The organism is Wenzhouxiangella sediminis (genome assembly GCF_003410055.1).
GTDB classification, from domain to species: domain Bacteria; phylum Pseudomonadota; class Gammaproteobacteria; order Xanthomonadales; family Wenzhouxiangellaceae; genus Wenzhouxiangella; species Wenzhouxiangella sediminis.
This window is the reverse complement of sequence record NZ_QUZK01000048.1, coordinates 1-54654: the sequence shown is the minus strand read 5'-3', so window position 1 is coordinate 54654 and position 54654 is coordinate 1. Positions and strand designations below refer to the sequence as shown.

At 65.2% G+C, this 54654-nt stretch carries 57 protein-coding genes and 2 tRNA genes (1 of these 59 only partly in view); 27 read left to right on the top strand and 32 right to left on the bottom strand.

Translation table 11 applies throughout. The annotated features are described in order from the left end of the window. From DZC52_RS13640 to DZC52_RS13630, 3 genes are all read left to right on the top strand, one after another. Positions 1-579, top strand: partial view of an efflux RND transporter permease subunit gene (locus tag DZC52_RS13640; protein ID WP_116651705.1) — the 3' end only. 2502 nt of this gene lie to the left of the window's left edge; only the last 579 of its 3081 coding nucleotides appear in the window; its start codon lies beyond the left edge, outside the window; it ends in the stop codon at positions 577-579. A gap of 1 nt (position 580) precedes the next feature. Next, positions 581-1120 (top strand): NADPH-dependent FMN reductase, encoded by a 540-nt coding sequence (locus DZC52_RS13635; RefSeq protein WP_116651704.1) that lies wholly within the window; start codon positions 581-583, stop codon positions 1118-1120. A 78-nt stretch (positions 1121-1198) separates the two neighbouring features. Next, positions 1199-3148: an acyltransferase family protein gene (locus DZC52_RS13630; RefSeq protein WP_116651703.1), complete on the top strand. Its 1950-nt coding sequence runs from the start codon at positions 1199-1201 to the stop codon at positions 3146-3148. 54 nt (positions 3149-3202) lie between these two features. Here DZC52_RS13630 and DZC52_RS13625 read toward each other — a convergent pair. Continuing rightward, positions 3203-3279 (bottom strand) — tRNA-Arg (locus tag DZC52_RS13625). Positions 3280-3301: 22 nt separating this feature from the next. Further along, complete coding sequence (locus DZC52_RS13620) at positions 3302-4462, bottom strand: ribonuclease D (protein ID WP_116651702.1); 1161 nt, start codon at positions 4460-4462, stop codon at positions 3302-3304. A 158-nt stretch (positions 4463-4620) separates the two neighbouring features. Here DZC52_RS13620 and DZC52_RS13615 point away from each other — a divergent pair, with 158 nt between their 5' ends. Together DZC52_RS13615 and DZC52_RS13610 are read left to right on the top strand one after the other, a co-directional pair. Beyond that, entirely contained in the window at positions 4621-6453 is a 1833-nt protein-coding gene (locus tag DZC52_RS13615) for a formylglycine-generating enzyme family protein (protein ID WP_116651701.1), read from the top strand. Between the two features lie 188 nt (positions 6454-6641). Further along, positions 6642-7919: an NAD(P)/FAD-dependent oxidoreductase gene (locus tag DZC52_RS13610; protein WP_116651700.1), complete on the top strand. Its 1278-nt coding sequence runs from the start codon at positions 6642-6644 to the stop codon at positions 7917-7919. Positions 7920-7932: 13 nt separating this feature from the next. Here the strand turns inward: DZC52_RS13610 and DZC52_RS13605 are convergent. From DZC52_RS13605 to metX, 3 genes are all read right to left on the bottom strand, one after another. Further along, positions 7933-8019 (bottom strand) — tRNA-Leu (locus DZC52_RS13605). 38 nt (positions 8020-8057) lie between these two features. Beyond that, positions 8058-8630: a cysteine dioxygenase family protein gene (locus DZC52_RS13600; RefSeq protein ID WP_116651699.1), complete on the bottom strand. Its 573-nt coding sequence runs from the start codon at positions 8628-8630 to the stop codon at positions 8058-8060. Then, positions 8627-9712 carry a homoserine O-acetyltransferase MetX gene (gene metX / locus DZC52_RS13595; RefSeq protein ID WP_116651698.1) on the bottom strand — a complete coding sequence of 362 codons (1086 nt, stop codon included), beginning with the start codon at positions 9710-9712 and terminating at the stop codon, positions 8627-8629. Before metX ends, DZC52_RS13600 begins: the two co-directional genes overlap by 4 nt. Before the next feature lie 128 nt (positions 9713-9840). Between metX and DZC52_RS13590 the strand changes: the two genes are divergently transcribed. Beyond that, positions 9841-11370 (top strand): cryptochrome/photolyase family protein, encoded by a 1530-nt coding sequence (locus DZC52_RS13590; RefSeq protein ID WP_220338391.1) that lies wholly within the window; start codon positions 9841-9843, stop codon positions 11368-11370. A 13-nt stretch (positions 11371-11383) separates the two neighbouring features. On the opposite strand, the gene DZC52_RS13585 is transcribed toward DZC52_RS13590, so the two are convergent. Then, positions 11384-11653 (bottom strand): Trm112 family protein, encoded by a 270-nt coding sequence (locus tag DZC52_RS13585; RefSeq protein ID WP_220338390.1) that lies wholly within the window; start codon positions 11651-11653, stop codon positions 11384-11386. A 103-nt stretch (positions 11654-11756) separates the two neighbouring features. On the opposite strand from DZC52_RS13585, the gene purE reads away from it, so the two are divergent. Together purE and DZC52_RS13575 are read left to right on the top strand one after the other, a co-directional pair. Further along, positions 11757-12254, top strand: coding sequence for a 5-(carboxyamino)imidazole ribonucleotide mutase (gene purE, locus DZC52_RS13580; RefSeq protein ID WP_116651697.1), 498 nt, complete (start codon positions 11757-11759; stop codon positions 12252-12254). After that, a complete protein-coding gene (locus DZC52_RS13575; RefSeq protein WP_116651696.1) occupies positions 12251-13375 on the top strand; it encodes a 5-(carboxyamino)imidazole ribonucleotide synthase in 1125 nt (374 codons plus the stop codon). The genes purE and DZC52_RS13575 overlap by 4 nt, the downstream gene beginning before the upstream one ends. Before the next feature lie 7 nt (positions 13376-13382). Here DZC52_RS13575 and DZC52_RS13570 read toward each other — a convergent pair whose 3' ends face one another. The 5 genes from DZC52_RS13570 to rnt all read right to left on the bottom strand — a co-directional run bounded on the left by DZC52_RS13570 (position 13383) and on the right by rnt (position 17568). Next, complete coding sequence (locus tag DZC52_RS13570) at positions 13383-13946, bottom strand: DUF1543 domain-containing protein (protein ID WP_181918958.1); 564 nt, start codon at positions 13944-13946, stop codon at positions 13383-13385. Continuing rightward, positions 13936-15006 (bottom strand): ABC transporter ATP-binding protein, encoded by a 1071-nt coding sequence (locus DZC52_RS13565; protein WP_116651694.1) that lies wholly within the window; start codon positions 15004-15006, stop codon positions 13936-13938. The genes DZC52_RS13570 and DZC52_RS13565 overlap by 11 nt, the downstream gene beginning before the upstream one ends. Continuing rightward, positions 15003-16178 (bottom strand): aspartate aminotransferase family protein, encoded by a 1176-nt coding sequence (locus DZC52_RS13560; RefSeq protein ID WP_116651693.1) that lies wholly within the window; start codon positions 16176-16178, stop codon positions 15003-15005. The genes DZC52_RS13565 and DZC52_RS13560 overlap by 4 nt, the downstream gene beginning before the upstream one ends. Before the next feature lie 95 nt (positions 16179-16273). Beyond that, positions 16274-16855: a superoxide dismutase gene (locus DZC52_RS13555; RefSeq protein ID WP_116651719.1), complete on the bottom strand. Its 582-nt coding sequence runs from the start codon at positions 16853-16855 to the stop codon at positions 16274-16276. A 92-nt stretch (positions 16856-16947) separates the two neighbouring features. Continuing rightward, the gene (gene rnt / locus DZC52_RS13550) at positions 16948-17568 is read right to left on the bottom strand and encodes a ribonuclease T (RefSeq protein WP_116651692.1); all 621 of its coding nucleotides are present in this window, start codon (positions 17566-17568) and stop codon (positions 16948-16950) included. Between the two features lie 32 nt (positions 17569-17600). Here rnt and DZC52_RS13545 point away from each other — a divergent pair, with 32 nt between their 5' ends. Further along, on the top strand, positions 17601-18476 hold the full coding sequence (locus tag DZC52_RS13545; RefSeq protein ID WP_181918957.1) for a TraB/GumN family protein: 876 nt from the start codon (positions 17601-17603) through the stop codon (positions 18474-18476). Here the strand turns inward: DZC52_RS13545 and DZC52_RS13540 are convergent. From DZC52_RS13540 to DZC52_RS13515, 6 genes are all read right to left on the bottom strand, one after another. Then, positions 18470-19252, bottom strand: a complete 783-nt coding sequence (locus DZC52_RS13540) for an HvfC family RiPP maturation protein (protein ID WP_116651690.1) — start codon at positions 19250-19252, stop codon at positions 18470-18472. The genes DZC52_RS13545 and DZC52_RS13540 overlap by 7 nt on opposite strands. Continuing rightward, the gene (locus DZC52_RS13535; RefSeq protein WP_116651689.1) at positions 19218-20075 is read right to left on the bottom strand and encodes an HvfB family MNIO-type RiPP peptide maturase; all 858 of its coding nucleotides are present in this window, start codon (positions 20073-20075) and stop codon (positions 19218-19220) included. The genes DZC52_RS13540 and DZC52_RS13535 overlap by 35 nt, the downstream gene beginning before the upstream one ends. A gap of 12 nt (positions 20076-20087) precedes the next feature. Further along, positions 20088-20426, bottom strand: a complete 339-nt coding sequence (locus DZC52_RS13530; protein WP_116651688.1) for an HvfA family oxazolone/thioamide-modified RiPP metallophore — start codon at positions 20424-20426, stop codon at positions 20088-20090. A gap of 108 nt (positions 20427-20534) precedes the next feature. Beyond that, positions 20535-21197 carry an endonuclease III gene (gene nth, locus DZC52_RS13525; RefSeq protein WP_116651687.1) on the bottom strand — a complete coding sequence of 221 codons (663 nt, stop codon included), beginning with the start codon at positions 21195-21197 and terminating at the stop codon, positions 20535-20537. Further along, on the bottom strand, positions 21194-21883 hold the full coding sequence (locus tag DZC52_RS13520; protein ID WP_116651686.1) for an electron transport complex subunit E: 690 nt from the start codon (positions 21881-21883) through the stop codon (positions 21194-21196). The genes nth and DZC52_RS13520 overlap by 4 nt, the downstream gene beginning before the upstream one ends. Further along, positions 21876-22514, bottom strand: coding sequence for an RnfABCDGE type electron transport complex subunit G (locus DZC52_RS13515; RefSeq protein WP_116651685.1), 639 nt, complete (start codon positions 22512-22514; stop codon positions 21876-21878). The genes DZC52_RS13520 and DZC52_RS13515 overlap by 8 nt, the downstream gene beginning before the upstream one ends. Positions 22515-22765: 251 nt before the next feature. On the opposite strand from DZC52_RS13515, the gene DZC52_RS13510 reads away from it, so the two are divergent. After that, the gene (locus tag DZC52_RS13510) at positions 22766-25960 is read left to right on the top strand and encodes a sialidase family protein (protein ID WP_116651684.1); all 3195 of its coding nucleotides are present in this window, start codon (positions 22766-22768) and stop codon (positions 25958-25960) included. 147 nt (positions 25961-26107) lie between these two features. Here DZC52_RS13510 and DZC52_RS13505 read toward each other — a convergent pair whose 3' ends face one another. The 3 genes from DZC52_RS13505 to rsxB all read right to left on the bottom strand — a co-directional run bounded on the left by DZC52_RS13505 (position 26108) and on the right by rsxB (position 29366). Further along, entirely contained in the window at positions 26108-27172 is a 1065-nt protein-coding gene (locus DZC52_RS13505) for an RnfABCDGE type electron transport complex subunit D (RefSeq protein WP_116651718.1), read from the bottom strand. A 102-nt stretch (positions 27173-27274) separates the two neighbouring features. Beyond that, positions 27275-28816: an electron transport complex subunit RsxC gene (gene rsxC, locus DZC52_RS13500; protein ID WP_116651683.1), complete on the bottom strand. Its 1542-nt coding sequence runs from the start codon at positions 28814-28816 to the stop codon at positions 27275-27277. Continuing rightward, positions 28809-29366 (bottom strand): electron transport complex subunit RsxB, encoded by a 558-nt coding sequence (gene rsxB, locus DZC52_RS13495; protein ID WP_116651682.1) that lies wholly within the window; start codon positions 29364-29366, stop codon positions 28809-28811. The genes rsxC and rsxB overlap by 8 nt, the downstream gene beginning before the upstream one ends. Positions 29367-29479: 113 nt before the next feature. Here rsxB and DZC52_RS13490 point away from each other — a divergent pair, with 113 nt between their 5' ends. After that, positions 29480-29848: a cupin domain-containing protein gene (locus DZC52_RS13490; RefSeq protein ID WP_116651681.1), complete on the top strand. Its 369-nt coding sequence runs from the start codon at positions 29480-29482 to the stop codon at positions 29846-29848. Between the two features lie 11 nt (positions 29849-29859). Here DZC52_RS13490 and DZC52_RS13485 read toward each other — a convergent pair whose 3' ends face one another. From DZC52_RS13485 to metG, 5 genes are all read right to left on the bottom strand, one after another. Next, positions 29860-30645: a DUF2189 domain-containing protein gene (locus DZC52_RS13485; protein WP_116651680.1), complete on the bottom strand. Its 786-nt coding sequence runs from the start codon at positions 30643-30645 to the stop codon at positions 29860-29862. Between the two features lie 2 nt (positions 30646-30647). Continuing rightward, on the bottom strand, positions 30648-31220 hold the full coding sequence (locus DZC52_RS13480) for a PH domain-containing protein (protein ID WP_116651679.1): 573 nt from the start codon (positions 31218-31220) through the stop codon (positions 30648-30650). A gap of 44 nt (positions 31221-31264) precedes the next feature. Then, complete coding sequence (locus DZC52_RS13475; RefSeq protein WP_116651678.1) at positions 31265-32593, bottom strand: PQQ-dependent sugar dehydrogenase; 1329 nt, start codon at positions 32591-32593, stop codon at positions 31265-31267. Between the two features lie 56 nt (positions 32594-32649). After that, positions 32650-33228, bottom strand: a complete 579-nt coding sequence (rsxA, locus tag DZC52_RS13470; RefSeq protein ID WP_116651677.1) for an electron transport complex subunit RsxA — start codon at positions 33226-33228, stop codon at positions 32650-32652. 174 nt (positions 33229-33402) lie between these two features. Further along, positions 33403-35439 carry a methionine--tRNA ligase gene (metG, locus tag DZC52_RS13465; RefSeq protein ID WP_116651676.1) on the bottom strand — a complete coding sequence of 679 codons (2037 nt, stop codon included), beginning with the start codon at positions 35437-35439 and terminating at the stop codon, positions 33403-33405. Positions 35440-35664: 225 nt separating this feature from the next. Here metG and apbC point away from each other — a divergent pair, with 225 nt between their 5' ends. Next, positions 35665-36753 (top strand): iron-sulfur cluster carrier protein ApbC, encoded by a 1089-nt coding sequence (apbC, locus tag DZC52_RS13460; protein ID WP_245960831.1) that lies wholly within the window; start codon positions 35665-35667, stop codon positions 36751-36753. Positions 36754-36777: 24 nt separating this feature from the next. Here the strand turns inward: apbC and dcd are convergent, their stop codons facing one another. Both dcd and DZC52_RS13450 read right to left on the bottom strand, forming a co-directional pair. Continuing rightward, positions 36778-37347 (bottom strand): dCTP deaminase, encoded by a 570-nt coding sequence (gene dcd / locus DZC52_RS13455; protein ID WP_116651675.1) that lies wholly within the window; start codon positions 37345-37347, stop codon positions 36778-36780. Between the two features lie 263 nt (positions 37348-37610). Continuing rightward, positions 37611-38705, bottom strand: coding sequence for a S1C family serine protease (locus tag DZC52_RS13450; RefSeq protein WP_116651674.1), 1095 nt, complete (start codon positions 38703-38705; stop codon positions 37611-37613). Between the two features lie 338 nt (positions 38706-39043). On the opposite strand from DZC52_RS13450, the gene petA reads away from it, so the two are divergent. The 5 genes from petA to DZC52_RS13425 are packed head-to-tail and all read left to right on the top strand — an operon-like array spanning position 39044 to position 42738. Beyond that, positions 39044-39670 carry a ubiquinol-cytochrome c reductase iron-sulfur subunit gene (gene petA / locus DZC52_RS13445; protein WP_116651673.1) on the top strand — a complete coding sequence of 209 codons (627 nt, stop codon included), beginning with the start codon at positions 39044-39046 and terminating at the stop codon, positions 39668-39670. Between the two features lie 2 nt (positions 39671-39672). Then, the gene (locus tag DZC52_RS13440) at positions 39673-40917 is read left to right on the top strand and encodes a cytochrome b (RefSeq protein WP_116651672.1); all 1245 of its coding nucleotides are present in this window, start codon (positions 39673-39675) and stop codon (positions 40915-40917) included. Then, positions 40917-41654, top strand: a complete 738-nt coding sequence (locus DZC52_RS13435) for a cytochrome c1 (protein WP_116651671.1) — start codon at positions 40917-40919, stop codon at positions 41652-41654. Before DZC52_RS13440 ends, DZC52_RS13435 begins: the two co-directional genes overlap by 1 nt. A gap of 55 nt (positions 41655-41709) precedes the next feature. Next, entirely contained in the window at positions 41710-42324 is a 615-nt protein-coding gene (locus tag DZC52_RS13430; RefSeq protein WP_245960830.1) for a glutathione S-transferase N-terminal domain-containing protein, read from the top strand. 3 nt (positions 42325-42327) lie between these two features. Next, positions 42328-42738 (top strand): ClpXP protease specificity-enhancing factor, encoded by a 411-nt coding sequence (locus DZC52_RS13425; protein WP_116651670.1) that lies wholly within the window; start codon positions 42328-42330, stop codon positions 42736-42738. Between the two features lie 200 nt (positions 42739-42938). On the opposite strand, the gene DZC52_RS13420 is transcribed toward DZC52_RS13425, so the two are convergent. Both DZC52_RS13420 and DZC52_RS13415 read right to left on the bottom strand, forming a co-directional pair. Continuing rightward, on the bottom strand, positions 42939-43274 hold the full coding sequence (locus DZC52_RS13420; protein WP_116651669.1) for a DUF3301 domain-containing protein: 336 nt from the start codon (positions 43272-43274) through the stop codon (positions 42939-42941). Then, positions 43271-43804, bottom strand: a complete 534-nt coding sequence (locus DZC52_RS13415) for a Smr/MutS family protein (RefSeq protein WP_116651668.1) — start codon at positions 43802-43804, stop codon at positions 43271-43273. The genes DZC52_RS13420 and DZC52_RS13415 overlap by 4 nt, the downstream gene beginning before the upstream one ends. Positions 43805-43863: 59 nt before the next feature. On the opposite strand from DZC52_RS13415, the gene surE reads away from it, so the two are divergent. From surE to DZC52_RS13380, 7 genes are all read left to right on the top strand, one after another. Then, entirely contained in the window at positions 43864-44646 is a 783-nt protein-coding gene (gene surE / locus DZC52_RS13410; protein ID WP_116651667.1) for a 5'/3'-nucleotidase SurE, read from the top strand. Next, positions 44646-45305, top strand: coding sequence for a protein-L-isoaspartate(D-aspartate) O-methyltransferase (locus tag DZC52_RS13405; RefSeq protein ID WP_425451399.1), 660 nt, complete (start codon positions 44646-44648; stop codon positions 45303-45305). The genes surE and DZC52_RS13405 overlap by 1 nt, the downstream gene beginning before the upstream one ends. Before the next feature lie 17 nt (positions 45306-45322). Then, positions 45323-45898 (top strand): YqaA family protein, encoded by a 576-nt coding sequence (locus DZC52_RS13400; protein WP_116651665.1) that lies wholly within the window; start codon positions 45323-45325, stop codon positions 45896-45898. Continuing rightward, entirely contained in the window at positions 45886-46734 is an 849-nt protein-coding gene (locus tag DZC52_RS13395; protein ID WP_147307709.1) for a peptidoglycan DD-metalloendopeptidase family protein, read from the top strand. The genes DZC52_RS13400 and DZC52_RS13395 overlap by 13 nt, the downstream gene beginning before the upstream one ends. A gap of 90 nt (positions 46735-46824) precedes the next feature. Beyond that, a complete protein-coding gene (locus DZC52_RS13390) occupies positions 46825-48387 on the top strand; it encodes an Ig-like domain-containing protein (protein WP_116651663.1) in 1563 nt (520 codons plus the stop codon). An 18-nt stretch (positions 48388-48405) separates the two neighbouring features. After that, on the top strand, positions 48406-49650 hold the full coding sequence (locus DZC52_RS13385) for a glycosyltransferase family 4 protein (RefSeq protein WP_116651662.1): 1245 nt from the start codon (positions 48406-48408) through the stop codon (positions 49648-49650). Then, positions 49647-50492, top strand: a complete 846-nt coding sequence (locus DZC52_RS13380; protein WP_116651661.1) for a glycosyltransferase — start codon at positions 49647-49649, stop codon at positions 50490-50492. Before DZC52_RS13385 ends, DZC52_RS13380 begins: the two co-directional genes overlap by 4 nt. A gap of 20 nt (positions 50493-50512) precedes the next feature. Here the strand turns inward: DZC52_RS13380 and DZC52_RS13375 are convergent, their stop codons facing one another. Then, a complete protein-coding gene (locus DZC52_RS13375) occupies positions 50513-51271 on the bottom strand; it encodes a glycosyltransferase family 2 protein (protein WP_116651660.1) in 759 nt (252 codons plus the stop codon). A gap of 17 nt (positions 51272-51288) precedes the next feature. Between DZC52_RS13375 and DZC52_RS13370 the strand changes: the two genes are divergently transcribed. Genes DZC52_RS13370 through DZC52_RS13360 form a run of 3 tightly spaced genes read left to right on the top strand, consistent with a single transcriptional unit; the run spans position 51289 to position 53587 of the window. Beyond that, a complete protein-coding gene (locus DZC52_RS13370; protein ID WP_116651659.1) occupies positions 51289-52092 on the top strand; it encodes a glycosyltransferase family 2 protein in 804 nt (267 codons plus the stop codon). Next, a complete protein-coding gene (locus DZC52_RS13365; RefSeq protein WP_116651658.1) occupies positions 52089-52727 on the top strand; it encodes a glycosyltransferase family protein in 639 nt (212 codons plus the stop codon). The genes DZC52_RS13370 and DZC52_RS13365 overlap by 4 nt, the downstream gene beginning before the upstream one ends. Then, on the top strand, positions 52724-53587 hold the full coding sequence (locus tag DZC52_RS13360) for an FkbM family methyltransferase (protein ID WP_116651657.1): 864 nt from the start codon (positions 52724-52726) through the stop codon (positions 53585-53587). The genes DZC52_RS13365 and DZC52_RS13360 overlap by 4 nt, the downstream gene beginning before the upstream one ends. 16 nt (positions 53588-53603) lie before the next feature. Here the strand turns inward: DZC52_RS13360 and DZC52_RS13355 are convergent, their stop codons facing one another. Further along, positions 53604-53975, bottom strand: a complete 372-nt coding sequence (locus DZC52_RS13355; protein ID WP_116651656.1) for an Mth938-like domain-containing protein — start codon at positions 53973-53975, stop codon at positions 53604-53606. Between the two features lie 12 nt (positions 53976-53987). Next, positions 53988-54284, bottom strand: coding sequence for a ribosome assembly RNA-binding protein YhbY (gene yhbY / locus DZC52_RS13350; RefSeq protein ID WP_116651655.1), 297 nt, complete (start codon positions 54282-54284; stop codon positions 53988-53990). Positions 54285-54654: the final 370 nt, after the last annotated feature.

Sequence of the window (54654 nt, the reverse complement as noted above, 5' to 3'; positions counted from 1 at the left end):
GGTTACCAGGTGGCCTACAAGGCGCAGGCTCGCGAGTTCCAGCAGACTGTCGGCTACGTCCTCTTTGCCTTCGTCCTGGCCGTGGTCCTCGTCTATATCGTGCTCGCGAGCCAGTTCAATTCATTCATCCAGCCCTTGATCGTGATGACCGCCCAGCCCCTTGCCGTCATCGGGGGCGTATTCCTGCTCTGGCTGACCGGCCATTCACTCAATATCTACTCGATGATCGGCATGGTGTTGCTGGTCGGGCTGGTTGCGAAGAACTCCATTCTCCTCGTCGACCTGGCCAATCAGTATCGTGAGCGGGGTCAGGATGTGGATGAAGCCTTGCGCAATGCTTGCCCGGTTCGACTCAGGCCGGTCCTGATGACGTCGTTCACGGTGATCCTGGCCCTGCTACCACCCGCGCTCGGCCTGGGTGCCGGTGCCGATACCAACGGACCGCTCGCGGTCGCGGTCATCGGGGGTATGCTGAGCTCGACCTTGCTGACCCTGGTCGTCGTACCGGCTGCCTATTCGCTGGTCGAAGGCCGGCTCGGGCGGCGACGATCGACAACAGACATTTCGACGGAGTCCTGACATGCAGTGGATCGCGATTTCCGGCAGCCTCCGGAAAGATTCCTTCAACACGCGACTGGCGCACCTGATTGCCGATCGCGCATCGCCGGAAGTCAGTGTCAGTGTGCAAACGCTTCACGGCATCCCGCTCTACGATGGGGACCTGGAGGCGTCGAGCGGCATACCCGCCGCGGTCGAGTCCCTGCGGTCGCACATCAAGGCCGCCGACGGGCTGATCATCGTCACCCCGGAGTACAACGCGTCGATGCCGGGGGTGCTGAAGAATGCGCTCGATTGGTTGACGCGACCCGGCGACGAAATGAAGCCGACGTTCGGCGGTCGGCCGACCGGGCTCGTCGGCGCGACGCCCGGCGCTTGGGGGACGGCCTTCGCCCAGGCGGGTGCCTTGATCAACCTCCGTCAGCTGGGCTGCCACTTGCATCCCGGCTATCTCCGGGTTTCCCGCGCCGGCGACCTGTTCGGTGACGGCGGTTCGGTCGAACAGAAACTGGCAAGTCAGGTCGATCGCTGGATCGAGAGCTTCAGGGCCTTCACCGGATAGGTCGCAAGGCGTTTCGGGTCGCCTGCAGCGACGGAGCGCTTGGCGTATGATGCCCGCGCCCCGGAAAAATCGATACCCATGAAATATCGCGCTGAGGTCGACGGCCTGCGAGCCGTTGCCGTACTTCCCGTCATTCTTTTCCACGCCGGCCTGCCGCCATTCAGCGGCGGCTACGTGGGCGTGGATGTCTTTTTCGTGATCAGCGGCTACCTCATCACGACCATCATCACGCGCGAGATGAGCCAGGGGCGCTTCAGCCTGGTCCACTTCTACGAGCGACGAGCGCGACGGATCCTGCCGGCGCTGTTCCTGGTCATGGCCTGTTGCTTGCCGCTGGCCTGGCTCCTGCTGTACCCGAGCCAGATGGAGGCGTTCGGGCAGAACGTCACCGCCACGGCCTTGTTCTCGTCCAATCTTCTCTTGTGGCTCAAGAGCGGCTATTTCGCGACGGCCTCGGAGATGAACCCGCTACTCCATACCTGGAGCCTGGCGGTCGAGGAACAGTACTACATCCTGTTTCCGTTGCTGCTCATGCTGGTGTGGCGCTTCGGCACGCGCAGCCTGCTGGCGTGCCTGGCCGTTCTCTTCTTCCTCAGTCTCGGCGCATCCGGGTGGGCGGCTGCGCATGCCCCGATGGCCGGCTTCTACCTGATTCCCTTCCGCGGCTGGGAATTGTTGCTCGGATCCTTTTGCGCCTTCCTCGCGCCCCGGATGACCGCGCGTCCGGGATTCGATGATCTTTTCGGTTTCTCAGGGTTACTTCTGATCCTGGGTGCGGTCTTCGCCTTCGACGCCGAAACACCATTCCCGGGCGTGCATGCGCTGGTGCCGACGGCGGGCACGGCGATGGTCATCCTGTTCGCCCGGGAAGGGTCCCTCGTGCAGCGTCTGCTCAGCCGGCGAATGCTCGTGGGGATCGGCCTGATCAGCTACAGCGCCTATCTCTGGCACCAGCCAGCGTTTGCCTTCTACCGGCACCACCATCTAGGGGAAGCTTCCACGACGGTGCTTTTGCTGTTGGCAGTGTGCTCACTGCTCGCCGCCTGGGTTAGCTGGCGTTTCGTCGAACGTCCCTTTCGCGATCGGGCGCGCTTTTCCCGGCGGTTCATCTTCGGTGCTTCGGCTGTTCTGATTGCCGCATTCTCCGGCGTGGGCTTCTACGCCCACATCAATAACGGCGTCATGCCTCGTGACTACGACATGCCGGAGCTCAGGCAATTCAGGCCCGACAATCGGGCACTGCAGGAGGAAAGCTGGCAGCCGTTGAGAGCCCGGTCGGGCGATCCGAACTACAACGTCGAGGGCAACCCCTTCGACCGACACCCGTGGTTCGACCCCTCGGATAATCGCGTACCGGTTCTGGTCGTCGGCAATTCGCACTCCAAGGACATCTACAACATCCTGAGCTTCAGCGAGGACTTCAAGGCGCGTTTCCAGCTGGCTCGTTTCGGCGCGCAGTTGACGGACCTCGACGACCCTTCGCATGAGCTCTACGCGAGCGAGAATTATCGCCACGCTCGGGTGGTGATCATCGCGTCGCGCTACAAGCGTGACGATGTCGCTGCACTCGATGAGGTGCTCGGGGTGATCCAGGCCGACGACAAACAGGTCCTTATCGTCAACAACATCTTCGAGTTCGAGGAGTACGGCGATCGGACAATGGCCGACGTGATGTTGCTCGAGGCCTATCACGATCCCGGAATCGAACTGCGCAATGTGGACATGGTGCGACGTGTCAACCAGGCGCACTTCGATAGCTACCGCGCGGGCGAGGGCAGGCGGCCCGGACTCGAGCAGATCAACCGATCGCTGCAGGCCGTTGCCGAAGCGCACGCGCTGCCGTACCTCGACCGTATGGATTACGTGTGCGCTCGCGCCGAGGAGCTGTGTCACGCCATCGACAAACAGTACCGGAAGCACTTCTACGACTACGGTCACCACACCCTGCAGGGCGCCCGCTTCTTCGCCGGGCGAGTCGACCGCATCGGCTGGATCGAGGAGCTCGAGGCCCTCGTGCCCGACTCCTGACTTCCGAAAGAAGTGGCGCCCCGGACAGGAGTACTGCGCGGCCTGGCGAAAAAATGGCGCCCCGGACAGGAGTCGAACCTGTGACCTGCCGCTTAGGAGGCGGCTGCTCTATCCTGCTGAGCTACCGGGGCGTTCAAGCGTGGAGTGCACTTGTCAGGGAGCCGAAATACTAACAGAAGCGTCCTCGAGACGCCCGGCGAGAAAGCGGCCTCTCCAGCCGTCCAGCCAGTCCGGCCGCTCGCCTCGGACCAGTCGTGTGAGCTCTTTCTTGCTGGCGATGACCGCCGGCTCGATCGCCAGCTCCTCGGCGATCGACCGGACCGCCTTCTGCGCCACCGCCACGCGTTCTCGGTCCTCGGGGGTGAGCGGGTCGATCCATTCCGGCCGTTCGAAGCCCGCAGCATCAGCGCTTGCCAGGCGCTCCTCGATGGCCGGGCCGAAGCGCCGGCGTTGGCCGCCCGGAAGTTTCCGGATGAGATTGTCCAGTTGGCCTGCGCTGGCCTGGGCGAGCTCGGTCAGCGTATCGTCGGCCATGACGAAGCGGCGCGGAAGATCCCGTTCGCGTGCGACCTCTTCGCGCCAGTCGGCCAGCGCCTGCAGTCTGGCCAGGGCCGGGGTTTCAAGGCGGCCCGCGCCCTTCACCCGACCGAGCGCCGGCGCAGTATCCCCGGCTCGCGCGCGTTCGACGATGCGGGCACAGTCCTCGCGGTGCCATTCGAGCCTTCCGGCGCGATCGAGCAGTTCCTCGAGTCGCTCCTTCAGCCGCGGCAGCCAGATCACGTCTTCGGCGGCATAGTGCAGCAGGTCTCGGGCCAGCGGGCGCTTGCACCAGTCGTTGCGGGCCTTGCCGCCATCGAGTTCGACGCCCAGAACGGCCTCGACCAGGTGTTCGTATCGCTGTTGTAGCGGCAACCCGAGCATCGCCGCGGCAACCTGGGTATCGAAAAGCGGTTTCGGCCAGCGTCCGCCGACAGTGTGCAGGATCTCGAGATCCTCGCCCACGCTGTGGAGTATCTTTACGGTGTCCGCCGACGCCAAAAGGGCGCCCAGCGCTTCGGAGTGGGGTACGGCAACGACATCTATCAGCCAGACTTGCCGACCGTCGCTGACCTGAACCAGGCCGGGGCGAGCGTAGAACGTCCGTTCGCGCACGAACTCGGTATCCAGGCCGAGAGCGTGATTTTCGGCACACTTCTCGCATGCTTCTTCGATGGAGTGCGCGGTGTCGAGGTAGTTGGCTTCCTCGACTGCCCGGTGCGCGGCCTGGACCGTCTCCTCCGCTACCGGTTGGGGGGGCAATTCAACATGCTTCAATGGTGGATCTCCGTTCGGTGCGGTGGTTGTCGCAGGCGTCTCGATACGCTATTTTCACACATTCGGTCGGTGTGCCTGCCATTGCGAGTGGGCAGGGGACAGTCTCAAAGGGAAGCGCCGATCCTTCATTTTTACCAGCAACAGGAGCTGTGATTCAGATGAGATTTCTGCTGTTTGCAACGAGCGTTGTCCTGATGCTCGCTCCTTGGGCGGTCAGTGCCCAGGACGAATCCGGGTCGACGGAAGGGGCCGAAGCCGAGGCGCAGGCCGAGGAATCGGAAGAGCAACGGCGGGTTCGCCGGCTGGGCGACATGGTGGGCTCGGATACCGACGAGTTCGACATCGATTTCGAGAATCTCGATATGCCCGCACAGCCGGTCGAAGATGTACCGGAAGTGAGCCTGCCCGATCCCGAGCAGGACGCGGAATTGCAGCGACTGCTTCGTCAGCTTGCATTCGTGCCCAATGACCAGGAAACGCTGGATGCCTTGAGCGATCTGCTCGACCAGGTCGAGGCCGATATCGACGAGGCGCTGGCCCAGGGGGACCTCGCGCTGGCCCAGCAGTTGGCCGGGGTTATGACCGAGGTCGAGCCCGATCGTGCCATTATCGGTGAGGTCCAGGCCGCCGTGGAGCGGGAGAACTCCATCGGACAGACGCTCCAGCAAGCCGCGGCCGCACTCGAGGCGGGCCGCCTGACCGAACCGGCCGGCGACAATGCCGCAGAGCTGTTCGGCCAGGTGCTGGAAATGGAGCCCGGCAACGAGACGGCCCAGGCCGGGCTGGTGGAAACCCACCAGGCCATCGTCGCCGACGCCGTGTCGATGGCGCGCGAGGATATGGATTTCGAAGGTGCCGAGGCCCGGCTGGTCCAGGCCGAAGGCGTCCACGAGTCGCCGGAAGCGGTCGCCGAGGCGCGTGACAGCATCGCGCAGTTCCGCGAGCGTCATATCGAGGAACTTCATCAGTCCGTTCTCACGCATATCGACGAGGGTCGCTACGACCAGGCCGAGGAAGCCATCACTGAACTCGTCGCTCTGGGCCACGAGCGAGAGCGCGTCGAGTCGCTGCAGGCGTCCCTCGCCGACGCGCGCCTGTACGGCAGTTTTGAACCAGGGCAGGTCTTCAGTGACCAGGTCGAACGACTCGGCCGCTCGGGCCCTGAAATGGTCGTCCTGCCCGCCGGCAGCTTCATGATGGGCTCGCCCGAGGATGAGGACGATCGCATGGCCAACGAAGGCCCGCAGCATCGCGTGACCTTCGATCGGGGCTTCGCGCTTTCACGCACGGAGGTCACGGTCGGCCAGTTCGCGGAGTTCGTGAATGCAACCGGCTACCGTACCGACGCCGAGATCTCCGGCGCGTCCCGGGTCTACGACCTGGATACCGGTCGCATGGACGAGCGTAGCGAAGTCAATTGGCGGCTCGACTATTCCGGTGCGGAGGCCGACGACAACCTGCCGGTCATCCATATTTCCTGGCGAGACGCCAATGCCTACGTCGAATGGCTCTCCCAGGAAACCGGCCGCAGCTACCGCCTGCCCTCGGAAGCCGAGTTCGAGTACGCCCTGCGTGCCGGCACCCAGACGCCTTACTGGTGGGGCGACGGCTCCCCGCCGGAGAACGACATGGAGAACGTCACCGGCGATCGTGATGTCTCGCCGACCGGGGCGCGCTGGAACGTCGCGTTCCGCCGCTATTCCGACGGCCACTGGGGGCCGGCGCCGGTCGGCACGCTGATGCGCAATCCCTTTGAGCTCAACGACATGGGCGGCAACGTCATGGAGTGGGTCGAGGACTGCTGGCATGACAGTTTCGTGCGTGCGCCCGACGACGGTTCGGCCTGGGTCAACCCCGGCTGCGAACGGCGGGTGATCAAGGGCGCTTCCTGGTCCAGCACGCCGTCGATGTCGCGTTCGGCCTTCCGGATCTCCAGTTCCACGGCCAGCACCGACATGCGTGTCGGCTTCCGCGTCGCTCGCGACCTGTAATACCGCTCCCTGCATGGACCGGGCCCGCCGGGCCCGGTCCGATCCTCCCCGCTTTTCCCTCCGCTTTCCGGCGATCCTGCTTGCGCTAGATTTAGCAAAGTCTTATATTAGACAAACAGGATATTTACGGTGTTCGATGCGCCCCGTGATGGGACTGGGCGAACGAGCCCGATACCGAGGAGGAGTTCATGGCCAGAATCGTCATCATTGGTGCCGGCATCGGCGGCGTACCGGCAGCCTACGAATTGCGCGACCGGCTGGGTTCGGCGCACGAGATCACTGTTGTCGGCTCCCAGCCGTATTTTCAGTTCGTGCCGTCCAATCCCTGGGTGGCCGTCGGCTGGCGAGATGCCGAAGCCATTACCGTCGACCTGGCCGGGCCGATGGAAAAGCGCGGCATTCGTTTCGTCCACGACACGGCCAGCAGGATCGATCCCGAAAATCAGACAGTCGAGCTGTCCGGCGGAGATTCGCTGGAGTATGACTACCTGGTCATCACGACGGGGCCTGAACTGGCTTTCGATGCCATCGAGGGGCTGGGGCCGGAGAATGGCCACACCCATTCCATCTGCACTCTGGCACACGCAGAGAAGGCCTGGGCGGATTACCAGCGATTTCTGGAGAATCCCGGCCCGATCGTGATCGGAGCGGTCCAGGGCGCTAGCTGCTTCGGCCCGGCGTACGAGTTCGCGATGATCGTCGATGCCGACCTGCGCAAACGCAAGCTTCGCGACAAAGTGCCGATCACCTTCGTAACCAGCGAGCCGTATATTGGACACCTCGGCCTCGGCGGCGTCGGAGACTCCAAGAGCCTCATGGAGCACGAGCTTCGTGAGCGCCATATCCGCTGGGTCACCAATGCACGCGTCGATCGCGTCGCGGCCGACGGCATGCATATCACCGAAGTGAACGAAGACGGCGAGGACCGCCGCAGCCAGGAGTTGCCGTTCAAGTTCGCGATGATGCTGCCGTCTTTCCGCGGCGTACCCGCCGTGGCCAACGTCGAAGGGCTGTGCAACCCCAAGGGGTTCGTCAACATCGACGATTATCAGCGCAATCCCAACTACCCGAACATCTACTCGGCCGGCGTGTGCGTGGCCATCCCCCCGGTTGAGGAAACACCGCTGCCTGTCGGCGCGCCGAAGACCGGTTACATGATCGAATCGATGATCACGGCGATCGTCCACAACATCGCCGCCGATATCGAAGGCAAGCCGGTCGAGTCGCAAGCGACCTGGAACGCCATCTGCCTGGCCGATCTCGGCGATTCCGGGGTGGCTTTCGTGGCCCTGCCCCAGATTCCGCCGCGCAACGTCACCTGGGCCAAGCAGGGCAAGTGGGTACACTGGGCCAAGATAGCCTTCGAGAAGTACTTCCTGCGCAAGGTTCGCAAGGGCCATGCCGAGCCCGTCTACGAGCGCTACGTGCTCAAGGCCCTGGGCATCACGCGCCTGACCGGAAAGTAGCGCAAACAGGGAGTGGTGCCGGGAGCGGGAATCGAACCCGCACTGCCTTTCGGCAAACGGATTTTGAGTCCGTCGCGTCTACCAGTTCCGCCATCCCGGCAGCGGGCTGCTTATTGTCGTGATCTTGCTGGCCCGTGTCTAGTCCGAGTCGAGGCTCAAGGGGGTCGGCTTCGGGCGATACCAGTGGCCCTCGACGGGCCTGAACACGCAGCACTCGTCCATCACGCCGGAGTAGATGTGGACGGTGATGGCCGGCTCCGTCTCGCTGGGATTGGCGATAGTGTGGTGTTCGTGCGGCGGAATCAGGCTGCCCGCGCTGCCCACGCCCGTTCGCATCGTGGTGCGCGGCTCCAGCCGGAACTCGTCCTTGCCGCGTTCGACCAGCTCGTACTGGACGACCTCGATTTCCCCGTGCCAGACGGCCTCGACGCACCACATGCCGGCATGGTCGTGGAGCGGGGTGCCCTGGCCGGGCCCCCAGGTCATGGCCAACACGGTATAACCCAGCTCCTCGTCCTGGTGCAGCAGCCTGCGACAGTAGTGGTCCGCGCTGTAGTCGTAGACGCAGTCGGGCAGCTGGATGCTCTCGTCGGCGACCAGCTCGCACAGGCAGCGTCGCAGGTTTTCGGTGATGTCTTCGGCGCAATCGGCCGACACGGCGCGGTGGATCTTTTCGATCATCCGCGACTTTCCGGGGAATTCAAGCGTCATTGCAACCACTTCCTGATCGGTTTGCCAAATGTCGGGACGTCGGCCAGGAAGGCGTCGTGCCCCTGGACGGAGGGCAGTGCCTGGTAGGTGACGTCGTTGCCGCTGGCCTCCAGGGCCGCGGCCAGGTCCTTTTGCTGTGTCAGCGGGAACAGGATGTCCGTCTTGACGCCCAGCACGAGCGCCTCGCCCGAGAAGCAGCGATCGAACATGCGCTTGAGCGTCTCGGAGCTGTCGCAGAAGTCGAAATTGTCCATGGCGCGCGACAGGTAGAGGTAGCTGCAGGGGTCGAACTGGCCGACGAACTTGCGCGCGTGAGTCTCCAGGTAGGATTCGACGGCGAAGCGCATGCCGAACAGCGTCGGCGGAAAGTAGTCCTGGCTTTGTCGGCCGAATCGCTGCTGCCATTCGGTGGCCGAGCGGTAGGAAATCATGCCCAGCTTGCGGGCCAGGCGCATGCCCACTTCCGGCCAATCGTCCTCGGTGTAGTTGCCGTCTCGGAAATTGCGGTCGGTGACGATCGCCTCGCGCTGCAGCGAGCGGATGGCGATGGCCATCGGTGTGGCCGAGCAGGCCGTCGAGATCAGTGCCAGTTTGCGCGCGCTCTGCGGGTACTGCTTGAGCCAGGCCAGCGCGGTCAGCCCGCCCATCGACGGCCCGATCACCGCGTGCAGGGTCTCGATGCCGAGATGCTCGACCACCAGGCGCGTGGCGCGGGCGATGTCCTCGATGGCCAGCTCGGGAAAGGCCAGGCGCCAGGGCTTGCCCGTTTCCGGGTTGATGCTGGCCGGGCCGGTCGAGCCCATGCACGAGCCGAGCGAGTTGACGCAGAGCACGAAGTATCGGTCGGTGTCGATGTACTTGCCCGGCCCGATCATGCCTTCCCACCAGCCCGGTTCGGGATCCTGTGCGCTGGAGGCGGCGTGCGCCCCGGGCGAGAGCCCGGTGAAGATCAGCACGGCATTGGACTTGTCGGCGTCGAGCTCGCCCCAGAATTCCCAGGCCAGGCGCACGTGGGGCAGGCGCCCGCCGCGGTAGAGCGGGAACGGTTGCTCGAGGTCGAAATAGTGGGTGGCCGGACCCATGCGAAATCTCAGTAGTCTAAAACGCCCATTCTATAACGCATTCCCGAATCGGGCAGGGTGGTGGCATGACGGGCCGGGCACGCGGGCCGTGCTAGCGTTCGCGGGTCTTCGTTACGGGAAGCAATGGCATGGGTATCCGTCTCGGCCTGATCTGCGGCGACCAGCTGCACTGGCCCAACCCGGTCTGCGAGGCGCTGGATCCGCGGCGCGACCGGCTCATCATGGGCGAGCTTGCCAACGAGACCGGCTATGTCTGGCACCACGCCAAGAAGATCGTGCTGGTGCTCTCGGCCATGCGCCACTTCGCCGAGGCGGCCGGGGAGGCCGGCTGGACCGTCGACTATCACCGATTCGATGCGGAAAGCGAAGTCGCCAGCTTCTCGGACCTCGTCGAGCGCGCCTGCCGGTGCCACGAAGTCGACGAGATCGTCGTGAGCTGGCCCGGGGAGTGGCGGGTGCTCGAGGAGATCCAGGGCTGGACTTCGCGCTTCGGCGTGAACGTCACCATCCTTCCCGATTCACGTTTCGTCTGCGGTCTGGAAGAATTCAACCGCTGGGCGAGCGATCGGCGCCAGTTGCGCATGGAATTCTTCTATCGGAGGATGCGCAAGAAGACCGGCTACCTGATGGATGGTGATGTCCCGGCCGGCGGCGACTGGAACTTCGACAAGTCCAACCGCAAGGCCTGGAAGGGCGACCCGCCGGCCGCCAGTCCGATGTCGTTCTCCCCAGACGGCATCACGCGCGAGGTGATCGAGACGGTTTCGCGGCACATCGACGCCTTCGGGGAGATTGAGGGGTTCGACTACCCGGTGACGATCGCCCAGGCCCGCCGGGCGCTGGCTCATTTCATCCGCTCGGCGGCCGCCCACTTCGGCGACTTCCAGGACGCCATGCACAGCGATTCCGAGTGGCTGTTCCACAGCCGGCTCTCGTCGAGCCTGAACATCGGCCTGCTCACGCCCGTGGAAGTCTGCGATGCCGTGGAGCAGGCCTGGCGTGACGGCGACATGCCGCTCAACGCCGCGGAAGGCTTCATCCGGCAGATCATCGGCTGGCGGGAGTTCGTTCGCGGCATCTACTGGCGCGAGATGCCCGGGTATGCCAAGCGCAACGGGCTGGGCAATGATCGCGACCTGCCGGACTTCTACTGGAGCGGCCAGACCGGCATGAATTGCCTGCGCGAAACCATCCGCGGCACGCGCCGCAATGCCTACGCGCATCACATCCAGCGACTGATGGTCACCGGCAACTTCGCGCTGCTGCTGGGCGTGTTGCCGGAGCAGATCTGCGACTGGTACCTGGCCGTCTACGCCGACGCCTTCGACTGGGTGGAACTGCCCAACACCCTGGGCATGGTGATGCACGCCGACGGCGGATTGCTGGGTTCCAAGCCGTATGCGGCCAGCGGCAAGTATATCGATCGCATGAGCGACTACTGCGCCGGCTGCCGCTACAAGGTCAAGGAAACAACCGGCGACGACGCATGTCCGTTCAATGCCCTGTACTGGGACTTCCTGATGCGCCACAGGCGGCACTTCGAATCGAACGGCAGGATGAAGATGATGTATCGGCACGTCGACCGGATGAGCGACGAGCGGCAACGTGCGGTGGCGCAGCGGGCGGCGTTCGTCAAGCGCCGCGTCGACGAGCTCTGACTGAGCGCCTCGCTCAGATCGGGTCGGTGAACTGCGCGGTGCCGATTCCGCGGTCGGGCAGCAGGACCGGAATGCCGTCGACGACCAGGTAGACGACCTTGTCGTCGCGGGTGATCAGCGCCTCGCGCGGCTTTTCATCCACCGGGCTGTGATCGACGTACTGGACGCCGCCTTCGGCGATGCGATCGGCGAGCTTCTTCAGCCGGCTTTTTTCCAGCGGCCGTAGCGGCTGGTGGCTCACCGGGCAGCAGAGAATGTCGAGAAGGGGGTCAGCGATAGCCATGCCGGTGATTGTAGCCGCTCTGCGCAAAGGCTGGAAGCGCGTTTACTCGGGGAGGCGGCGCTGCTAGTATTCCCTGTTTTCCCTCAAGCGGAGGCACCGCCCCATGGCCCAAGCCCCCCTGATCGGCATCATCATGGGTTCGAAGAGCGACTGGGAGACGATGTCCCACGCCGCCGAAGTGCTCGAGGCCCTGGAAGTCCCTCACGAGGTCAAGGTCGTCTCCGCGCACCGCACACCGGATGCCATGTTCGAGTACGCCGAGACCGCAGAAGAGCGCGGCCTCGAGGTGATCATCGCCGGCGCGGGCGGTGCGGCCCACCTGCCGGGCATGATCGCGGCCAAGACCGTACTGCCCGTTCTCGGCGTGCCGGTGCAGTCGCGCACGCTCAACGGCCTCGACTCCCTGCTGTCGATCGCGCAGATGCCCGGCGGCGTGCCCGTGGGCACCCTGGCCATCGGCAAGGCGGGGGCCATCAACGCCGGCCTGCTGGCCGCCTCGATGGTCGGCCAGTCCCATCCCGAAATCCGCGAGCGCTACCGCCAGTGGCGCCGAAGCCAGTCCGACGCGGTGCTGGCGGCGACGGATCCCCGCCAGTCATGAAGGTCGGCATCCTCGGCGGCGGACAGCTTGCGCGAATGATGGCCCAGGCCGGGATCCCCCTGGGCTGCGAGTTCGTCTTTCTCGATCCCAAGGCCGACGCCTGCGCCGGCCAGCTGGGTGAACTGGTCGTCGCCGAATGGGAGGACGCCAGCGCGCTTGATCGGCTGTCGGCCTGCGACCGCATCACCTGCGATTTCGAAAACGTTCCCGCGACCGTGCTCGAGCGCCTGGCCGATGCCGGGCATCCGGTGCGTCCGGCGGCCAATGCATTCGCCGCCGCGCAGGACCGCCTGACCGAAAAGCGCCTGTTCGAGTCCCTCGACATCGAGGTCGCGCCCTTCGCGCCGGTCTCCGGGCGCACCGACCTGCTCGACGCGCTGGATCGCATCGGCTATCCGGCCCTGCTCAAGACGCGGCGCATGGGCTACGACGGCAAGGGGCAGTACCTGCTTCGCACGCCCGAGGACCTGGAGCCGGCCTGGGCCGAGCTCGGCGACCACGAGCTGATTCTCGAAGGCTGGGTCGATTTCGATTTCGAGTGCGCCATCACGGTGGTCCGCAATGCAGAAGGCGAAATGCGCTGCTATCCGCTCTCGCGCACCGTACACGCCGACGGCATGCTGAGGTTGGCGGCCGCGCCCGCCAACGTGGATGCGGGCCTGCGCGAACGCGCCGAGGCCTGCGGGCGACTGCTGGCCGAACACCTGGATTATGTCGGATGCCTGACCCTGGAGCTGTTCGTGGCCGGGGACCGGATCCTGGGCAACGAGTTCGCGCCGCGCGTCCACAATTCCGCCCACTGGACCATCGAGGGCGCGGTCTGCTCGCAGTTCGAGAACCACATCCGGGCGGTCTGCGACCTGCCGCTGGGCGCGACCGCGCTGCGCGCGCCCGCCCTGATGTTCAATTGGATCGGTGCGATGCCGTCGACGGACGCGTTGCTGAACGTGCCCGACCTGCACTGGCACGACTACGGCAAGCAGTCACGGCCGGGCCGCAAGGTGGGTCACGCCACGTTGCTGGCCGAGACCTGGCCGGCGCTGGTGCCGGTGGCGCTGGAATTGAAGGAAGATCTGCCGCAGCCGCTCGACCGCCTGCTCGACAAGCTCGTCTCGATCTGAGCGTCTTTCACTCGCTGGTGCGGCGTGAACGCCATTCGGCGATCGTGCCGCGCGGAATCGGGAAGTAGCCGTTGGTGACTTCCGGCTCGCCGGCCTCGGGGTCGGCCTCGAGGGCCACGTGCCAGTTCCCGCCCGGCCGTACCTCGAGCACATCGTCGATGTCGTAGAGATCGTCGCGGTGGACCGATTCGCGGCCCACCAGCAGTTCCTTCCTGGCGCGTGCCTTGACCTCGGCCGGCGAGCGAGCCGGGTAGAGCGCATAGGCGTGTCGCTCCCACAGCTCGCCCGGCGCGTATCCGCCGATGTTGACGAAATACAGCCGCATGTCGTTGGCCGGGGCTTCGCGCGTCAGGCGCACCCGGTAGCCCGGAACCTGCTCGACGCGTGCCCAGGCATCGACGTGCAAGCCGTCGGGCAGGCCGAACCACTGGTCGAGCAATTGCTCGTGCGTGGATTCGAGGTCCGTGCCCACGGCGAAAACCACGTCGTGCAGCTCGACGTTGCTGCCGGCGGCGCCGCCGCCCAGGCAAACGACGAACAGCGCGAGGTTGCGGTCGTTATCAGTTGCCATTGTGATTCGTCGGCGTGATGAAGGGTTCGGCCTGCGCGGTCGGGAACAGCACCAGATGGCGTGCATCGAGGGTCACGCCGATGGTCTGGTCGACCGCGTAGTCGTCGTGGCTGGGAAACAGCGCGGCGATTTCCTCGCCCGAGTCGAGGGCCAGGCGGTAGAGGATCTGGGCACCCTGGAACTGGCGGGCAATGACCCGAGCCCGCGGACCGTCGGCGTCCGGGCGGATGTCGTCGGGGCGGATCAGCAGCGCCAGCTCGTCGCCCTCGGGCCGATCCGCCGGCACCGGGGAGCGCCCCAGCCCGTGGACGAGCGTGTCGGCTTCGACGTGCGCCCGCAGGTAGGAACCGCGGCCGGTGAAGGCCGCCACGTAGTGGCTCGCCGGCCGGTGATAGAGCTGGTAAGGCGAGTCCCACTGCAACATGCGGCCATCCTTGAGCAGCCCGACGCGGTCGGCCAGCGCGAAGGCTTCCTGCTGGTCGTGGGTGACCATCAGCGTGGCGGTGCCGCGGTTCTTGAGGATGTTGCGCACTTCCTCGCCGACATGCCGCCGCAGCCGCGCATCCAGGTTGGAAAAGGGCTCGTCCATCAGCAGGACATCCGGCTCGGGCGCCAGCGCCCTGGCCAGAGCAACGCGCTGCTGTTGCCCGCCCGAGAGCTCGTGCGGGTAGCGGTGGGAGTATCCGTCGAGGCCGGTCAGATCGAGCAACTCGCCGATTCGCCGCTCCCGCTCCTTCTTCGACAGCCGCCGCAGGCCGAAGCCCACGTTGCCGGCCACGTCCAGGTGCGGGAACAGGGCGTGATCCTGGAAGACCATTCCGACGCTGCGTTTCTCCGGCGCCAGGCGGAAGCTCGGCGTGGAGGCCACCTTGCCGCCGATGCGGATCTCGCCGGCCCGCAGCGGTTCGAATCCGGCGATGGCGCGCAGGGCGGTGGTCTTGCCGCAGCCGGACGCGCCCAGCAGGCAGCCGATCTCGCCGGTGTCGAGACCGAAGCTGAGGCCGCGGATGACGCTGGTCTCCTCGTAGCCCAGCCAGATGTCGTCGACTTCGAGGATCATGGGCAGTAGCGCTTGCGGACGCTGGCAACGACGACCTCGGCGATGCGGTCGACCTCCTCGTCGCTGACGATCAGGGGCGGCAGCAGGCGAACGGTCCGCCCGCGTGTGACGTTGATGATCACGCCGCCTTCCAGGGCGTCGGACTTGAGCTCGGCGCAATCGCGATCGAGTTCGATGCCGACCATCAGCCCGCGGCCGCGGATCTCCCGCACCGGCGCGAGGCCTTCCAGCCCTTGCCGTAGCCGGTCGACGAGGCGACGGCCGGCTCGAGCGGCCCGCTCGCCGATGTTTTCGTCACGCATGAGTTCGATGACGGTCAGGGCGGCACGGCAGGCGAGCGGATTGCCGCCGAATGTCGTGCCGTGGCTGCCGGGTTTCATCAGTGCGGCCACTTCCTCGCGCGCCAGGCAGGCGGCGACGGGTACGCCGTTGCCGAGCGCCTTGGCGACCGTCACGACGTCGGGTTTCAGGCCGGCATGGTGCTGAAAGGCGAACCAGTGGCCGGTGCGGTTCATCCCACTCTGGATCTCGTCGAGCATCAGCAGGGCGCCGTGCTCGTCGCAGGCTCGTCGCAGGCCCGGCAGGTAGTCGTCCGGCGGCACGTGCACGCCGCCTTCGCCCTGCACCGATTCGACCAGGACGGCGACGATGTTCGGGTGGTCGGCCAGGGCGCGCTCGGCCGCGGCCGTGTCGCCGAAGGGGACGCGCACGAAGCCGTCGACCAGCGGCGCGTAGCCGGCCTGGATGGACGGGTTGCCCGACGCGCTGATGCCCGCCAGCGTGCGGCCGTGGAAGCCGTGCTCGGCGACCAGAACAGCGGGCCGTTCGATGCCCCTTTCATGGGCGTGGAGACGCGAGAGCTTCAGGGCACACTCGATGGCCTCGGCGCCGGAGTTGGCGATGAAGGCGCGCTCCAGGCCGCTGATTTCGGCCAGGGCGTCACCAAGCTGTTCCTGCAGCGGCAGTTCGACGATGTTGGCGGTGTGGATCAGCTTGTGCGCCTGGTCGGCGATGGCGTCGGCCAGCTTGGGATGCGCATGACCCAGGCTGCATACGCCGATGCCGGAGATGGCGTCGAGATGGCGCCGCCCCTGGTCGTCGATCAGCCAGGCGCCTTCGCCGCGGACGATGCGCACCGGCATGCGCGCATAGGTGTTGAACAGATGCGTCATCACACCCGTTGGGGATTGGAAAGAGCGGCCATTCTACCGCTGAAAGTCGACCGGCGGCGGGTGGGCGCCGCCGGTCGGAGTGCGGAGCGCGTCGTTCAGCCCTTGAGGCGGGAAGCGACGAAGTCCCAGTCGACGATCTCCAGGAAGGCCTCGACGTACTTCGGCCGCGCGTTGCGGTAGTCGATGTAGTAGGCGTGTTCCCACACGTCGCAGCCCAGCAGGGCGGTGCTGTCGGTCAGCAGGGGATTCTCGGCATTCGGTGTGGAGGTGACTTCCAGCTTGCCGTCCGGCGTCTGCACCAGCCAGCCCCAGCCCGAGCCGAAGCGCTTGACGCAGGCCTGGGTGAATTCGTCGACGAAACGGTTGTAGTCGCCGAAGTCGCGCTGGATCAGTTCGCCCAGCTTGCCTTCCGGCTCCTTGCCGCTGTCGGGCGACATGCAGCGCCAGTAGAGATTGTGGTTCCAGATCTGGCCGGCGTTGTTGAACATCGGGCCGGAGGACTTGCGCACGATGTCCTCGAGTTCCATGTCGGCGAACTCGGTGCCGCCGATCATGTCGTTGAGCGTGTTGACGTAGGTCTGATGATGCTTGCCGTAATGGTATTCCAGCGTTTCGCGGGAAATGTTCGGCGCCAGGGCATCCATCGCGTAGGGCAGGTCGGGAAGCTCAAAAGCCATTGTGCGGTCCTCCATTGCGTGCGGATGTAAAAGAATAGATGGGAATGATAAACCCTTCGTTTCAAGGGCGTGCAAAACCTCGGGACTTCGGGTCAGCCGCTGTCTTCCTCGATTTCCTCGAGGTGGCGCCAGCGGTTGACGATGTTGCAGAACAGCGCGGCCGTGCGTTCGGTGTCGTAGGCGGCCGAGTGGGCGCGGCTCTTGTCCCAGTCGAGTCCCGCGGCGCTGACCGCCCGGGCCAGTACCGTCTGTCCGTAGGCCAGGCCGCCGAGCGTGGCCGTGTCGAAGCAGCTGAACGGATGAAAGGGATTGCGCTTGTAGCTCGTGCGCTCCACGGCCGCGTTGAGAAAGCCGAGATCGAAATGCGCGTTGTGGCCGACCAGGACGGCGCGCTTGCAGCCGGTCTCGCGCAGGCTCTGGCGAACCGGGAGAAACAGGTGTTTCAGGGCCTCGCGTTCGGTCACCGCGGGCCGCAGCGGGTGATCCGGGCGGATGCCGTTGAATTCCAGCGCGGCCTCTTCGATGTTCGCGCCCTCAAAGGGCTTGATATGCTGCATCATGACTTCGCCCGGGGACAGCCAGCCGTCAGGGTCCATTTCGATGATGCACATGGCCAGTTCGAGCAGGGCGTCGGTGCGGGCATTGAAACCGCCGGTTTCGACATCGACGACCACGGGCTGAAAACCGCGGAAACGGTTGACGATTGAAGGCATGAAGAACGCGAATGGGCAAAAGAGGCAGGATAATGCACCGTCACCGGTTTGACCACCGGCGTTCATGGGCCCGCGGCGTCGTGTTCGCGCTCGCGCTGCTGCCGAGCCTGGCTTTCGCGGCGGTTTTCTGGTCGGTCACCGACGAGGCCGGTCGACAGAACTGGTTGCTGGGCACCATGCACAGCGAAGATCCGCGCCTCCTGGAGTGGCCGGCCCCGCTGGTGGACGCGCTGACCCGGGCCGACCGGATCGCGCTGGAACTGGTGCCGGACGCCGGCATGCTCGAGCGACTGCGGCAGGCAATGGTTTCGAGCGAACAATCGCTCGACGAGGTGCTGGAGCCGGCGCTTCATGATTGGGTGGTGAGCGTGCTGACCGAGAAATACGGAATGACGGAGCCGGCCGTCAACCGCATGAAGCCCTGGGCCGTGGCCCTGACCCTGGCGACCCGGCCGCCCGAGACGGGCATGTACATGGACCTGATGCTCTCCTACCGGGCGCAGGGTGCGGGTCTGGAGGTGGTCGCGCTGGAGACCATCGACGAACAAGTCGATTTCCTTGCCGGCATGCCGCTCGATGACCAGGTCAGCCTGATTCGGGCGACGGTCGCCGATCACGACGCCTACGAGGCCGTCTTCGACGAGCTCGTGTCGGCCTACGTGGACGGTGACCTGGATCGACTGGACGCAGTAGCTGAAGAGCAGATGGCCGGCCTGGAAGAGCACATCGGGCGCTATTTCGACGAGCAGGGCCTCGATGCGCGCAATCACCGCATGCTCGAGCGGGCGGAACCCTGGTTGGCCGAAGGCGGGCTGATCATCGCCGTCGGTGCGCTGCACCTGCACGGGCCCGATGGGCTGGTCGCACTGCTGCGGAACCGCGGCTGGAAGGTCGAGGAAATCTACTGAGGCAGGGTGCCGAGCACGATCCCCCGGTCGCGCAGACGCTCGAGCATGGTCGCTCCGGACTGCACGATGGTCGCCGGGTCCGGCGCACGCATCTCCTCGGCGATTCTCTCCAGTACCGCCCGTCCGGCCAGCTCGGGCTGCCGATCGATGAGCTCCAGAAGTCGCGCGGTGACGGCGTTGAGCTTCATGAAACCGAGGCGATCGTCGAACTTGCGCCAGGCGGCCAGGATCAGCGGCTGCTCGAGCGGCGTTTCAGGCCGGTTCCCGGGTGAGATCTCGTGAACCGGCCAGCTGTACTGCGCCAGGCGCAAGGTGGGGTTGAGGGCGATCCGGGCGGCCAGAAGGTCCCCAGCGGTGTCGCAGGCAACCGCGCCGGGGTCGGCTTCGGCCAGCCGCACGCGGGTCTCGAGAAACTCCCAGTGAGCCAACTCCAGCGCGAAGGCCGGCAGACCGTCGGACTGTCGTTCCTCGAGAAAGCGTACGAATTCCCGCCCGATCTCGGTGAACATCGGGGTGGTCGAGCGATGATCGACCATGAACTCGCGAATCAGCGACTGCCAGCGCTCGCGGTCGACCAGCTTGTAGAGCACCGGGAAATTCTTCGAGAACAGGTTGTTGAGGTTGCCGAAGAACAAGCGGCGGTAGATCGCGAGTCGTCGCTCCTCGAGGCCTTCGGGCGCCGCCACGCGGGCCGGATCGCGGAGATGGCCCGCAAACTGCCGCTGCAGGGCGAGCAGGCTCTCAGGAGGCGAATTGCTGTCGCGCTGCGGGGGCATGATCGTCCTGGAATCGGCGGATCTGCGAGACTTCGGCCAGCAATTCCCCGACCGGCGGGAAGTTGAAGTCGCGCTCGAGCAGGGTCGGCACGGCGCCCAGTCGCCGGTAGGCCTCGGCCAGGAGCTGCCAGACCGGGTCGATCACCGGCGCACCGTGGGTGTCGATGATCAGGTCCTCGGCCTCGTCGTGGTGGCCGGCGACGTGGATGTAGGCGACGCGCTCGGCGGGCAGGCCGGCGAGAAATTCGTGGGGGTCGTAGCGGTGGTTGACGCTGTTGACGTAGATGTTGTTGACGTCGAGCAGCAGCTGGCAGTCGGCCCGCTCGAGCACGGCGTTGATGAACTCCAGTTCGCTCATCTCCGCACCCACGGTCGTGTAGTAGGAAATATTCTCGACCGCGATTCGGCGTCCGACGATGTCCTGTGTTTCGCGAATGCGCGAGGCGACCCAGTCGACGGCTTCCTCCGTGAACGGGATGGGCATCAGGTCGTAGAGGTGGCCGTGCTCGGAACAGTAGCTCAGATGTTCCGAATAGCCGCGGATGTCGTGCCGGTCGAGAAAGCGGCGGACGCGCTCCAGAAAGCCGCGATCGAGCGGTTCGGGAGCGCCGAGCGAAAGCGACAGGCCGTGGCAGACGAAGGGGAAACGCTCGGTGTATTCGGCGAAGCGGCGGCCGAGGCGGCCGCCGACGCCGATCCAGTTTTCGGGGGCAACTTCCATGAAGCCGACCTCGGAGAGATCGGCTTCACGAAGCGGTTCGAGCAGGCCTCGTCTGAGGCCCAGCCCGGCCCCGCTCAGATCGAAGGTCGATGCTTGCGGCATCGGTCAGTCGATTCAGGCGCTGCCGCAGGACCCTTCACCGCAGGATCCCTCGCCGCAGCTGCCTTCCTCGTCCTTGTCGTCGTCATGGTGTTCGTCGTCGCTGTCCCCTTCACCGCAGCTGCCTTCGCCGCAACTGCCTTCTTCATCCTTGTCCTTGTCTTCGCCGCAGTTGCCTTCACCGCACTTGCCTTCGCCGTCCTTGTGGTCGTCGGCGGAGACCTGGAAGCCGGCCGGCAGGTCTTCGGCCTGGAAGGGATCGATGCTGGCGTCCTGGGAAGCCAGCGCGCTCAGGGAAAACGAAGCGGCGGCAACGGTGCTGATCGCGGTCAACAGGTATTTCTTGTCGGACATGACGGGTTCCTCCACGGATGCAATAAGAGAGAACATCGAAACTTGATGTTCGTCAATACTCTAGCACTTCACCGTTAAATATTTGCTAGGTGGACTCACCTATCGAAGTCAGCTGCCCACCGGCTGCGTTTCTTCGAAATACCGTCCTTTCTGGCGCCATCGGCACAGGTCGTAGACTGGACATTGACCGCACAGCGGCTTGCGCGCCTTGCAGGTGTAGCGGCCGTGCAGGATCAGCCAGTGATGGGCATCTTTCAGATAGGCTTCGGGGACGCGCTTGAGCAGGGCCTTCTCCACCGCCAGGGGCGTCTTGCCCGGAGCCAGCCCGGTGCGGTTGGCGACCCGGAAGATGTGCGTGTCGACCGCCATTGTCGGCTGGCCGAAGGCGGTGTTGAGCACCACGTTGGCGGTCTTGCGGCCCACGCCGGCAAGCGCCTCGAGCTCGGCCCGGTCGTCCGGCACCACGCCGTCGTGCTTGTCCACCAGGTCGCGGCAGGTCTTGATGATGTTCTTCGCCTTTGAATTGAACAGGCCGATGGTCTTGATGTAGTCCTTCAGGCCGTCCTCGCCCAGTTCGAGAATCTTCTGCGGCGTGTTGGCGACCGGGAACAGGCGTCGGGTGGCTTTGTTCACACCAACGTCCGTGGCCTGGGCGGAGAGGATGACGGCCACCAGCAACTCGAAGGGCGTTTCGTATTCCAGTTCAGTCGTCGGGTGGGGGTCGAGTTCCCGAAGCCGGCGAAAGAATTCCTCGCGGTTGGTCTTGTTCATGGTGTGGTCGGCTCGGCGGTCGATGGGGCAGGGCGGGATTTTACGCCGGCTTCCCGCGACCGATTGATCAGGTGCTGCCTGGCGGCCACCAGCAGGCCGAGGCCGATGAAAGCGCCCGGCGGAAGCACGGCGAGGAGCAGGCCCTGCTCGAAGGGGAGAACCGGGATGGTCCAGCCCGCGGCCGATTCGCCGAACAGCATTTCCGCTCCATCGAACAATGTGCCGCGACCGACAACCTCGCGGCCGGCGCCGAGCACCACCAGGACGGCGGCGAAACCGGTGCCCTGGGCGAGGGCGTCCACCAGACTGGGGCCGACCGGCTGCCTTGAAGCAAAGGCCTCGGCCCGGGCCAGGATGGTGCAGTTGGTGACGATCAGCGGCACGAAGATCCCCAGGCTGCGGCTGAGCTCGTGCAGCCAGGCCTGCATCGACAGGTCGATGGCGGTAACGGTCGAGGCGATGATCAGTACGAAGGCCGGAATGCGGGTTTCCGGCCGCCAGGTGTGGCGCAGAGCAGAGACCAGCAGGCTGCTGACGACCAGCACGATCAGCGTCGCCAGTCCCAGCCCAAGGCCGCTGACGGCCGTGTTGGAAACCGCCAGCAATGGACAGAGGCCGAGCAACTGCACGAGGCCGGGGTTGTTGTCCCAGAGACCGTCGCGCCAGATTCGATTGATGTCAGTCATTCCCGTCGGATGGTCCGTTGGCTTGGGTTTCCCTGCGCAATGCGTCCCCTCGCGACTCGAACGTGAGCAGGATGCGCTTGATGGCGTCGACTACGGCCGCCGAGCTAATGGTAGCGCTGGTGACGGTGTCGAAAGCGCCGCCCCTTCGGTCGGGCGCCCACTCCTCGGCAGGCGGGCGACCCAGGGACCTGCCGTCGAACTGTGTCAGCCAGTCGCTCTTGTCGTGCTCGATGCGGTCGCCCAGGCCGGGTGTCTCCCTGTGTTCGAGGATGCGCGAGCCGAGTACGGCGCCGTCGGCGCTTACGGCGACCAGCAGCCTGATGTCGCCGCTGTAGCCGTTCGGTGTCACCACGTCGACCACGAGCGCCGTCGCATTGCCGGACAGCCGGGCGGTGTAGGCCGTTGCTTCATCGAGACCGGGGATTTCGATTCGTTCTGCCGTGTCGAGCAAGTCGTTGTCGTAGCGACCCTCGGGCAGCATGGCTGAGACCGCCCGCAGCGCGTGATCCCGGCGCTCGTGGGCGATCCGCTCCCCGGTCAGGGCGTTCAGTCCGGCCAGCAACAGCGCCGCGACCAGGCCGAGCGCGCCGAAGACGGCCAGGGCCGGTGCTAGGGTTCTGCTCTCCTTCATGAAAGGCCCACCTCGAAAGTCACCCTCCCCATTCTAAGGAAGCCTCGACGAATGCGGATGTGCACTGCATCATTAGAAGTTGCGAATTTATTGATCTGTGTCACCGGGTTCGGTTTGGCTGGATTCTAGACTTCCAGTCCAGAGTTGTATGGGTGCAGGCGCTTGATCGGCGGGCTTTTCGGCCGTCGAGCTTTCATCGAAACCCGAGATATCAAACTTTATTTGCCATCCGGCGCTCAGGAGGGTTTTCAATGATCAATTCCAGGTTTTCGGCCGTGATCCTGGTGACCGCTATTGTCGGCGCGTTGTCGCCGTCGACGGCGTTTTCCCAGGCGGGCGATTCGATCAACCGCGACATCAACCAGAACATCACCCTGGATGCGGGGCTTCTCGAAATCGACGGAGTCCAGCATTCTCCGGAAGCGGAACACGTTTTCGTCAAGTACCTGAGGGAATACGTGCCCGCCCAGGCCTCCGACGGGACGGCCAGCAGCGTGCCCTACACCACCGACGACGAAGCGACCACGGTCAAGACCCGGACGGTGGCAAAGCCGGTCGTCAGCGCCTTTCTCTACGGCGCGGTGGCCGGCGCGGAGCCGGTCGGCGACGAGAATGCCGGCGGATTTACCGGCAAGGGCAAGCGCGACGCCTATGCCGGCATCAGCCTCGACGACGGCCAGACCTGGAAGACCACCAACCTGTCCGAATCTGCGGCGGAATTCGCCACCTCGGTGCCCGCCTATCCCGGTGATGTCACCAATATCGTGCACGCGGTCGCCGGGCGGCATATCGCGGTGGCCTGGCAGAGCCGCTACTGCTCGTCCGGATCGCCTGCATACACGCTCGATGACGGCACCACGCCGACACTCAGCGCCGTCGCGACCGAATTGGGTATCGACCCTGCAGCCGATCTGTACCTGACCGATGTATTCGGAGTCGCCGGCTCCCAGGGGCTGGTCGACTACGACGCCCAGGGCTATCCCACGGTCGGAGTCGTGCCGTATCACTGCCTGTGGACGGCTCGCGGCGTGCTGGTCGAAGGGGATGATCCCCGCACCGGTGATGCCACGGAGGCCTTTCACGTGGTCTGGTACAAGCCCGAGCGCCTGACCTCCGGCCGCCGGGACGTCAATCGCGTGGAAATCGCTTTCGTCAAGGATGCGGGCGTCGTGCTCACCTGGCAGGAGGATCCCGGTGGTCTGCTGCCCGGTTCCGGGGAGGGCCCCGGCGAAGGCTGGAGCGGCGCCATCGCGAACAATCAGACCGACATCTGGTACAGCTTCCTGCCGGATGCGCATTTCGAGACCGTTGACGATACGGGCACGGCGGTCGACCTGCCGACCTACTGGCCCGCCAATACCGAAAAGCCGAAGCCCTTCGTTCCCTTTGCGGTGCCCATGCGCATGACCAACAATGCCCGCTGCACGGGCAGCGGCGACGGCACCGGCGGTGTCCCCCTGTACTGCACCGCCGATGCGCTCGATTTCGGCCTCAAGAACCAGTGCGTCGACACCGTGGTGATTCCGACCGGGCAGGGCAGCGGCACCACCGAAGTCTGCGTCAGCGAGGACGGGCTTCCCAACGTAGCCAATACCGCAGCGACCCGGCCCCGCGTCTCCCTGCAGGCGCGCACGGACGAACTCGGCAACACCATCGGTGCCTGGGTCGTCGTGATCGCAGAGGAAAGCAAGGGGCTGGGCCGCTTCTTCTTCAAGGTCGGCGAGACCGGCGTCGAGACCGCCACTCCCTGCAACGAGGGTGAAGCCGACTGTGAAACGGCCGACATCGGCAAGAACGTCTGGTACTTCTCCTTCGAAATGGGGCAGCCGCAGACCAGCTCGGATCTCAGCGAGACCGGCCTGGTCAAGAACCTGGTCGCCCAGGGCAACATGCTCAACCAGCCGGAGATCGATTGGCGCACGGGCGAAACCTTCCCGAGGATGAGCACCGTGGACATGTGGGACTTCACCGGCGTGACCAGCGGTACCGATTACAACTTCGACCTCTACCGGACCGAAATCGCCCGCCGAGGCAGCCTGCTGGTGCAGCCCCGCTCGGGCGCAGACGCAGCCGGCAGCAACCTCACGGCACTGCCGCTGTTCAAGCAGGGTCTGATGCAGCAGGGCGGTCCGGCCGACATCATGGCCCGTCGTATCGTTGACGCCGGGGCGTCCGCCAACCCGTACGACTTCAACAACCTCGTCTGCGCGGAGCGGCTCTACATCGACGACTCGAATCCCTACTATCCCAAGGGGATCTGCAACGACCCGGCGATCAATCTCTCGGGCGTGACGCCGGAGAACTGCGCGACCGGCGGTGGCGGCGACAACGATGCCAGCGACGGGGTGTGTCCGACCATCGACGAGAGCGGTATCGCCAGCGATACCCCGGACGACCAGACCGTCTTCGACAAGATGGAAACCTGGGCGCAGTGCCCGGGATCCCCGCTGTGCGGCACCTTCCCCGAGTCGGTCGCGCTGGGCAGTAACCTGGACGACCAGAGCTGGTACAACCCGCTGGACGTCGCCAAGGGCCACCGCGGCTACATCTGGAACGACATGGTCGTGGTGATGTACGCCTGGTCGCCCAACTGGAAGCGCAATACCAGCGGCAGCGATCGCTACGAGCTCTACATCCGCCGCTCATTCGACGGCGGCCGGACCTGGACGACCACCCCCGCGGACTGGGGATCGAACGAAAGCGGGTTCGGCATCGGCACCACGACCTGCGAGTTCATGCGCGACGGCGCAACGGCTCCGGATTCGACCCAACGCTGCACCTACTATCCGCCGGGTGCACCGGAGCAGGCGCGCAACGTCTCGCAGCTGCAGGGCTCGGAAACCGGTACGTCGACTTACAAGTTCACCATTCTCGATCCGCGCTATGCGCCGGATCCGCCGACGATGAAGACCATCGGCACCGAGGGCGACGGCTCCTACGACTACGACTCCGACGAGTTCAATCCGACCCGGTTCTTCGTCGTCTACGAAACCGGCGACAACACGACGGTTGTCGATGGCGAAGCCGAGGCGCTGGACCTGTTCTTCGGGCGGGCCGTTCGCTACGGTGATCACTACCAGGTGACGGCCGACGAGCACGACATGGAGAAGACCTGCCTGCCGGGACCGACCATCGGCGGAATCTTCTGCAACGAGTTCGAAAGGCTCACGACCGGCTCGGACGTTTCCGCAGAAGAATCCAGCCTGACGATGAGTCCGGCCGGGGACACGCTCTACTCGACCTGGGCTCAGTTCACGACTGCCGAAGTGACGTTCCCCGATCCGCTGTCGGACGCGAGCTATGCCCGCGTCTGGTACACCGACGAGAACTTCGACTGGTTCTGGGAGCCGACCGATCCGGTCGACGATCCGGTGATGGGCGACCCGCCGCCTCCGACGGACCTGATCTTCTCCGACCGCTTCGAGCTGCTCAACAGCCAGTTCTGAGGCACCCTCAAGCGCTGAAACCGGGCGCGCAGCGGACACCGCTGCGCGCCCGGCTCTGTATAGGTGCGTGCTGATTCTGGAGTGACTCCGCGGCATCGCATCGCTGCGCCACCTTCGGCGCCGCCGACGGGGCGAGAGGCGGCAAGCTCAGTCGCCGCCTGGATGCGATGATTCCTTACGGGAGCGGTAGTGACCGTAGGTGCGAGGCCGCGTAAGGCGGTCGACCAAGGGGGCTGCCATGTTCATCAGCAACACGGCGAAGGCCACGCCGTCGGGGTACCCGCCCCAGCGGCGGATGGCCAGAGTGAGGACGGCGACGCCGGCCCCGAAGAGGAGTTTGCTTCTGGGCGTGCTGCAGCCGCTGACAGGATCGGTGGCGATGAAAAAGGCGGCGAGCACCAGGGCGCCCGAAAAGACATGTTGCATCGGCGAGGGGTTGGTGTCCGGGCCGAGCAGCCATAACGGCGTGGACACCAGGATGGTCGTGGCGATGACGGCCACCGGGACGTGCCAGGAGATGACCCGTCGCCACATCAGGTAGAGCCCGCCCAGGGCGTAGAAGTTTGCGATCCATTCCCAGCCCAGCCCCCCGAAGTCGCCAAAGACCGGCGAATTTCGAATCTCGCCGATTGCCAGGTTTTCGGTCACGCCCGTCCGAAGTCTGTCGAGCGGCGTGGCACCGGTGACCGCATCCCAGTTCAGCGACTCGGGCAGGCCTCCGGTCAAGATCGCCTGCGCGGTCTCGGCCAGGCCGGGCAGCCCGGGGGAGAGTTGTCGTGGCAGCAGCCAGTGGCTCAGTTCGAGCGGGAAGGCGACGATGACGGCGGCGAAGCCCACCATGGCCGGATTGAACAGGTTGTAGCCGAGGCCGCCGTAGAGATGCTTGGCGATGACGATGGCGAAAACCATCCCCACGGCGGTGACCCACCAGGGCGCCAGCGGCGGCATGCACAGGGCGAAGAGCACGCCCGTGACCACCGCGCTGTAGTCCGACAGGAAGGGCTTGAGCGGTCGATCCCGCAGCTTGAGCATGGCGGCTTCGAGTCCCAGCGCGAAGCCGACCGCCAGGACGAGCTGGAAGAGAATGCCGTAGCCGAAGAACCAGACGTGCGCGACCACGGCCGGTACCAGGGCACAGAGCACCTGTCGCATGACCCCGCTCACCGTAGTCGCGGGCGGCTGAAAGGGCGCCCCGGAAGTCGCGAACCTCACGACCGCCTCCGTCGGCTCGAAGGCGATGCCCCTGAAGCCTGAAACCCGAAACCTGAAACCTCTTCCATCCCCGGCGTCGGCCCCTCGAACCGCCATGGCCGCTTAGTCATTGCCACCCTCCTTCTTGCGCTTCGCTCGCTCGATGGCGGCCTGGATCTCGCTTTTGGCGTCCGTTTCGGATCGCTTGAGCTTCTCTTCGCGTTCCTGTCGTTTGGCCCGGCGCGCTTGTCTTTCGCGCTCGAGTCGCTCCTCGCGTGCTTCGTAGCGGCGCTTGGCCAGGGCGGCGCGGCGGCGATCGAGCCGGCGGCGGGTCAGCTCGTCCTTGCCGTGCTTGTAGAAATCGACCAGCGGAATGTGGCTGGGGCAGACGGCTGCACAGCAACCGCACTCGATGCAGTCGGCCAGGTCGTAGTCGGCCGCGTCGTCGTAGTTTTCGGCTTCGACCAGCTTGAACAGGGTCTGCGGCAGCAGCCGGGCGGGGCACACCCGCACGCATTCGCCGCAGTTGATGCATGGCAGGGTCGGCTGCGTCGGTGCCGTCTCCTCGCGGGTCAGGGCGAGCACGCAGTTGCTGCCCTTGGTGACGGGAATCTCGTCGCTGGGCAGTGCCGTACCCGACATCGGTCCGCCGAGGACCAGGCGGGTGACGCCTTCGCGATAGCCGCCGGCGGCCTCGACCAGGTGGGCGAAGGGTGTGCCGACGAGCGCCAACAGGTTGCGCGGATCGGCAATCCCGGGCCCGGTGACTGTGACGATGCGCTCGACCAGGGGCCGGCCCTCGACGACGGCGTCGCGGGCCGCCGCGGCCGTGCCCACGTTGTGCACGACCACGCCGAGGTCCTGGGGCAGACCGTCGTGCGGTACTTCCCGGCCGGTCAGCGCCTGGATGATCTGGCGCTCGCCGCCTTCCGGGTAGATCGTGAAGACCTTGCGGATACGCACTCGTCTTTCGGCGCCGAGCGCGCTGCGCGCCTCGCGCAGCTTCTCCTCGACCAGGCCCATGCGGTCCTCGATGGCGATGACCACTTGCCGCGCACCGGCGGCATGCGCCAGGATCAGCCCGCCCTCGACGACATCCCGGGCCCGCTCGCGCATGAGCATCTCGTCGCAGGCGATCCAGGGCTCGCATTCGGCGCCGTTGAGAATCAGGGTATGCAGCCCTGACCAGCCGCCGCGCAGCTTGGCTGCGGTGGGAAACATGGCGCCACCCAGGCCCGCCAGCCCCGAGCGATGCAGGTGATCCACGATTTCGTCCGCGCGCCGTTCCTGCCAGTCCTCGAGGGGCTGTCGCGGGGCCGGGCGGTCCTCGCCGTCAGGCACCAGCACGATGGTTCGGCGCATGCTGCCCGGCGGCATCGCGGCGGGGTAATCGATGACGCCTTCGATCGTTCCGGACGTCGGCGCATGTTCGGGCACGATGAAGTCGTCGCCCGCTTCCGTCAGGGCCTGGCCCTTGAGGACATGTTCGCCCGTCTCGACCAGCGTCCGCCCGGTTTCACCCTGGTGCTGGCGCATGGCGATGAACAGGCGCTCGGGCAGGGGCGGCCGCTCGACGGGGTGCTGGCAGGCCGTCTGCTTGTGGTGCTGGAGCTTCAGGCCGCCGTGGAAACCGTGGATGCGATCGCCGGGCAGGGCATCATCCATGCGCGGCCTCCCGGACCTTCAGCGGGATCGGATCAGGACGCGGCCAGCGCCAGGGTTCGTCCTTTGCGACCAGGTCGATGCAATCGACCGGGCAGGGTTCGATGCACAATTCGCAGCCGGTGCATTCGGCCTCGATGACGGTGTGCATCTGGCGCTGGGCGCCGAGAATGGCGTCGACCGGGCAGGCCTGGATGCAAAGCGTGCAGCCGATGCAGCGGTCTTCGTCGATGACGGCCACCATGGGCGGCTTGTGCTCGCCGCGCGTCTCGTCGAGCGGCTTGGGTTCGACGCCCAGCAATTCGGCCAGCATCTTCACGCCGTCTTCGCCGCCGGGCGGACACTGGTTGATGTCGGCCTCGCCATCGGCGACGGCCTGCGCGTAGGGGCGACATCCGGGATAGCCGCACTGGGCGCACTGGGTCTGCGGCAGGATCCCGTTGATCCGCTCGACCAGGCTGCCTTCGTCGGGCGCCAGGCGGCGGCCGAGCCAGAGCAGCAAGGCACCGATGCCCAGCACCAGGGCGGTCAGGGTCAGGATCGCGGAGACCATGGCGTCATGATAGTGCGAGTGGATCGGTCGTGTGGCCGTTGATCTGGGACAAACCCTGGCCAGGTCTTTTGTAAGACAATGAATCGCGACAACTTCGACGGAGAGCGAACGCTATGAAGGAAACCGACAAGACGACGTTGCCCATCGTGCAGATCGCGCGCGACAACGACGAGTTCCGCAAGGTGATCTGGACCGGTGAGAAGAGTCAGGTCGTCCTCATGGCCGTGCCCGAGGGCGGCGAGATCGGCGGTGAGGTGCACGAGGGTCACGATCAACTGCTGTGGTTCGTCGACGGCGAGGGCGCGGCCAAGATCGGAGACCGGGAGGAGTCCGTCAAGGCCGGCGATCTCAGCATCGTGCCTTCGGGCACCTGGCACAATTTCAAGAACACCGGCTCGGGAATGCTGAAGCTCTATACGACCTACTCGCCGCCCGAGCACGAACCGGGAACCGAGCACGCGACAAAGGCGGACGCCTCCTGAGCCACCCGGGGTTATTCGAGCGCCGGCCACTGGCCGGCGTCGATCGTTGCTCGGTAGGCATGCCAGGTCGCATGGCCGATCAGCGGCAGCAGTACCACGAATGCCAGCCAGGCCGTGGCCGCGCCGATGAGCACGCACGAGACGATGATGGCCGCCCACACTGCCATCGCCCCCTTGTTTCTCAACACGGCGTTGACCGAGGTCACGATCGCCGTGACCGTGTCCGTGCGCCGATCCATCAGCATCGGCAGCGAGAAGGCGCTGGCGGCGAAGACGAAGGCGCTGAATACGGCCCCGACGGCGGTGCCGACGGCCAGGAAGGGGGCAAGGTCGGACCAGCTCGGGTCCTCGGTCGGCGGGAAGAAAACGTGCACCATCGTCGCCGCCCGCGCCCAGACGAGGAAGACGACGGTGAGAATCACGGCAAATACCAGGGCATTGCCTACTGCAGTGGCCGCGTCGCCCATGCTGCGGGCGAGGCTGACCCGGCGCCCGGCTTCGAGCCGACGACTGATCGAATAGAGCGTCAAAGCGAGCCAGGGACCCACGAAGACGAATCCCGACACCAGGCCCAGGTACAGTCCGATATTGCCGAACAGCCAGGTGGCGGCGGTGATCGAATAGCTCAGCAGCAGCATGACCGCGCCGTAGCACAGGCTCTGTCTCGCCGCGGCTCGCAGGTCGGCCCAGCCCAGGCGTAGCCATCCGAACGGGGCGGAGGCCCGCAATTTGCGGCACGGTGCCGCAAAGGGCAGTTCTTCCGGAGCGGGCGAATTACGTTCGCCTGGATCGTTCATCGTCAGTCGCCGCGGTCGGCCAGCCCTCGCTCGATGCGCTGGAGGCTGTCGCGGATTTCCGTCAGCAGGGCGAGACTCTCGCCGCTGGCCGCAGCCGCACCCGATTCGGTGGGTTTGGCCCCCTGGCGCATCCCGTCATCGTCATCCTGGTCGCTGATGCGGTCGCGCTGGTTGAGCACGGCGTCACGGAAGTCGTCCACATCGCGAATGCCGACCACCGAGACCAGGGCGCCGCCGGACGATTGCCCGGCCGTCTCGACTTTCATTCCCTTGAGGTCGAACAAGCGCATCAAAGGGCCCTGGTAGAGGGCCAGGTCGGTCACCTTCTCCAGCGGGATGCTCTTTTCCTCGACGTTGAGGATGCCCCGGCGGACCTTCAGGTCGCGCCGTGTCAGTACGATCTCCAGGCGCTCGTAGTAGCGTTTGGTCAGCCACCAGGCAAGCGGCAGCACGATCGGCATCAGCGGAATCGTCACCACCATGAACAGGAGCAGGAAGAACACGCTCCAGGTCTGGTAACGAACGACCTCGGGCATGATCTCTGCCTGCCGCAGAACCGGACTGCGTTGCGTCATGATTCCCTCCGTTTTGTCCGATGCCTGAAGTCCGGGACTCGACCTCAGCCCTCAGCCTCAGCCCCGCCGGGCACGATCCGCAGGACCTGCCCTTCGGGCTGGTCGGTGACCAGGTAGATCGCGCCGTCCGGGCCGGTCTTGACGTCGCGCACGCGGCTGCCGATCTCCAGCCATTCTTCCCCGACGACCCGGGCGTCCTCGATGACCAGTCGTGAGACGAGCTGGCTGCGCAGCCCCCCGACGAACAGGTCGCCTTGCCAGGCTGCGAAGGCCTCGCCGTCGTAGAAGTCCATGCCGGAGGGTGCGATGACCGGATCCCAGAAGTACACGGGCTGTTCCATGCCCTCGGCTTCGGTGCGGCCCTCGTAGACGTCGCCGCCGCGGTACTCGATGCCGTAGGAGATGGTCGGCCAGCCGTAGTTCTTGCCCGGCTCCGGCCGGTTGAGCTCGTCGCCGCCGCGCGGGCCGTGTTCCACCGTCCAGAGCTGTCCCTGGGCGTCCCTGGCCGCGGCCTGGATGTTGCGGTGCCCGTAAGACCAGATCTCCGGTCGGTTCTCCTCATGGCCCACGAACGGATTGTCCTGCGGCACGGAGCCGTCGAAGCTCAGGCGAACCACGGTGCCGATGTGGTTGGTCGGGTCCTGTGCGTTCCGGCGAACGGGGTGGCCCTGGCGGTCGCCCATGGTCAGCCACAGCGTATCCTCGTCCTGGAAGACGATGCGGGAGCCGTAATGGCCGGTGGATTCCACGGCCGGCTGCTGGCTGAAGATGACCTCGACGTCCTCGAGGGCGGTGCGGTCTTCGCTCAGGCGAGCGCGAGCGAGGGCGGTGTTGTTCGTTCCGTCGTCGTGCGGCTCCGAGAAGCTCAGGAACAGGGTGCGGGTCGACTCGAAGTCGGGTGCGATGGCCACGTCCAGAAGGCCGCCCTGGTTGCGATTGTCGACTGCCGGCACGCCTTCGACGGGTTCGGAGACGCTGCCGTCGGCGCCGACCACGCGCAGGCGGCCGGGACGTTCGGTAACCAGCACCGCGCCGTCGGGCAGGAACTCGATGGCCCAGGGGTGCTCCAGGCCGCGGGCGACCGTCTCGATGGACCAGTCCGTGCTGTCGGCAGGAATCGGCGCGCGGGTCTGGCCGGCAAACGCCGACTCCAGGTGCGGCGCTTCGCGGTCGCGGGTCTCCTCGGTCCGGGCGGGTGCCGCCGCGTCCGCCGCGGTTTCCTGCTGCCCGGAAGTCGATTCCTCGGGCGCTTGCTCGGCCGTGATGCTGCCACCCGCATCAGACGCCGTTGCATCTTCGTCGATGCTCGTGTCGGTCTCGGAAGTGCATGCGGCCAGCGCGATGAGGCTGATAGCGATCAGGATGCTTCTCATGACAGATTCCCTCCCGGGGGACAAACCGGTAATGCCAGTATCTTAGCAGTCAGCGGTTACAGCTTCGCGAAGCCGGCGAAGCCCATGAAGGCCAGAGCCATCAGGCCGGCGGTAATCAGGCCGATGGGCGCACCGCGGAAGCTCTCCGGGACGTCGGCCATGGCGATGCGTTCTCGCGCGGCCGCGAGAACGACCAGCACCATGCCGAAGCCCAGCGCGGCGCCGAATCCGTAGAAGGCCGACTCGACCAGGCTGTGCTGTTCGCGCACGTTGAGCAGCGCGACACCGAGCACGGCACAGTTCGAGGTGATCAGGGGCAGGTAGACGCCGAGGACGCGGTGGAGTATCGGCGCCGAGTGTCGCATGTAGAGCTCGGTGATCTGCACCAGCGCGGCGATGACCAGGATGAAGGCGATGATCCGGAGGTATTCCAGGCCCAGGGGGTCGAGCAGCCATTCGGTGATCAGGAAGCTGGCCACCGAGGCCAGCGTGAGCACGAAAGCGGTTGCCACGGCCATGCCGAAGGCGGAAGAGACGCTGTTGGACACCCCCATGAAGGGGCACAGGCCCAGGAACTGGACCAGCACGAAATTGTTGACCAGCGCGGCCGATATGACGATCAGCACCAGGTCCATTGTTCAGGCAAATCTTGGAACCACGGAAGACACGGAATGCACGGAAAAAACGAGAAAAAATCCTTTATGTGACTTGGGTGTTCGAAAACCCTGAGCATTCATCGGTTTTTCCACTCTTTCGGGCGACGGCTGTATTCCCTGAACTCCGTGTCTTCCGTGGTTCCGGTTCTAAGGTTATTTGATCCGCATTCCGGGCTTCGCCCCGCTGTCGGGCGAGAGCAGGAACGGCCTGCCGTCTTCGCCGCTGGCGGCCAGGACCATGCCCTCGGAGACGCCGAAACGCATCTTGCGCGGCTCGAGGTTGGCCACGACCATGGTCAGGCGGCCGTCCAGGTCGGCCGGGTCGTAGTGTCCACGAATGCCGGCCAGGACCTGCCGATTGCCCATCTCGCCCAGGTCGAGCTGCAGCCGCAGGAGCTTGTCGGCGCCCTCGACCTCTTCGGCCTTCTCGATGCGAGCCACGCGCAATTCCACCTTCATGAAGTCGTCGAACTGGATCATATTGCTTGCGTCTTCTTCCTTTTGCTTGTTGTTTCCGGCGCGCGCCGGTGCTTCCGTCTCTTCCAGCGATTCGCGGCTGGCCTCGATCAGGGCGTCCGTGTGTTTCTCCTCGACGCGCTGGAGGAGCGGCTTGAACTTCCGGATCTCGTGGTCGAGCAGCGGGTCGCCCACCAGGCTGAAGTCGTCCAGGCGCGTGTTCAGGAATTCGGCCGCCTTCTCCGCGGTCAGCGGGATCACCGGCGACAGCCAGGTCATCAGGAGGCGGAACAGGTTGAGCGCCTGGGTGCAGATGGCGACCACTTCTTCTTCGCGGCCCGCTTCCTTGGCCAGCTTCCACGGTTCCCGGTCGTTGATGTAGGCGTTGGCCTCGTCGGCCAGCGCCATGATGCGCCGGATCGCGGCGTGATAGTTGCGATTCTCGAAGTCATCGATCACCGCCAGGTGCTCGCCGACGAAGCGTTGGTGCAGCTCGGGGTCCGGCAATTCCGAAGCCAGCTTGCCGCCGCCGAGCTTGTGGATGAAGCCGGCCGAGCGGCTGGCGATATTGACCAGTTTGCCGACCAGGTCGGAATTGACGCGGTAGCGGAAGTCCTCGAAGTTGAGGTCGATGTCGACCAGGCCGGAACCCAGCTTGGCGGCGAAGTAATAGCGCAGGTAGTCCGGGTGCAGGTGCTCGAGCCAGGTGCGCGCCATGATGAAAGTGCCGCGCGACTTGGACATCTTGGTGCCGTTGACGGTCAGGAAGCCGTGGGCGTAGACCCCGTCGGGGCGCTTGAAGCCAGCGCCCTCGAGCATCGCCGGCCAGAACAGGCAGTGAAAGTAGATGATGTCCTTGCCGATGAAGTGGTGCATTTCGGCGTTCGAGCCGGGGCGCAACCAGTCTTCGAAATCCCAGTCGTGGCGTTCGCACAGCTCCATGAAGCTGGCCAGGTAGCCGACGGGCGCGTCCATCCAGACGTAGAAGAACTTGTCGTCCGTGTTGGGAATCCGGAAGCCGAAGTAGGGCTTGTCGCGGGTGACGTCCCAGTCGCGCAGGCCGTCGGTGAACCACTCGTCGAGTTTGTTGGCGACTTCGTCCTGCAGGGCGCCCGAGCGCATCCACTCCCTGAGACTGTCGCTGAAGGCCGACAGCGTGACGAAGTAGTGCTCGGTCTTCTTCATCACCGGCGTCGTGCCGGAAACGACCGACCGCGGATCAAGCAGTTCGGTCGGGTCGTAGGTGGCGCCGCAGGCCTCGCAGGAATCTCCGTACTGGTCTTCGGCGCCGCAGCGCGGACAGCTGCCCTTGATGAAACGGTCGGGCAGGAACATTTCGCGTTCGGTGTCGTAGTACTGCTCGATCGTTTCGGTGCGCACGGCGTCGCGATCCTTGAGCGATGACCAGATGCGCTCGACCAGCTTGCGGTTGGTGTCGGTATGCGTCGACGAGAAGTTGTCGAACGAAAGCGCGAAGTCCTCGAAGTCCTTGAGGTGCTCTGCGTGCATGCGCTCGATGAGCTGCTCGGGCGTGATGCCTTCCTTTTCGGCGCGCAGCATGATCGGCGTGCCGTGGGCGTCGTCCGCCCAGGCGAAAACCACGTCATGGCCCTTTGCGCGCTGAAATCTCGCCCAGATGTCGGTCTGGATGTACTCGAGCATGTGGCCCATGTGGATCGAGCCGTTGGCATAGGGCAGGGCGGCGGTGACCAGGATGCGGCGCGGGGTGGTCATGGTGTCGTCGCGGGTTGATTGAAGGCAGTCTGAAATTATCGCATGCGCTGGGATGGTTTTTTGGTTCGTTGGTTTTTTGGTGTTTTGGTTGATTCGGCAAACTGATTGCACTGCGGGGCGGCTGTGCCGCGAAACGGCCGCCGACAGCCGTTCCTTTTGCCGAACCAGCCAACCAGCCAACCAGCCAACCAGTCAAACCGGTACAATATCAGTCCTGTTTTGACGATGAGCTCCCAGGGCATGAACAACGAGGAAGGCAAGTCGCTTGTCGCCGCCATCGAGGATCCCAATACCGGGCGGCCGCTCGGTGATGGCGTACGCGGTGTGGTCATCCGCGACCGGCGCGCGGCCGTCGATATCCGGCTGTCCTATCCGGCCGCCGGCTGGAAGGACGAGTTGGCCGGCCTGGTCTCCGACCGGCTTCGCGCCGGCGGCGAGGTCGACGAGGTGACCGTCGACGTCGACTGGCAGATTCCCCAGCACGCCGTGCAGGGCGGGCTCGATCCGATCGAGGGTGTGCGCAACGTGATTGCCGTCGCCTCGGGCAAGGGCGGCGTTGGAAAATCCACGGTGAGCGCGAATCTGGCGCTGGCGCTGGCCGCCGAGGGCGCGACTGTCGGCGTGCTCGACGCCGACATCTACGGCCCGAGCCAGCCGCGCATGCTGGGCCTGGAGGGCGGTCCGAAGACGACCGACAACCGCCGCATTCTGCCCATGCGGGCGCACGGGCTGCAGGTCATGAGCATCGGCGTTCTGGTCGACACCGACCAGGCGATGATCTGGCGCGGCCCGATGGCGACCCAGGCCCTGCAACAGATGGTCTCCGAGACGCTGTGGGAGGGGCTCGATTATCTTGTCATCGATCTTCCGCCCGGAACGGGCGATATCCAGCTCACCCTGGCGCAGCGCATCCCGGTGGCCGGGGCGGTGACGGTGACCACGCCCCAGCAAGTGGCCGTCGACGACGTGCGTCGTGCCGTGGCGATGTTCAACAAGGTCAAGGTGCCGGTGCTGGGCGTGATCGAGAACATGAGCACGCACATCTGCTCCAACTGCGGTCACGAGGACCCGGTTTTCGGCCGCGGCGGCGGCGAGCGCATCGCCCGCGAAGCCGGCGTGCCCAACCTGGGCCAGCTGCCGCTGGAGTCGGAAGTGGGGCGCACGACCGACCGCGGCACCCCGATCGTGGTCGCCGAGCCGGATCATCCGGCCGCGATCCGGTTCCGGGAAATCGCCCGCCGCGTGGCCGGCCGCCTGTCGACCCAGTCGCGCGAGTCGAAGGTTCGAATGCCGAAAATCCGAATTACGGATTAGGTTTCAGGTTTCAGGTTTCAGGTTTCAGGCCTTGGGCAAGGTTACCCCACGCTGCCCCATGTACTTCCCTGCGCGGTCGGCATAGCTGGTCTCGCAGGGCTCGTCGGACTCGAGGAACAGGAACTGCGCCACGCCCTCGTTGGCGTAGACGCGGGCGGGCAGGGGCGTGGTGTTGGAGAACTCCAGGGTGACGTGTCCCTCCCACTCGGGTTCGAGCGGGGTGACGTTGACGATGATGCCGCAGCGCGCGTAGGTGGACTTGCCCAGGCAGATGGTCAGCACGTTGCGGGGAATGCGGAAATACTCGACCGTCCGGGCCAGCGCGAAGGAGTTCGGCGGGATGATGCAGCAGTCGCCGGTGAAATCCACGAAGCTCTTCTCGTCGAAGGACTTGGGATCGACGATGGCCGTGTTGATGTTGGTGAAGATCTTGAATTCGTTGGCACAGCGACCGTCGTAGCCGTAGCTCGAGGTGCCGTAGGAGACCAGCTTGCGCCCCTCGGCGGTGTGGCGGACCTGTCCGGGCTCGAAGGGCTCGATCATGCCGTGCTCCTCGGCCATGGTGCGGATCCAGCGGTCGGACTTGATGCTCATCGTCGGCGGCGGCTCACGTTGCGGCGTGCGAGCGCCGGATTATCGCACGACTTCGGGACGGGATTAGCGGCTGGTTGGCTGGTTCGCTTGTTGGCTCGTTTGCTGGTTCGGCATCGTCACCCAACGGTGGGCGGCATGGCCGCGTCAACGGTGCGGGCACGCGAATCAGCGCCCTGACATCGCCGCACCGCGGCCCCGCAATGTCTTCCGAGCCGAACCAGCAAACGAGCCAACAAGCCAACCAGCCAACCAGGGAACCAATTTCAATCCTGCGGCGGCGGCTGCTGGATCAGTTCCACGCTGGTGGTGAACAGCTGGTTGCCCCGGATGACCTCGAGTTCCATTTCCGAGCCGGGTTCGGAACCGGCGATGCGCTGCATCAGATCGCGCGCGCTTTCGACCTGCTCGCCGTTGGCGCGGACCAGGACATCGCCTCGCTGCAAGCCGGCCTGCCAGGCGGGGCTGCCGCGGTGGACCTGGATGACCCGGGCACCGGGCTGCAGGGCTTCGGCGTTGGCCAGACGCAGACTGACGTCGGACAACTCCGCCCCCATCCAGCCCCGAGTGACGCGGCCGTATTCAATGATCTGTTCGGTCACGCGCCGCACGACGGAGGCGGGAATGGCGAACGATATCCCCTGCGCGCCGGTCTCCTGGCCCATCGAGGCACTGTTGATGCCCACGACTTCGCCGGCCGGGTTGATCAGAGCGCCGCCGGAGTTGCCCGCATTGATGGCGGCATCGGTCTGGATGAAGTCCTCGAACGAGGCCAGGTTGAGATGCCCCCTGCTGGTGGCGCTGACGATGCCCATGGTCACGGTGTGGCTCAGTCCGAAGGCGTTGCCGATGGCGAGCACGACATCGCCGGTTCTCAGGTTGTCGTCGGCGGCCAGGGTGGCCACCGGCAGGTCGTCGAGCTCGATCCGCAGCAGGGCGAGATCGGTCGCCGGGTCGGCGCCGACCACGCTGGCGTCGGCGACTCGCCCGTCCCACAGGGCGACGAGAATGTCGTCTACGCCCGAGATGACGTGCTGCGTGGTCAAGACGAGGCCGTCTTCGGAAACGATCACGCCCGAGCCCAGTCCGCGACGCGGTCGGGTGATCGTGCGATCCCGGTAGAGCCGGTTGAACAAGGGGTCGCTGAATTCCAGTCCCAGCGGTTCGGTCACCATCGTTCGCGTGTAGACGCTGACCACCGACGGGGCCGTGCGATTGACGGCGTCGGCGTAGGAGGCGACCGGATCGGCGCCCTGCTGGCGCCAGGCGGGCAGGAGCTGCGGCCACAGCCACACCAGCACGAAAGCCACGGCCAGGCCGACCACGACGAACTGTACGGCGAAATGAATGATGCGCGTCATGGACTTGGCTCGGGGGATTCTGTCAGGCTAAGTAACTGATACATTGTGGGCTTCCCGCCGAAGAATCCCCGGGCGGGGGCGTGACGAACGACGATGTGCCCTCGGAAAGGGTGGAGGATACCAGCCCGGAATTGAGTATTTGCTTAATTTTTCGCTAAAATAGTCGGCTGATTGTCTTCTAGTTCCGGAATTTCGTTAGCCGTGGCCTTCGACGGCCCTCGCCGGCGCTTTCGGGTGAAGCGTCGCCAGGTGGCGCCAGCACAGGGCCTGCCGGGTGATTTTGAATGATCTTAGAGATCTGATCTTGCGATCTTGATCCTTATAATCGGGAGTGTTTCATGTCGGAAACTGATCTTGCTTCCACGCAGCCGCCGGAAAATCCCGGCCGCCGCCGTCTGTTGACCTGGACGACGGGCGTGGTCGGTGCCGTCGGTGCCGGTCTGGCGATCTGGCCGTTCGCCGCGTCCTGGAAGCCGAGCGCGAAGGCTCGTCTCGTCGGGGCGCCGGTCGAAGTCAATATCGGCAACCTCGAGCCGGGCCAGATCATGCGCGTCGTCTGGCGCGGCCAGACCATCGGCATCATGCGCCGCAGCGAGCGCATGATCAACGATCTGCCCACGCTCAACGAGAAGCTGGCTGACCCTCAGTCCGAGGTGGCGTCCCAGCAGCCGCAATATGCGCAGAACGTCCACCGTTCGATCAAGCCCGAGTACCTGGTGGCCAACATCCACTGCACGCACCTGGGCTGCATTCCGCAGGTCCTGCCTGAAGTGGAGGCCCAGCCTTTCGACGCCGAGTGGCGCGGCGGGTTTTTCTGCCCCTGTCACCGGTCTCGATTCGACCTGGCAGGTCGCGTCTACAACGGCGTTCCGGCGCAGCTGAATCTCGTGATTCCCCCGTACCATTTCATTGACGACAACACCGTCATGATCGGTGTCGGTCCCGAAGCCGAAGGAGCAGCTTGATCATGGCCAAGCCCGCGAGCAATCTCAGCAAGAACGTGCAGGCCTTCGGTGCCTGGGTCAACGAGCGAATGCCGGTCGGCCAGGTCTGGCGTGAGCACCTGACCGAATACTACGCCCCGAAGAACTTCAATCTCTGGTATTTCTTCGGGTCGCTGGCGATTCTGGTGCTGGTCAACCAGCTGGAGACCGGCATCTTCCTGACCATGTTCTACACGCCGCACGCCGACATGGCGTTCAGTTCGGTCGAGTACATCATGCGCGACGTCGAGTGGGGGTGGCTCATCCGCTACATGCACTCCACGGGCGCGTCGTTCTTCTTCATCGTCGTCTACCTGCACATGTTCCGCGCCTTGCTGTACGGCTCTTACCGCAAGCCCCGCGAATTGATCTGGATCCTGGGCGTGTTCATCCTGCTGGTCCTGATGGCCGAGGCCTTCATGGGCTACGTTCTGCCTTGGGGCCAGATGTCCTACTGGGGTGCGCAGGTGATCATTTCGCTGTTCGGCGCGATCCCGGAGGTCGGCGATATCCTCGTCGAGTGGATTCGCGGCGACTACATGATTTCCAATGCGACGCTCAATCGATTCTTCGCGCTGCACGTCGTGGCCCTTCCGCTCGCGCTACTTGCGCTGGTCGTGCTGCACCTGGTGGCGCTGCACGAAGTGGGCTCCAACAACCCCGACGGGGTCGAGATCAAGAAGCACAAGGACGAGAAGGGTCGTCCGCTGGACGGCATTCCCTTCCACCCGTATTACACCGTCAAGGACCTGTTCGGGGCCGGGGTGTTCCTGATCCTGTTCGCCTTCGTGCTGTTCTACGCGCCGGAGTTCGGCGGCCTGTTCCTCGAGCCGGACAACTTCGTGCCGGCCGACCCCCTGGTCACGCCGCAGCACATCGTGCCGGTGTGGTATTTCACGCCCTTCTACGCCATGCTGCGGGCCGTGCCTGACAAGCTCTTCGGCGTGATGGTGATGGGTGCGGCAATCTTCGTGTTGTTCTTCCTGCCCTGGCTGGATCGCTCGAAGGTACGCTCGATCCGCTACAAGGGCTGGCCGAGCAAGGTCATGCTGGCGCTGTTCGTGGTCGGCTTCATCCGGCTGGGCATGCTGGCCCTGGGTGACGGCACGCCGATACAGACCATCGAGTCGCGGATCTGGACGTTCTACTACTTCGCGTTCTTCGCGCTGATGCCGTTTGTTACAAAGTTCGAAAAAACCAAACCGGAACCGGAGCGGGTGACCAAGTGATGAGATTCAGAAACATTCTTGCAGCAGCCGCCATGCTGGCTTCCGGCTTCTCCTTGGCCGCTGGCGGTGGCGAGGGGCTGGAGCATGCCAACATCAACGTGCACGACAAGGCTTCGCTCCAGCGCGGTGCGGCGATGTACGTCAACTACTGCCTCGGTTGCCACTCAATGCAATATCTGCGCTACAACCGCCTGGTCGAGGATATCGGCTTGAGCGAAGCGCAAGTCGAGGAGTTTCTCCTGAGCGGTGACCAGGAAATCGGTGATCCCATGCTCAGTGCCATGAACGCCGACGAAGCCGAGGAGTGGTTCGGCATCGCGCCGCCCGATCTGTCCCTGACGGCGCGTTCGCGTGGCCCGGACTGGATCTATACCTACCTCAAGGAGTTCTACCTGACCGAGGACGGCTGGAACAACACGGTGTTGCCGAATGCCTCCATGCCGCACGTGCTTTGGGAGCTCCAGGGCATCCAGCGACCCATCACGGAGTCGCATACGGATGCCGAGGGCGTCGAGCACGTGGAGATCGTCGATCTCGAGCTCGACCAGGAAGGCAAGCTCTCGCCCGAAGAGTACAGCGATCACATTCGCGATCTCGTCGCGTTCATGGAGTATGCTGCCGAGCCGGCCGTGCTCAAGCGCGAGAAGATCGGAATCTGGGTCCTGCTGTTCCTGGTCGTTTTCACTTTCCTCGCCTGGCTGCTCTACCAGGAATTCTGGAAGGACATCAAGAAGTGATTTTGCGTAGCCGGGGGCGTCTTGGCGGCGCGCGAATCAAGGGAGTAGCTGGCTTATGATGGCGCTGTATTCATCGGAAAATTGCCTGGACTGTCACCGGGTCCGGTTCGTGTTGGCGGAAAAGGGCATCAACGTGGAGATCATCCACGTCGAGCAGGATCGCGCGGCCTCGGCGGATCTGGCCGAGCTCAATCCCTACGGGGAAACGCCGACCCTGGTCGACAAGGATCTCAAGCTCTACGGGACCTGGGTGGTCACCGAGTATCTGGACGAACGCTACCCGCACCCCCCGCTGATGCCGGTCGATCCCTTGTCGCGCGCCTATCTGCGGCTTGCGATGTACCGCATCAATCGGGACTGGATCGAGCCAGCGAAGATCATCGAGACGTCCAGCGGCCAGAAGAAGGTCGCGGCGGCCAAGAAGCAGATGCGCGAGAGCATCATCGCCTCCGATGACCTGTTCGGGCTACGAAGCTTCCTGCTCAGTGACGAGCTGTCGTTGGTCGATTGCGCGTTGGTTCCGCTCCTGTGGCGCTTGCCGGCCTATGATGTCGATCTGACCGCCAAGAAGGCCCCCAACATCACGCGTTACATGGAGCGGATGTTCGCCCGCGATTCATTCAAGCGCAGCCTGACCGAAGCGGAGCGCATTCTGCGGGAGGGCGAGTAGGCCATGATTTCGAGCCGACCGTACCTGGTCCGCGCCATAAACGAGTGGATCGTCGACAGCGGCCTGACGCCGCACCTTCTGGTCGACGCCGACCAGCCCGGCCTGGACGTGCCGGAGTCCAGCATCCAGGATGGCCGCGTCGTGCTCAACATTTCGCCGAGCGCCGTAAAGGACCTGCTCATCGACAGCGAAATGGTCACCTTCGTCGCTCGCTTCGGCGGCGTTTCGCGAGCCGTGACCGTGCCGATCAGCGCGGTCGAGGCCGTCTACGCCCGCGAAAACGGCCGCGGCATGATGTTTCCAGTGGACGAAGAGGACGAGGACGGTACGGCCGAGCACGATTCAGGCGATGATTCCCCGGAAGGCGAAAAGCCGGATCGCAAGTCGAAGCCTAATTTGAAGGTCGTCAAATAACTGTTAGGTTTCAGGTTTCAGGTTTCAGGGGTCGGACGGCCGCGGCAAGCTTTGCGGGGCAGCTAGCAGCGGAACCCAGATCTCAGGATGGAAGGAACTATCACCCTGACTGGGCGCAGAGCAATCGCGGCAAAGCCGCCCACCATCGCTCGGAAGATTCCGAACTGAAACCTGAAACCTGAACCCTGAAACCTCAATCTTCATTCCGGCTCGATCAGCCGCCCGCCGTCTTCCAGCTCTCCCCAGACCCGGATCATCCGCCCGCCGGTGAGTGTCAGTTCTCCCCTGCGGCGCCCCGTGCCCTCCGGGCTGAAGTCGAAGCGGTAGCGGCGCTGCCAGCGCAGGCCCTCCTTGGTGCGAATCGGTCTGAGCGAACTCAGTGCGACCGTCTGGTCCAGCAACTGCCATCCCTGACGTTTGCAGAAATGTCGCGCGAGCTCGCGAGCGCGATCGCGGGCGTTGACGGCCGAGATCCAGAAAACGACGGCTGCGCCAAGCAGCAGCAGGGCCCCGAACGGCCCTTCGAGCCCCGTCACCGTCGGGCCCGGAGCAGGACGTAGACCGCGCCCGTGCCCCCGTCGTGGGGCGGGGCCGAAGCGAAGGCGGCAACACGATCGTGCCGGCTCAGCAGCCTCGCGGTCAGGCGCTTGAGCTGCGGGCCGCCCGGGCCGGAGCGGAGTCCCTTGCCGTGGATGATTCGCACACAGCTCATGCCGTCACGCTCGGCCTCGCGGAGAAATTGCCGTATCGACGCCGAGGCGGCTTCCAGGTTCATCTGGTGCAGGTCCAGTTCGTCCTCGACGCGCCAGTGGCCGCGCCTGAGGCGTGTGAGCACGCGTTTCTGCAGCCCCGGACGGAGGTAGCTGATCTCCTCGCCGGTTTCGACGCTGGCAAAGTCGATCGGGCCGTGAGCCAGGTCCTCCATGACCCGCGCTTCGTCGCGTTCGCGCTGGCTTGGCCGGGGCGGGGGTGGTTCCGGCCTGGATTGGTCGCGGTCACTTCGAATCCGCTTCACGGGGCCGACCGCAGAGCGAAACAGGTCTCGGTCGTTGTCGGATTCGCTCATGGTCGCTTCTCGTCTGCGGTCTTCGTTTATAGTTATGGCTTTGACCTTCCGGTTCAAGCATGCATATTCTGATTGCCAACGACGACGGGCTGCACGCGCCCGGCATCCGGCTGTTGTCCGAGCGACTGGTCGAGCACTCCGACCAGGTTACGGTCGTGGCGCCGGACCGGGATCGTTCGGGTGCCAGCAACTCGCTCACCCTCGACCAGCCGATTCGCGTCGAAAAGCGCCGTGACGGCGTTTTCAAGGTCTACGGCACGCCGACCGACTGCGTCCACATCGCGATTACCGGCCTGCTGGGCGACGAGCCCGACATGGTGGTCTCCGGGATCAACGCCGGTGCCAACCTCGGCGACGACGTGCTCTACTCGGGCACCGTGGCGGCCGCCATGGAGGGCCGGTTTCTGGGGCTGCCGGCGATGGCCGTTTCCCTGGTGTACTCCGAGGGCCAGCCGCATCATTACGAAACCGCCGCGGAGGCTGCCTGCCTGTTGATGGCGCAGCTCAAGGAAAAGCCGCTGCCGGCCGACACCATTCTCAACGTCAACGTACCCGACCTCCCGTGGGAAGAAATCAAGGGCTTCGAGACCACGCGCCTGGGGCACCGCCACCGCTCCGAAGACGTGATCCCGATCGAGGATCCGCGCGGCCGCCAGTTCTTCTGGATCGGTCCGGCCGGAACCGAGGAAGACAACGGTCCCGGCACGGATTTCCACGCCGTGCGCAATCGCTACGTTTCGGTCACGCCGATTCACGTCGACCTGACGCGCTACCAGGCGCTCGACGACGTCAGCCACTGGATCGACGAACTCAACAGCGGAAGGTATCGGCAAGCTCAATGATGAGTTCGAAGGCGCACAGCGGAATCGGTATGACGTCGGAGGGGACCCGCCAGCGGTTGGTGCGGCGCCTGCGCGAGAAGGGGATCCGCGACGAACGCGTACTCGAAGCCGTCGGCAGCACGCCGCGTCACCTGTTCGTCGACGAGGCGCTGTCCTCGCGTGCCTACGAGGACACCGCGCTGCCCATCGGGCGGGGCCAGACGATCTCACAGCCCTACGTCGTTGCCATGATGACCCAGGCGGTGATGCGCGACGAGCCGCTGGGCAAGGTGCTCGAAATCGGCACCGGTTCGGGCTACCAGGCCGCGATTCTGGCCCTGTTGGCCGACAAGGTTTTCACGACCGAGCGGATCGGCGAGCTGCAGCGCAGCGCGCGGCAGCGCTTTCACCGCCTGGGCCTGCACAATGTCTACACCCGCCACGCCGATGGTCTCGAGGGTTGGCCGTCCCAGGCGCCGTTCGACGCCATCGTCGTCACGGCCGGAGGGCGGATTCCCGACAAGCTGCGTGAGCAGCTCGGTGTGGGCGGTGTGCTGGTGGCACCCGAACACGCCGGCCTGCATCAGCAATTGGTGCGGATAACGCGCACGGAGACGGGGTTCGAGCGTGAGGAACTGGGAGCGGTGACGTTCGTGCCGTTGCTTGAAGGCCTGGACTGACGAGGGATGCGCTAGCCATGTTCCGGCGTCTCTATGATCGTGTGCTGGTCTGGTCGCGTCACCGACATGCCCGGCGCTACCTGGTCGGCCTGAGCTTCGCCGAGGCCACGTTCTTTCCGATTCCACCCGACGTCATGCTCGCGCCCATGGTCCTGGCCGAGCGGAATTCCGCCTGGCGGCTGGCTTTCCTGACCACGGTCGCTTCAGTCATCGGCGGTCTGTTCGGCTACCTGATCGGCTGGCTGGCCATCGAGGCCATCCTGCCGTTCATCGAGCGCGTCGGCTACCTTCACGCCTACCATTCCGCCGTCGATGCTTTCGAGACCTACGGCGTCTGGTTCGTCATGCTGGCCGGCTTCACGCCCATTCCGTTCAAGATCATCACGATTGCCGGCGGGGCCCTGGGCACGCCGATGCTCGGCTTCGTCCTCGGCTCCGTGATCGGCCGCGGTGCACGCTTCTATCTGGTTGCCGGCGTCATCTGGGCCGGTGGGGAGCGCGCCGCCGACAGACTGCGAAACTGGGTCGACCTGCTGGGCTGGCTGGTGATCGCCGCAGCCGCCCTCGGGGGGCTGGTGTGGTGGCTCTGGTAGGCGCGCGAAGCGCGGTTGCCCTCGTCGTGGCGGTCCTGTTGTTGACCGCCTGCGCTCCCTGGCAGCCCGGTCCGGAGCGTTCTCGCCAGCACGAATCGCGTCCCGAAAAGCGCGTGGTGGCGAGTCCGCCGGCCTTCCATCAGGTTCGGCGGGGCGATACCCTGTATTCGATTGCCTTTCGCTACGGTCTCGACTGGCGCAAGGTCGCGCGCTGGAACAGCATCCAGGCGCCGTACACGATTCGTCCCGGCCAGGAGCTGCGCATGACCGCACCGCCGGATCCGCCCCCGCGTCAGTCGGCATCGACGAGCCCGTCCGGTTCCTCGAACCCATCCAGATCCCGATCCCCCGAGCCGGTCAGTGTGAGCGAGCCGACGCCCGAAACGCCGCCGCAATCGACGCCGGATACGCCCGCGGCCAGCAGGGCGGCCGCACCGTCGGCTTCGGACAAGACTCGAACGGTGGCCGGCGTGGCCTGGCAGTGGCCCACCCAGGGTCGTCTTGCGCGCTCCTTCGACCCCTCGGATACCCGCAAGGGCATCGGCGTGGCCGGCAAGGAGGGGCAGGATGTCTTCGCGGCGGGTGCCGGCCAGGTGGTCTACAGCGGCACGGCGCTGATCGGCTACGGTGAGCTGATCATCATCAAGCACTCCGACAAGCTCTTGTCAGCCTACGGGCACAATCGGCGGCGCATGGTGGGGGAGGGCGACCGTGTCCAGCGCGGACAGAAGATTGCCGAGATGGGCCGCGATGACCGCCAGGAAGAGATGCTGCACTTCGAAATCCGCCGCGACGGTGAGCCCGTCAATCCGCTGGACTACCTGCCGCGGCGATAGCGGTTTCGGTTCGGAGCCATAGGTGGAACGAGCTGTGGAACCGTTTCACGCGGGGTGGTAGCATCGCTGTATCCAAAGGGAGGATGTCTGATGTCTAAGTCCTGCAGGCCGCGCATCAAGCTGCGCGGCACCAGGGTCGCGCCCATCGGTGCGGCGGTCGGCGTTGCCGTGAGCAGCGCGCTGAATGCCCAGACGCCGCCGGAAGCGGTCGACGACAACTTCGAAGTCGTCAAGCGAAATGTCTGGCAGGCCGCCGGCAACGTGTTCGACAACGACACCGCGGTCAATCCGTTCTTTCGCTCCATCAGCAGTCTCGATGTCCGGGATGCGGGCTACGTATTCCGCTCGTCCGGGGATGTGACTTACCGCCGCCTGTATGAAGGACGCTGCGCGGCGACGTCAGATCGGTTCGAATACGAAATGGAGGACGACAGCGGACTCAACGTGACTGCTGAACTGCAGGTCACGCTATTGCCGCCGGTCCAGACCGATACCTACCAGGTTCAAGCGGGCCAGACTCTGACTGAGGATGTCCAGGCGAACGATCCCATGCCGATCAATCCGCTCAATGTGGTCGATCAGCTCAACGTCACCGACTTCCTGGCACCGGGCTTCGGCACCGTCAACCAGTCCAGTCCCGGCGTCGTCAACCAGACCGGGCAGTTCACCTATCAGCCGGATCCCGGTTTCAGCGGCAACGATTCCTTCGTTTATCTGACTGCCGATCCCGACACAGGTTGTGATTGGAACACCGAGGTCAATGTCCTGGTTCTGCCCACGGCCGTGACCGATTCGGCATCCACCCCGGGTGGTCAGCAGGTCTGCAACATCGACGTCCTCGGCAACGACCTGGGCAGCGGCCTGAGCCTGGTCAACGTGACCCAGCCGGTGAATGGAACGGTATCGATCAGCGGCGACGACACGCTCTGCTTCACGCCCGACCAGGGCTTTCTCGGCCTGGCCACCTTCGCCTACACCATCGAAGACACCAACGGGTCGCAAGTGGATGGCAGCGTGGAAGTCGACGTGTTCAACCTGCCGCCGGTTCTGGTCGACGACAGCTACCAGGTGAACGCGGGCCAGTCCCTGAGCGGCAATGTATTCGACAACGACTCCGATCCCAACGGCGATTCGCTCAGCGCGAGCCTGGCAACGCCGCCCGCCGACGGCAATGTCGTGCTCGATCCCGATGGGGCATTCACCTACACGCCCGATGCCGGTTTCAGCGGGTCGGACGGATTCAGCTACTCGGCCACCGATGCGCTCCGAGGCGCTCCGCCGACTGCAAACGTCGCCATCGTCGTCGTTCCGGTAGTGGTCGACACGGTGGTTACGGGCAGCACCGAGCAGGAAGTCAGCGGCAACCTGCTCGACGACGCCCAGGGCAGCGGTTTGACCGTGACCGGCTGGACCGAGCCGTCGATCGGCACGCTGACGGTCAACCCCCACGGCAGCTACACCTTCGTGGCCCCGCCGGGTTTCACCGGCACGGTCGAGTTCCAGTTCACCGCCGAAGACGCTTTCGGTTCGCAGGTGCAGGGATCGGTCAGCCTCGGGTTCGCGCTGGCCTACAGCGTGCCCGGTCCCGGCGCGGGCGGCCTGGGCCTTCTCGCGCTCCTGCTGGGCTGGCTCGGGTTCCGGAGACTCCGTTAGCCCATCGATGTTGGCCCCATGATCGCGCCGTATGGCGTGCGCTACTACGGCGGCGGCGACCTGAGCGGTTACGGCCAGGCCGCCGTCGCCAACGTGCGCGCCCTGGTCAATGCCGGCGTGCCGGTTGAGTGGGTTCCTCTGAAGTGGACGCCGGATCGCCTGATTCCCGGGCAATGGCACGATCACGAGGGCAAACCGAGGCCGGTGCTGACCGCGAAGGGTTCGGCGCTTGCCGACGTCGCGACGCTGGTCGAGCGAACGCGTCGCCCGATCGACCCCGATGTGGTCATTGCCCATGCGCCGCCCGAGTCCTGGCCCGGACTGTTTTGCAGCAACAGCTTCAATATCGGCTGCACGGTCTGGGAGACCAGCCGTACACCGGCTCATTGGCGTGCGCTGATGGCCCGGGCGGACGCCATCGCCGTGCCCAGCGAATTCAACCGGCGTGTTTTCCAGGCAGCACTACCTCAGCAGCGGGTCGCCCTGTTGCCGCATATCCGGCGGCACACCTGGAACGACTACACGCCGACGGAAATCCGCCAGGCTAGGGACGACCTCGGCATTCCGGAGGACCACCGCGTGTTCTACACCATCTCCACCTGGGACCCGCGCAAGGACCTGCCGGAACTGATCGAGCTGTTTGCCCGCGCGTTCCGGGCCGAGAGTCCGGTGACCTTACTGGTCAAGACCAATGCCGCGGGCACGGATGCCGGTCCTCATTTCCGGCAGAGGCAGACACAGACGCTTGCTGCCGATGTGGTATCCGGGATTGGTCGGGAGCTTGGTCGAGAGCCACCCAACATCATTCTCAACACCGACCAGCTCGACTCGGCCGAGCTCGACATGATCCACGCGATCGGGGATGTCTACGTCACAGTGAGTCACGGCGAAGGGTTCGGGCTCGGCGCTTTCGAGGCCGCCACCCGCGCGACACCCGTCCTGGCGCCGGCCTGGGGAGGGCAGACCGACTTCCTCGGCGATGAGTGGCCGGGTGCCTTGCCCTTCCGGATGACGCAGGTGCCGCTGTGGCCGCCGCACAGGCCGAGCTATTTCCCTTCGCAGCGCTGGGCCAGCGTCGACACGGAAGCGGCCGTCGAGCGGATGCGCTCGGTTTTCAGCGATCCCGCACCGTTCGAGCGGGAAGCCCGAGCCATTCGAGAGCAGATCGTCGAACGATTTGCCGAGCCGGTCATTGCCGGGCAGTGGCTCGAGCTGATCGAACACGCACTGGCCGATCGCGCCGCCTCCGAGCCGGCACCGTGAGCATTCCGCGCGTCTTTCACTTCGTCTTCGGGTTGCGCGAACAGCGCGAGCCCTTTCACCTGCTGCACTATCTCTGCCTGGCATCCTGCCTGGCGGTCAATCGCCCCGAGGCGGTCGTGTTCCACTACCGGCACGAGCCGTTCGGCCCCTGGTGGGACCGCATCCGTCCGCGGCTCGAGTTGCGCAAGATCGACGTGATCCCGGAGGGCTTCGACCCGGGCCGCTACGACGACAGCCAGGAAGGCCGGATGATCCGCCGGCTGGGCATCGACTACGCCCACGAGTCGGATTTCCTGAGAATGGATATCCTGCTGTCCGAAGGCGGCATCTATGCGGACATGGACACGCTCTTCGTCCGCGCCTACCCGGATGAATGGCTGGCCGGGCGTTTCGTCATTGGCGAGGAGTATGCGCCGCTCCAGCCCGGAGAGCCCCTGCGGCCTTCACTGTGCAATGCGGTGATGATGGCCCGCGCCGGCGATCCCTTCGCGCGGGCCTGGCGCGAGCGAATGGCGGCCGCCTTCGACGGCCGCTGGGACAGCCATTCCTGCCGCGAGGCCGGCCGACTGTGGCAAAGCCATTCCGACTGGCTGCGCGTGCTGCCGAGCGCCTATTTCTATCGCTACGGCTCGACGCCGGAAGGCTTGGCGACCCTGCTCGAGGATTCCGATGGCGACCGTCCCGATCTGTACAGCATCCACCTCTGGGCTCACCTCTGGTGGGACGCCGCGCGCCGCGACATGAGCGATGTGCACGCCGGAATGATCGACGAGGGCTGGATTCTGAAGGGTAAGAGTACGCTGGCGCGCCTGGCACGTCCTTTTCTGGAGGAGGGAGCGTGACGGTTCGGGAAGATCTTCGATCATGCCATGAATCCCTCAGGCCGATGGCTGAGCCGGAAGGCCGGAAGGGGCGGATCGAACGCCCCGAGGCGGGCTTCGAGCCCGGCGCGCAGCTGCAGAAGTCGCGCCTGGCCGACGGCCTTGGACCGGGCGATCGCCCGGTGGTGAGCGACCGACCAGGCATTGGCCGTGTGGCAGGTATAGACGTAGGTCCAGGCGCTGTCGGCGACGCGAGCGATCGCGTGGCCCCGGCGAAGGATTTCGCGCACCACCGGCGTGTCCTCGCCTCGCGGCAGCGACGGGTACTCGGGCACCCGCGATCGTCGCGCCATCATGCTGCCCTGAATGAAGTTCATCGGGTAGGCCTCGCCGTCCCAGTCGACCAGGAACATCTCGCCGGTATCGACAAAGAAATGCATTTGCTGCTGGAGAAAGGAGAAATCGGCGCTCGCATCGCGCAGCGCCTGCCACTGGATGGCCAGCCTTTCGGGATGGTAGCGATCATCGTCGTCCCACTGGCAAATGAATTCGCCGTGGGCTTCGGCAAGACTCTGGTTGCGCAGCTCGCCGAGGGTCTGCTTCGACCGGGTCCGGACGATGCGGATCGCGGCATCGCCGTGGCGCGCCGCCGCGGCTTTCAGGGTCTCGCCGAAGGCGGCATCGGCGTCGTGGACGACGATGAGTTCCCGATCGCGATGTGTCTGCGCGGCAAAGTCGGCCATCGCCGCGAGGGCCGAGCTCGTGCGGCCGGGCTGGGTTACCATCAGCGCGCTGATCATTCGGGCAGGAGAATCTCGTGATAGAGCGGTTGGCCTGCATTCTCACCTACCGGGAGGGCGAAGGCAAAGCGCGTCGCCTCAACCTCGACGCCTTCCTGCGCAGCCTGGCCAGCCACCCCGAGCTGATCGTGGTGGTCGTCGAGCAGGATGCGGTCCCGCGACTGGAGGGAAGCCTGCCCCATCCACGGGCCCAGCATCTGTTCGCCTACAATCCGGGCCCGTTCAACAAAAGCTGGGGGCTGAACCTGGGGGTTCGCGTGGTGCGCTCCCCCTGGCTGATGTTCACCGATGCCGATATCGTGCTTGGCCGGGCGCTGGCTGGCGCGGTCGAGCTGCTGGCGGCCGGCTACTCGGTGGTCAAGCCCTATGTCCGCATTCTCGACCTGGATGAGACCGAAAGCCGCCGCGTGCGCGACGGCGATTTCGACTGGGTGCCGGAACGGGCAGCGGAGCGGGCGAGCGATCGCGAGGCGAAAGGAGAGTTCCCGCCCTTCGCCGGCGGGGCAGTGATGATGACGCAAGGCGTCTATGATCGAATGGGCGGCTGGGACGAACGCTTCCTGGGCTGGGGCGGGGAAGACGACGCCATGAGCTACCTGCTCGAGCGTGCCCGAGTTCCGGGCACCCAGCTCGACCTGCGCCCCGCGGTTCATCTGCATCACCCTCGCAGCCCATCGAGCACCAGCGGTCAGCCGCACTACCGCAGCAACCTGACCTTGCTGTCAGAGTACCAGGCCATGAGCGACGAACGCCTGGATCGTTTCTTGGAAATCAGGCGGCAGCTCAACGGCCACCGCGACAAGTACCGGCCGCTATCATGAGTTTCCTGATCGGTACACCCGCCTACGGCGGCATGATGCACTGCAACATGGTCGACCAGTTGCTGCGCTACCAGCACGCCGGCCTGGCCTTCTCGCTGATGACCGTCGGCAACGAAAGCCTGATCACGCGGGCGAGGAACAGCATTGTTTCGGAATTTCACGCCCGGCGCGAGCATTCCCACCTGCTGTTCCTGGACGCCGATGTCGTCCTTCCGGTCGAAGGCCTGCAGCAGATGCTGGCCTCCGATGTCGACGTGATCGGGGCCGCCGTCGCGCTCAAGGGGCGCAACCCGGACGGCAGCCGCAAGTTCAATCTCGGCCGCAGTTGCGGCGAAGCGGGGCGACTGATCCGGGTCCAGCGAGTCGGAACGGCCGCGTTGCTGCTGTCGCGCAAGGCGGTGGATGCGCTGGTCGAAAAGGCGATTTCCGAGGGGCGGGTCTATCAGAGATCGTCGAATCTTCGCGGTGAGGACCAGCGCGCCGCGGTGCACTACGACATCTTCCGCGTCGGCGTCGTCGGCGAGGAGTACCTGTCGGAGGATTACTGGGTCTGCCATGAGCTGCGCGAGCTCGGTTTCGAGGTCCATGTCGATCCCACCCTGGTCACGCGGCACCTGGGGATGGTCGAAGTATGAGCGGCGCACCGAAGCCGTCCGATCTGCAGTTGTTGACGGTACGCCCCGGCGGTGTGCCCGAGTTCCGGCTGCTGGTGGCATTCGGGGCCGACGAGCGTTTCGCACCCTGCCTGCGTGATCAGGGGTTCTGGGAGGAGGCCGAGACCTTGCTTCTGCAGCGCATCCTGCGCCCGGGAATGAGCGTTGTCGACCTCGGTGCCCACGTCGGCTATTTCAGCGTCCTGATGTCGCAATGCGTCGGCCCGGAGGGTCGCGTGGTCGCCTTCGAGCCCGATCCGGCGCATTTCCGGCTGCTGTGTGCCAACCTGCTCGCCAACGCCTGCGACCAGGCCGAGGTCCGGCGCCTGGCGATCGCGGACGCCAAGGGCGAGGGGCGACTGTTCCGCAGCCCCACCAATCCCGGCGACCAGCGCCTGCATGCGGTGGCCGGGCGACCGTCGGTCGCGGTCCGGTACGACAGCCTGGACAGCCAGCTGGGGCACGCGGGCCTGGACCTGGTGAAGATGGACTGCCAGGGCAGCGAGGCACGAATTCTCGACGGCATGACGGGCCTGATCGAGCGCAATCGGGAGCGACTGTGCCTGCTGATGGAGTTCGCACCCGGTCTGCTGCACCAGGCAGGCTGCTCCGTGGATCAGTTCGCGGCCAGGCTCGACCAGTTGGGAGGCTGTGTCTTTCTTGTCGCCCGTTCGGGCCGTGCGGTCCGCCTGCTGGAAGTGGAGGAACTGGCGTCGGGCCTGCGCGCCATTGCCGATCGTATGGCGCAGGCCGGGGAGGAAGACGCCAGCGAGAATCTTTTCGTGGTGTTCGGGCCCGGAGCCCGGCAAACGTGGCTGCAGCGGGGATCGCAGGGCGGTTAGGGCCCCTGGCCGTCAGTCAGCCGATAATCAGCGCGGCCAGCGCCCGCCGGTTTTCGCTCATCAGGACGTTGAAGGTGCGGGCCGCCGCGCCGAGCGTCATGCATTCGATGCCGATGCCGTGCCGGATGAAGGCCAGCTGGGTTTCGTGCGGCAGGAACTGCTGGTGCTGGCCGGCCCCCACGATGACCAGTTCCGGCTGCATCTCGACCAGGGAATCGATCCGAGGCCCCGCCAACTCGTCCAGGCTCGTGACCGGCCAGTCGCTGTCCAGGTAGCGCGCGCCGACGACCAGGCTCGACGCGTACCACTGGTCGCTAACCAGAACCCGCCCGGGTTCGACCCCGCGGATCTGGTGATGGTTGCCGGCCGTGTGTTCGGTCAGTTCCATGGCGGGAAGGGGCTACCTGCGCGGCAGTTCGATCTTCGGTTTTTCGGGGTGGCGCCGGTACAGGCAAACGACCTGGCCGATCCGGTGCACCAGCTCTGCCCCGGTCGTGGATGCCAGCTGCTCGATCCACGCGTCGCGCTGCTCGCGATCGCCGCGGAGCTTGATCTTGATGAGTTCATGGTGCTCGAGCGCCTGCTCGACTTCGGCGAGCACGTTCTCGCTCAGGCCCTTGTCGGCCACCATTACGACGGGGTGCAGGTCGTGGCTGAGGCCGCGAAGATGCTTCTTCTGGCTGTTGGTCAGGGGCATGGGTAGGGCTGCTTGGTCTTGAGGGGGCAATGGTAACTTGGTTTCAGGTTTCAGGTTTCAGGTTTCAGGTTTCAGGTTTCAGGAAAACAATCGACTTCGTCGCCCCGGCCTTGAGCCGGGGCCTTGCATCGGTTGGCGCCTTCGGTCGGGAGGTCCCGGCTCTCCGCTTCGCTACGGCCGGGATGACGGACTGGTGCCCGTCAATCCGGGGCCTTCCATCCAGTGGCGCTTTCGGCCGGGAGGTCCCGGATCGGGGTCCGGGACGACGCCAGGCGTCGGTGCGGCGCTTCCAAGCGGTTACCATTGCCGAACCAACGAACCAACGAACCAACGAACCAACGAACCAACGAACCAACGAACCAACGAACCA

Excerpts from the sequence above, each read along its gene's own strand:
- DZC52_RS13450 (WP_116651674.1), bottom strand. The coding sequence starts at position 38,705 with ATGACGCGCATCATTCATTTCGCCGTACAGTTCGTCGTGGTCGGCCTG.
- rsxC (WP_116651683.1), bottom strand. The coding sequence starts at position 28,816 with ATGGATGATGCCCTGCCCGGCGATCGCATCCACGGTTTCCACGGCGGC.
- yhbY (WP_116651655.1), bottom strand. The coding sequence starts at position 54,284 with ATGCCCCTGACCAACAGCCAGAAGAAGCATCTTCGCGGCCTCAGCCAC.
- DZC52_RS13360 (WP_116651657.1), top strand. The coding sequence starts at position 52,724 with ATGAGCGGCGCACCGAAGCCGTCCGATCTGCAGTTGTTGACGGTACGC.
- apbC (WP_245960831.1), top strand. The coding sequence starts at position 35,665 with ATGAGCTCCCAGGGCATGAACAACGAGGAAGGCAAGTCGCTTGTCGCC.
- surE (WP_116651667.1), top strand. The coding sequence starts at position 43,864 with ATGCATATTCTGATTGCCAACGACGACGGGCTGCACGCGCCCGGCATC.
- DZC52_RS13490 (WP_116651681.1), top strand. The coding sequence starts at position 29,480 with ATGAAGGAAACCGACAAGACGACGTTGCCCATCGTGCAGATCGCGCGC.
- DZC52_RS13535 (WP_116651689.1), bottom strand. The coding sequence starts at position 20,075 with ATGCCGCAAGCATCGACCTTCGATCTGAGCGGGGCCGGGCTGGGCCTC.
- rsxB (WP_116651682.1), bottom strand. The coding sequence starts at position 29,366 with ATGGTCTCCGCGATCCTGACCCTGACCGCCCTGGTGCTGGGCATCGGT.
- DZC52_RS13635 (WP_116651704.1), top strand. The coding sequence starts at position 581 with ATGCAGTGGATCGCGATTTCCGGCAGCCTCCGGAAAGATTCCTTCAAC.
- DZC52_RS13440 (WP_116651672.1), top strand. The coding sequence starts at position 39,673 with ATGGCCAAGCCCGCGAGCAATCTCAGCAAGAACGTGCAGGCCTTCGGT.
- purE (WP_116651697.1), top strand. The coding sequence starts at position 11,757 with ATGGCCCAAGCCCCCCTGATCGGCATCATCATGGGTTCGAAGAGCGAC.
- DZC52_RS13475 (WP_116651678.1), bottom strand. The coding sequence starts at position 32,593 with ATGAGAAGCATCCTGATCGCTATCAGCCTCATCGCGCTGGCCGCATGC.
- DZC52_RS13560 (WP_116651693.1), bottom strand. The coding sequence starts at position 16,178 with ATGACGCATCTGTTCAACACCTATGCGCGCATGCCGGTGCGCATCGTC.
- DZC52_RS13430 (WP_245960830.1), top strand. The coding sequence starts at position 41,710 with ATGATGGCGCTGTATTCATCGGAAAATTGCCTGGACTGTCACCGGGTC.
- rsxA (WP_116651677.1), bottom strand. The coding sequence starts at position 33,228 with ATGGACCTGGTGCTGATCGTCATATCGGCCGCGCTGGTCAACAATTTC.
- DZC52_RS13600 (WP_116651699.1), bottom strand. The coding sequence starts at position 8,630 with ATGACGCTTGAATTCCCCGGAAAGTCGCGGATGATCGAAAAGATCCAC.
- DZC52_RS13435 (WP_116651671.1), top strand. The coding sequence starts at position 40,917 with ATGAGATTCAGAAACATTCTTGCAGCAGCCGCCATGCTGGCTTCCGGC.
- DZC52_RS13510 (WP_116651684.1), top strand. The coding sequence starts at position 22,766 with ATGATCAATTCCAGGTTTTCGGCCGTGATCCTGGTGACCGCTATTGTC.
- nth (WP_116651687.1), bottom strand. The coding sequence starts at position 21,197 with ATGAACAAGACCAACCGCGAGGAATTCTTTCGCCGGCTTCGGGAACTC.
- metG (WP_116651676.1), bottom strand. The coding sequence starts at position 35,439 with ATGACCACCCCGCGCCGCATCCTGGTCACCGCCGCCCTGCCCTATGCC.
- DZC52_RS13405 (WP_425451399.1), top strand. The coding sequence starts at position 44,646 with ATGAGTTCGAAGGCGCACAGCGGAATCGGTATGACGTCGGAGGGGACC.
- DZC52_RS13390 (WP_116651663.1), top strand. The coding sequence starts at position 46,825 with ATGTCTAAGTCCTGCAGGCCGCGCATCAAGCTGCGCGGCACCAGGGTC.
- DZC52_RS13415 (WP_116651668.1), bottom strand. The coding sequence starts at position 43,804 with ATGAGCGAATCCGACAACGACCGAGACCTGTTTCGCTCTGCGGTCGGC.
- DZC52_RS13540 (WP_116651690.1), bottom strand. The coding sequence starts at position 19,252 with ATGCCCCCGCAGCGCGACAGCAATTCGCCTCCTGAGAGCCTGCTCGCC.
- DZC52_RS13375 (WP_116651660.1), bottom strand. The coding sequence starts at position 51,271 with ATGATCAGCGCGCTGATGGTAACCCAGCCCGGCCGCACGAGCTCGGCC.
- DZC52_RS13565 (WP_116651694.1), bottom strand. The coding sequence starts at position 15,006 with ATGATCCTCGAAGTCGACGACATCTGGCTGGGCTACGAGGAGACCAGC.
- DZC52_RS13590 (WP_220338391.1), top strand. The coding sequence starts at position 9,841 with ATGGGTATCCGTCTCGGCCTGATCTGCGGCGACCAGCTGCACTGGCCC.
- DZC52_RS13400 (WP_116651665.1), top strand. The coding sequence starts at position 45,323 with ATGTTCCGGCGTCTCTATGATCGTGTGCTGGTCTGGTCGCGTCACCGA.
- DZC52_RS13365 (WP_116651658.1), top strand. The coding sequence starts at position 52,089 with ATGAGTTTCCTGATCGGTACACCCGCCTACGGCGGCATGATGCACTGC.
- DZC52_RS13585 (WP_220338390.1), bottom strand. The coding sequence starts at position 11,653 with ATGGCTATCGCTGACCCCCTTCTCGACATTCTCTGCTGCCCGGTGAGC.
- DZC52_RS13515 (WP_116651685.1), bottom strand. The coding sequence starts at position 22,514 with ATGAAGGAGAGCAGAACCCTAGCACCGGCCCTGGCCGTCTTCGGCGCG.
- DZC52_RS13485 (WP_116651680.1), bottom strand. The coding sequence starts at position 30,645 with ATGAACGATCCAGGCGAACGTAATTCGCCCGCTCCGGAAGAACTGCCC.
- DZC52_RS13615 (WP_116651701.1), top strand. The coding sequence starts at position 4,621 with ATGAGATTTCTGCTGTTTGCAACGAGCGTTGTCCTGATGCTCGCTCCT.
- petA (WP_116651673.1), top strand. The coding sequence starts at position 39,044 with ATGTCGGAAACTGATCTTGCTTCCACGCAGCCGCCGGAAAATCCCGGC.
- DZC52_RS13555 (WP_116651719.1), bottom strand. The coding sequence starts at position 16,855 with ATGGCTTTTGAGCTTCCCGACCTGCCCTACGCGATGGATGCCCTGGCG.
- DZC52_RS13355 (WP_116651656.1), bottom strand. The coding sequence starts at position 53,975 with ATGGAACTGACCGAACACACGGCCGGCAACCATCACCAGATCCGCGGG.
- rnt (WP_116651692.1), bottom strand. The coding sequence starts at position 17,568 with ATGCCTTCAATCGTCAACCGTTTCCGCGGTTTTCAGCCCGTGGTCGTC.
- DZC52_RS13425 (WP_116651670.1), top strand. The coding sequence starts at position 42,328 with ATGATTTCGAGCCGACCGTACCTGGTCCGCGCCATAAACGAGTGGATC.
- DZC52_RS13610 (WP_116651700.1), top strand. The coding sequence starts at position 6,642 with ATGGCCAGAATCGTCATCATTGGTGCCGGCATCGGCGGCGTACCGGCA.
- DZC52_RS13570 (WP_181918958.1), bottom strand. The coding sequence starts at position 13,946 with ATGGCAACTGATAACGACCGCAACCTCGCGCTGTTCGTCGTTTGCCTG.
- metX (WP_116651698.1), bottom strand. The coding sequence starts at position 9,712 with ATGGGTCCGGCCACCCACTATTTCGACCTCGAGCAACCGTTCCCGCTC.
- DZC52_RS13385 (WP_116651662.1), top strand. The coding sequence starts at position 48,406 with ATGATCGCGCCGTATGGCGTGCGCTACTACGGCGGCGGCGACCTGAGC.
- DZC52_RS13630 (WP_116651703.1), top strand. The coding sequence starts at position 1,199 with ATGAAATATCGCGCTGAGGTCGACGGCCTGCGAGCCGTTGCCGTACTT.
- DZC52_RS13530 (WP_116651688.1), bottom strand. The coding sequence starts at position 20,426 with ATGTCCGACAAGAAATACCTGTTGACCGCGATCAGCACCGTTGCCGCC.
- DZC52_RS13575 (WP_116651696.1), top strand. The coding sequence starts at position 12,251 with ATGAAGGTCGGCATCCTCGGCGGCGGACAGCTTGCGCGAATGATGGCC.
- dcd (WP_116651675.1), bottom strand. The coding sequence starts at position 37,347 with ATGAGCATCAAGTCCGACCGCTGGATCCGCACCATGGCCGAGGAGCAC.
- DZC52_RS13520 (WP_116651686.1), bottom strand. The coding sequence starts at position 21,883 with ATGACTGACATCAATCGAATCTGGCGCGACGGTCTCTGGGACAACAAC.
- DZC52_RS13480 (WP_116651679.1), bottom strand. The coding sequence starts at position 31,220 with ATGACGCAACGCAGTCCGGTTCTGCGGCAGGCAGAGATCATGCCCGAG.
- DZC52_RS13545 (WP_181918957.1), top strand. The coding sequence starts at position 17,601 with ATGCACCGTCACCGGTTTGACCACCGGCGTTCATGGGCCCGCGGCGTC.